General features: G+C 70.0%; 66 protein-coding genes (1 of these 66 only partly in view). 50 read left to right on the forward strand and 16 right to left on the reverse strand.

The window, feature by feature from the left end:
- The 30 genes from WFI16_RS00005 to WFI16_RS00150 all read left to right on the forward strand — a co-directional run.
- Positions 1-547, forward strand: a 547-nt coding sequence (locus tag WFI16_RS00005; protein ID WP_419895749.1) for an EF-Tu/IF-2/RF-3 family GTPase, incomplete at its 5' end; no start/stop codon positions are given.
- Positions 548-578: 31 nt separating this feature from the next.
- Complete coding sequence (rpsJ, locus tag WFI16_RS00010) at positions 579-887, forward strand: 30S ribosomal protein S10 (protein WP_007004401.1); 309 nt, start codon at positions 579-581, stop codon at positions 885-887.
- Positions 888-907: 20 nt separating this feature from the next.
- A complete protein-coding gene (rplC, locus tag WFI16_RS00015) occupies positions 908-1,594 on the forward strand; it encodes a 50S ribosomal protein L3 (RefSeq protein ID WP_419895750.1) in 687 nt (228 codons plus the stop codon).
- Positions 1,595-1,604: 10 nt separating this feature from the next.
- Positions 1,605-2,225, forward strand: a complete 621-nt coding sequence (rplD, locus tag WFI16_RS00020) for a 50S ribosomal protein L4 (protein ID WP_419895751.1) — start codon at positions 1,605-1,607, stop codon at positions 2,223-2,225.
- A 32-nt stretch (positions 2,226-2,257) separates the two neighbouring features.
- Positions 2,258-2,554: a 50S ribosomal protein L23 gene (locus WFI16_RS00025; protein ID WP_442970648.1), complete on the forward strand. Its 297-nt coding sequence runs from the start codon at positions 2,258-2,260 to the stop codon at positions 2,552-2,554.
- Positions 2,555-2,558: 4 nt separating this feature from the next.
- A complete protein-coding gene (gene rplB, locus WFI16_RS00030; protein WP_076958668.1) occupies positions 2,559-3,392 on the forward strand; it encodes a 50S ribosomal protein L2 in 834 nt (277 codons plus the stop codon).
- 5 nt (positions 3,393-3,397) lie between these two features.
- A complete protein-coding gene (gene rpsS / locus WFI16_RS00035) occupies positions 3,398-3,676 on the forward strand; it encodes a 30S ribosomal protein S19 (protein ID WP_007004406.1) in 279 nt (92 codons plus the stop codon).
- Positions 3,677-3,679: 3 nt separating this feature from the next.
- On the forward strand, positions 3,680-4,084 hold the full coding sequence (rplV, locus tag WFI16_RS00040) for a 50S ribosomal protein L22 (RefSeq protein WP_419895753.1): 405 nt from the start codon (positions 3,680-3,682) through the stop codon (positions 4,082-4,084).
- Between the two features lies 1 nt (position 4,085).
- The gene (gene rpsC, locus WFI16_RS00045; RefSeq protein ID WP_076958671.1) at positions 4,086-4,763 is read left to right on the forward strand and encodes a 30S ribosomal protein S3; all 678 of its coding nucleotides are present in this window, start codon (positions 4,086-4,088) and stop codon (positions 4,761-4,763) included.
- 12 nt (positions 4,764-4,775) lie between these two features.
- Positions 4,776-5,198 carry a 50S ribosomal protein L16 gene (gene rplP / locus WFI16_RS00050; protein WP_076958672.1) on the forward strand — a complete coding sequence of 141 codons (423 nt, stop codon included), beginning with the start codon at positions 4,776-4,778 and terminating at the stop codon, positions 5,196-5,198.
- Between the two features lie 4 nt (positions 5,199-5,202).
- Positions 5,203-5,409 (forward strand): 50S ribosomal protein L29, encoded by a 207-nt coding sequence (rpmC, locus tag WFI16_RS00055; protein WP_076958673.1) that lies wholly within the window; start codon positions 5,203-5,205, stop codon positions 5,407-5,409.
- Between the two features lie 18 nt (positions 5,410-5,427).
- On the forward strand, positions 5,428-5,721 hold the full coding sequence (rpsQ, locus tag WFI16_RS00060) for a 30S ribosomal protein S17 (protein WP_419895754.1): 294 nt from the start codon (positions 5,428-5,430) through the stop codon (positions 5,719-5,721).
- Between the two features lie 15 nt (positions 5,722-5,736).
- Positions 5,737-6,105: a 50S ribosomal protein L14 gene (gene rplN / locus WFI16_RS00065; protein ID WP_076958675.1), complete on the forward strand. Its 369-nt coding sequence runs from the start codon at positions 5,737-5,739 to the stop codon at positions 6,103-6,105.
- A 2-nt stretch (positions 6,106-6,107) separates the two neighbouring features.
- Positions 6,108-6,425, forward strand: coding sequence for a 50S ribosomal protein L24 (gene rplX / locus WFI16_RS00070; RefSeq protein ID WP_076958676.1), 318 nt, complete (start codon positions 6,108-6,110; stop codon positions 6,423-6,425).
- A complete protein-coding gene (gene rplE, locus WFI16_RS00075) occupies positions 6,422-6,982 on the forward strand; it encodes a 50S ribosomal protein L5 (protein ID WP_419895755.1) in 561 nt (186 codons plus the stop codon). Before rplX ends, rplE begins: the two co-directional genes overlap by 4 nt.
- 52 nt (positions 6,983-7,034) lie before the next feature.
- Positions 7,035-7,340 carry a 30S ribosomal protein S14 gene (gene rpsN / locus WFI16_RS00080; RefSeq protein ID WP_076958678.1) on the forward strand — a complete coding sequence of 102 codons (306 nt, stop codon included), beginning with the start codon at positions 7,035-7,037 and terminating at the stop codon, positions 7,338-7,340.
- Between the two features lie 9 nt (positions 7,341-7,349).
- Entirely contained in the window at positions 7,350-7,748 is a 399-nt protein-coding gene (gene rpsH / locus WFI16_RS00085; protein ID WP_419895756.1) for a 30S ribosomal protein S8, read from the forward strand.
- 13 nt (positions 7,749-7,761) lie between these two features.
- Entirely contained in the window at positions 7,762-8,295 is a 534-nt protein-coding gene (gene rplF, locus WFI16_RS00090; RefSeq protein WP_419895757.1) for a 50S ribosomal protein L6, read from the forward strand.
- 1 nt (position 8,296) lies between these two features.
- Complete coding sequence (gene rplR, locus WFI16_RS00095; protein ID WP_419895758.1) at positions 8,297-8,659, forward strand: 50S ribosomal protein L18; 363 nt, start codon at positions 8,297-8,299, stop codon at positions 8,657-8,659.
- A 12-nt stretch (positions 8,660-8,671) separates the two neighbouring features.
- Positions 8,672-9,286 carry a 30S ribosomal protein S5 gene (gene rpsE, locus WFI16_RS00100; protein WP_419895759.1) on the forward strand — a complete coding sequence of 205 codons (615 nt, stop codon included), beginning with the start codon at positions 8,672-8,674 and terminating at the stop codon, positions 9,284-9,286.
- Positions 9,279-9,476, forward strand: a complete 198-nt coding sequence (gene rpmD / locus WFI16_RS00105) for a 50S ribosomal protein L30 (RefSeq protein ID WP_076958683.1) — start codon at positions 9,279-9,281, stop codon at positions 9,474-9,476. Before rpsE ends, rpmD begins: the two co-directional genes overlap by 8 nt.
- Position 9,477: 1 nt before the next feature.
- A complete protein-coding gene (gene rplO, locus WFI16_RS00110) occupies positions 9,478-9,969 on the forward strand; it encodes a 50S ribosomal protein L15 (RefSeq protein WP_419895760.1) in 492 nt (163 codons plus the stop codon).
- A gap of 106 nt (positions 9,970-10,075) precedes the next feature.
- The gene (gene secY / locus WFI16_RS00115) at positions 10,076-11,437 is read left to right on the forward strand and encodes a preprotein translocase subunit SecY (RefSeq protein WP_419895761.1); all 1,362 of its coding nucleotides are present in this window, start codon (positions 10,076-10,078) and stop codon (positions 11,435-11,437) included.
- Positions 11,438-11,555: 118 nt separating this feature from the next.
- Complete coding sequence (locus tag WFI16_RS00120; RefSeq protein ID WP_419895762.1) at positions 11,556-12,203, forward strand: adenylate kinase; 648 nt, start codon at positions 11,556-11,558, stop codon at positions 12,201-12,203.
- A 258-nt stretch (positions 12,204-12,461) separates the two neighbouring features.
- Entirely contained in the window at positions 12,462-12,839 is a 378-nt protein-coding gene (rpsM, locus tag WFI16_RS00125) for a 30S ribosomal protein S13 (protein ID WP_419895763.1), read from the forward strand.
- Between the two features lies 1 nt (position 12,840).
- Complete coding sequence (rpsK, locus tag WFI16_RS00130) at positions 12,841-13,233, forward strand: 30S ribosomal protein S11 (protein WP_076958688.1); 393 nt, start codon at positions 12,841-12,843, stop codon at positions 13,231-13,233.
- 24 nt (positions 13,234-13,257) lie between these two features.
- The gene (locus WFI16_RS00135; protein ID WP_076958689.1) at positions 13,258-14,274 is read left to right on the forward strand and encodes a DNA-directed RNA polymerase subunit alpha; all 1,017 of its coding nucleotides are present in this window, start codon (positions 13,258-13,260) and stop codon (positions 14,272-14,274) included.
- Positions 14,275-14,301: 27 nt separating this feature from the next.
- The gene (gene rplQ, locus WFI16_RS00140) at positions 14,302-14,733 is read left to right on the forward strand and encodes a 50S ribosomal protein L17 (protein WP_076958690.1); all 432 of its coding nucleotides are present in this window, start codon (positions 14,302-14,304) and stop codon (positions 14,731-14,733) included.
- A 168-nt stretch (positions 14,734-14,901) separates the two neighbouring features.
- Complete coding sequence (locus WFI16_RS00145; RefSeq protein ID WP_419895764.1) at positions 14,902-15,744, forward strand: carbon-nitrogen hydrolase family protein; 843 nt, start codon at positions 14,902-14,904, stop codon at positions 15,742-15,744.
- Positions 15,741-16,568, forward strand: coding sequence for an NAD kinase (locus WFI16_RS00150; protein WP_419895765.1), 828 nt, complete (start codon positions 15,741-15,743; stop codon positions 16,566-16,568). The genes WFI16_RS00145 and WFI16_RS00150 overlap by 4 nt, the downstream gene beginning before the upstream one ends.
- Before the next feature lie 46 nt (positions 16,569-16,614).
- Here the strand turns inward: WFI16_RS00150 and WFI16_RS00155 are convergent, their stop codons facing one another.
- A complete protein-coding gene (locus tag WFI16_RS00155; RefSeq protein ID WP_442970614.1) occupies positions 16,615-18,219 on the reverse strand; it encodes an ABC transporter substrate-binding protein in 1,605 nt (534 codons plus the stop codon).
- A 175-nt stretch (positions 18,220-18,394) separates the two neighbouring features.
- On the opposite strand from WFI16_RS00155, the gene WFI16_RS00160 reads away from it, so the two are divergent.
- The 7 genes from WFI16_RS00160 (at position 18,395) to WFI16_RS00190 (ending at position 25,198) form a co-directional block, all read left to right on the forward strand.
- On the forward strand, positions 18,395-19,957 hold the full coding sequence (locus WFI16_RS00160) for an ABC transporter substrate-binding protein (RefSeq protein ID WP_419895766.1): 1,563 nt from the start codon (positions 18,395-18,397) through the stop codon (positions 19,955-19,957).
- 14 nt (positions 19,958-19,971) lie between these two features.
- On the forward strand, positions 19,972-20,943 hold the full coding sequence (locus WFI16_RS00165; protein WP_419895767.1) for an ABC transporter permease: 972 nt from the start codon (positions 19,972-19,974) through the stop codon (positions 20,941-20,943).
- 1 nt (position 20,944) lies between these two features.
- The gene (locus tag WFI16_RS00170) at positions 20,945-21,865 is read left to right on the forward strand and encodes an ABC transporter permease (protein WP_419895768.1); all 921 of its coding nucleotides are present in this window, start codon (positions 20,945-20,947) and stop codon (positions 21,863-21,865) included.
- A 10-nt stretch (positions 21,866-21,875) separates the two neighbouring features.
- The gene (locus WFI16_RS00175; protein ID WP_419895769.1) at positions 21,876-22,901 is read left to right on the forward strand and encodes an ABC transporter ATP-binding protein; all 1,026 of its coding nucleotides are present in this window, start codon (positions 21,876-21,878) and stop codon (positions 22,899-22,901) included.
- Entirely contained in the window at positions 22,898-23,899 is a 1,002-nt protein-coding gene (locus WFI16_RS00180) for an ABC transporter ATP-binding protein (RefSeq protein ID WP_419895770.1), read from the forward strand. Before WFI16_RS00175 ends, WFI16_RS00180 begins: the two co-directional genes overlap by 4 nt.
- A 114-nt stretch (positions 23,900-24,013) precedes the next feature.
- Positions 24,014-24,475: a hypothetical protein gene (locus WFI16_RS00185; RefSeq protein WP_419895771.1), complete on the forward strand. Its 462-nt coding sequence runs from the start codon at positions 24,014-24,016 to the stop codon at positions 24,473-24,475.
- A 75-nt stretch (positions 24,476-24,550) separates the two neighbouring features.
- Positions 24,551-25,198 (forward strand): NAD(P)H-dependent oxidoreductase, encoded by a 648-nt coding sequence (locus WFI16_RS00190; protein WP_419895772.1) that lies wholly within the window; start codon positions 24,551-24,553, stop codon positions 25,196-25,198.
- An 81-nt stretch (positions 25,199-25,279) separates the two neighbouring features.
- On the opposite strand, the gene WFI16_RS00195 is transcribed toward WFI16_RS00190, so the two are convergent.
- From WFI16_RS00195 to WFI16_RS00205, 3 genes are all read right to left on the reverse strand, one after another.
- Positions 25,280-25,744, reverse strand: coding sequence for an Lrp/AsnC family transcriptional regulator (locus WFI16_RS00195; protein WP_419895773.1), 465 nt, complete (start codon positions 25,742-25,744; stop codon positions 25,280-25,282).
- A gap of 123 nt (positions 25,745-25,867) precedes the next feature.
- Complete coding sequence (locus tag WFI16_RS00200; protein WP_419895774.1) at positions 25,868-26,998, reverse strand: type III PLP-dependent enzyme; 1,131 nt, start codon at positions 26,996-26,998, stop codon at positions 25,868-25,870.
- Positions 26,999-27,396: 398 nt separating this feature from the next.
- Positions 27,397-28,068 carry a TetR/AcrR family transcriptional regulator gene (locus WFI16_RS00205; protein ID WP_419895775.1) on the reverse strand — a complete coding sequence of 224 codons (672 nt, stop codon included), beginning with the start codon at positions 28,066-28,068 and terminating at the stop codon, positions 27,397-27,399.
- A gap of 138 nt (positions 28,069-28,206) precedes the next feature.
- Here WFI16_RS00205 and WFI16_RS00210 point away from each other — a divergent pair, with 138 nt between their 5' ends.
- Complete coding sequence (locus WFI16_RS00210) at positions 28,207-29,385, forward strand: HlyD family secretion protein (protein ID WP_419895776.1); 1,179 nt, start codon at positions 28,207-28,209, stop codon at positions 29,383-29,385.
- Positions 29,386-29,399: 14 nt separating this feature from the next.
- On the forward strand, positions 29,400-30,980 hold the full coding sequence (locus tag WFI16_RS00215; RefSeq protein ID WP_419895777.1) for a DHA2 family efflux MFS transporter permease subunit: 1,581 nt from the start codon (positions 29,400-29,402) through the stop codon (positions 30,978-30,980).
- Positions 30,981-31,110: 130 nt separating this feature from the next.
- Here the strand turns inward: WFI16_RS00215 and WFI16_RS00220 are convergent, their stop codons facing one another.
- From WFI16_RS00220 to WFI16_RS00235, 4 genes are all read right to left on the reverse strand, one after another.
- Entirely contained in the window at positions 31,111-31,383 is a 273-nt protein-coding gene (locus WFI16_RS00220) for a hypothetical protein (protein ID WP_419895778.1), read from the reverse strand.
- The gene (locus WFI16_RS00225; RefSeq protein WP_419895779.1) at positions 31,380-32,189 is read right to left on the reverse strand and encodes a thiazole synthase; all 810 of its coding nucleotides are present in this window, start codon (positions 32,187-32,189) and stop codon (positions 31,380-31,382) included. Before WFI16_RS00225 ends, WFI16_RS00220 begins: the two co-directional genes overlap by 4 nt.
- A gap of 4 nt (positions 32,190-32,193) precedes the next feature.
- A complete protein-coding gene (thiS, locus tag WFI16_RS00230) occupies positions 32,194-32,406 on the reverse strand; it encodes a sulfur carrier protein ThiS (protein ID WP_419895780.1) in 213 nt (70 codons plus the stop codon).
- Between the two features lie 84 nt (positions 32,407-32,490).
- Positions 32,491-33,198, reverse strand: a complete 708-nt coding sequence (locus tag WFI16_RS00235) for a hypothetical protein (RefSeq protein WP_419895781.1) — start codon at positions 33,196-33,198, stop codon at positions 32,491-32,493.
- A gap of 361 nt (positions 33,199-33,559) precedes the next feature.
- Here WFI16_RS00235 and WFI16_RS00240 point away from each other — a divergent pair, with 361 nt between their 5' ends.
- The 8 genes from WFI16_RS00240 (at position 33,560) to aat (ending at position 42,952) form a co-directional block, all read left to right on the forward strand.
- Positions 33,560-35,572: a BCCT family transporter gene (locus WFI16_RS00240; protein WP_419895782.1), complete on the forward strand. Its 2,013-nt coding sequence runs from the start codon at positions 33,560-33,562 to the stop codon at positions 35,570-35,572.
- Between the two features lie 121 nt (positions 35,573-35,693).
- A complete protein-coding gene (locus WFI16_RS00245; RefSeq protein ID WP_419895783.1) occupies positions 35,694-36,029 on the forward strand; it encodes a four-helix bundle copper-binding protein in 336 nt (111 codons plus the stop codon).
- Between the two features lie 227 nt (positions 36,030-36,256).
- Complete coding sequence (aroQ, locus tag WFI16_RS00250; RefSeq protein WP_307139755.1) at positions 36,257-36,712, forward strand: type II 3-dehydroquinate dehydratase; 456 nt, start codon at positions 36,257-36,259, stop codon at positions 36,710-36,712.
- A gap of 28 nt (positions 36,713-36,740) precedes the next feature.
- A complete protein-coding gene (gene accB, locus WFI16_RS00255) occupies positions 36,741-37,211 on the forward strand; it encodes an acetyl-CoA carboxylase biotin carboxyl carrier protein (RefSeq protein WP_419895784.1) in 471 nt (156 codons plus the stop codon).
- A gap of 10 nt (positions 37,212-37,221) precedes the next feature.
- Entirely contained in the window at positions 37,222-38,565 is a 1,344-nt protein-coding gene (gene accC / locus WFI16_RS00260) for an acetyl-CoA carboxylase biotin carboxylase subunit (protein WP_419895785.1), read from the forward strand.
- A gap of 286 nt (positions 38,566-38,851) precedes the next feature.
- The gene (mprF, locus tag WFI16_RS00265) at positions 38,852-41,503 is read left to right on the forward strand and encodes a bifunctional lysylphosphatidylglycerol flippase/synthetase MprF (protein WP_419895786.1); all 2,652 of its coding nucleotides are present in this window, start codon (positions 38,852-38,854) and stop codon (positions 41,501-41,503) included.
- Positions 41,504-41,567: 64 nt separating this feature from the next.
- A complete protein-coding gene (locus WFI16_RS00270) occupies positions 41,568-42,278 on the forward strand; it encodes an AcvB/VirJ family lysyl-phosphatidylglycerol hydrolase (protein ID WP_419895787.1) in 711 nt (236 codons plus the stop codon).
- Between the two features lie 23 nt (positions 42,279-42,301).
- On the forward strand, positions 42,302-42,952 hold the full coding sequence (aat, locus tag WFI16_RS00275; RefSeq protein ID WP_419895788.1) for a leucyl/phenylalanyl-tRNA--protein transferase: 651 nt from the start codon (positions 42,302-42,304) through the stop codon (positions 42,950-42,952).
- A gap of 48 nt (positions 42,953-43,000) precedes the next feature.
- Here the strand turns inward: aat and WFI16_RS00280 are convergent, their stop codons facing one another.
- The 7 genes from WFI16_RS00280 to WFI16_RS00310 form a co-directional block, all read right to left on the reverse strand.
- The gene (locus WFI16_RS00280; RefSeq protein ID WP_419895789.1) at positions 43,001-44,428 is read right to left on the reverse strand and encodes an alpha,alpha-trehalose-phosphate synthase (UDP-forming); all 1,428 of its coding nucleotides are present in this window, start codon (positions 44,426-44,428) and stop codon (positions 43,001-43,003) included.
- The gene (locus tag WFI16_RS00285; protein ID WP_419895790.1) at positions 44,416-46,266 is read right to left on the reverse strand and encodes a glycoside hydrolase family 15 protein; all 1,851 of its coding nucleotides are present in this window, start codon (positions 46,264-46,266) and stop codon (positions 44,416-44,418) included. The genes WFI16_RS00280 and WFI16_RS00285 overlap by 13 nt, the downstream gene beginning before the upstream one ends.
- Complete coding sequence (gene otsB, locus WFI16_RS00290; protein ID WP_419895791.1) at positions 46,263-47,012, reverse strand: trehalose-phosphatase; 750 nt, start codon at positions 47,010-47,012, stop codon at positions 46,263-46,265. Before otsB ends, WFI16_RS00285 begins: the two co-directional genes overlap by 4 nt.
- A 95-nt stretch (positions 47,013-47,107) precedes the next feature.
- Positions 47,108-47,470 carry a DUF2155 domain-containing protein gene (locus WFI16_RS00295; RefSeq protein ID WP_419895792.1) on the reverse strand — a complete coding sequence of 121 codons (363 nt, stop codon included), beginning with the start codon at positions 47,468-47,470 and terminating at the stop codon, positions 47,108-47,110.
- Positions 47,471-47,499: 29 nt separating this feature from the next.
- Positions 47,500-47,733: a hypothetical protein gene (locus WFI16_RS00300; protein ID WP_419895793.1), complete on the reverse strand. Its 234-nt coding sequence runs from the start codon at positions 47,731-47,733 to the stop codon at positions 47,500-47,502.
- Complete coding sequence (gene mlaD / locus WFI16_RS00305; RefSeq protein ID WP_419895794.1) at positions 47,730-48,287, reverse strand: outer membrane lipid asymmetry maintenance protein MlaD; 558 nt, start codon at positions 48,285-48,287, stop codon at positions 47,730-47,732. The genes WFI16_RS00300 and mlaD overlap by 4 nt, the downstream gene beginning before the upstream one ends.
- A 19-nt stretch (positions 48,288-48,306) precedes the next feature.
- On the reverse strand, positions 48,307-48,663 hold the full coding sequence (locus tag WFI16_RS00310) for an NADH-ubiquinone oxidoreductase subunit NDUFA12 family protein (protein ID WP_419895795.1): 357 nt from the start codon (positions 48,661-48,663) through the stop codon (positions 48,307-48,309).
- 346 nt (positions 48,664-49,009) lie between these two features.
- Between WFI16_RS00310 and WFI16_RS00315 the strand changes: the two genes are divergently transcribed.
- Genes WFI16_RS00315 through WFI16_RS00325 form a run of 3 tightly spaced genes read left to right on the forward strand, consistent with a single transcriptional unit; the run spans position 49,010 to position 51,469 of the window.
- A complete protein-coding gene (locus WFI16_RS00315; RefSeq protein WP_419895796.1) occupies positions 49,010-50,527 on the forward strand; it encodes a TSCPD domain-containing protein in 1,518 nt (505 codons plus the stop codon).
- A gap of 37 nt (positions 50,528-50,564) precedes the next feature.
- Positions 50,565-51,035, forward strand: coding sequence for a RidA family protein (locus tag WFI16_RS00320; protein ID WP_419895797.1), 471 nt, complete (start codon positions 50,565-50,567; stop codon positions 51,033-51,035).
- Complete coding sequence (locus tag WFI16_RS00325; RefSeq protein WP_419895798.1) at positions 51,032-51,469, forward strand: GNAT family N-acetyltransferase; 438 nt, start codon at positions 51,032-51,034, stop codon at positions 51,467-51,469. The genes WFI16_RS00320 and WFI16_RS00325 overlap by 4 nt, the downstream gene beginning before the upstream one ends.
- A gap of 47 nt (positions 51,470-51,516) precedes the next feature.
- Here the strand turns inward: WFI16_RS00325 and WFI16_RS00330 are convergent, their stop codons facing one another.
- A protein-coding gene (locus tag WFI16_RS00330; protein ID WP_419895799.1) for a choice-of-anchor I family protein crosses the window boundary here: on the reverse strand, positions 51,517-52,932 show its 3' end. 3,132 nt of this gene lie beyond the right edge of the window; only the last 1,416 of its 4,548 coding nucleotides appear in the window; the start codon falls outside the window, past its right edge; its stop codon occupies positions 51,517-51,519.

The raw sequence follows: 52,932 nt of genomic DNA on the forward strand, positions 1-52,932 counted from the left end.
GCCGATCGAGGACGTGTTCTCGATCTCGGGCCGCGGCACCGTGGTGACCGGCCGCGTCGAGCGCGGCATCGTCAAGGTCGGTGAGGAAGTCGAGATCGTCGGCCTGAAGGCGACGGTGAAGACGACCGTGACCGGCGTCGAGATGTTCCGCAAGCTGCTGGACAGCGGCGAGGCCGGCGACAACATCGGCGCCCTGCTGCGCGGCACCAAGCGCGAGGACGTCGAGCGTGGCCAGGTGCTGGCCAAGCCCGGCTCGATCACGCCGCACACCAAGTTCAAGGCCGAGGCCTACATCCTGACGAAGGAAGAGGGCGGCCGCCACACGCCGTTCTTCACCAACTACCGTCCGCAGTTCTACTTCCGCACGACCGACGTGACGGGCGTGGTGCAGCTGCCGGAAGGCGTCGAGATGGTGATGCCGGGCGACAACGTCGCCATGGACGTCGAGCTGATCGCGCCGATCGCCATGGACCAGGGCCTGCGCTTCGCGATCCGCGAAGGTGGCCGCACGGTCGGCGCCGGCGTCGTCGCCTCGATCAGCAAGTAAGCGGCAGCGGAAGAGAGACAGGCGCCAGAACATGGACAGCCAGAATATCCGCATCCGCCTCAAGGCGTTCGATCACCGCGTGCTGGATGGCAGCACGCGGGAGATCGTGAACACCGCGAAGCGGACGGGCGCGCGTGTGCGTGGCCCGATCCCGCTGCCGACGGAGATCGAGCGGTTCACCGTGAACCGTTCGCCGCACGTCGACAAGAAGAGCCGTGAGCAGTTCGAGATCCGGACTCATCGGCGTCTGCTCGATATCGTCGATCCCACCCCGCAGACCGTGGACGCGCTGATGAAGCTCGACCTGGCGGCCGGTGTGGACGTCGAGATCAAGCTCTAAGGCCCGGGGAGCAATCTGCCATGGCCGCGAAGAATGGTCGCACCGGCCTGATCGCCAAGAAGCTGGGGATGACCCGGCTGTTCAATGACGACGGCTCGACCGTGCCCGTCACCGTGCTGCACCTGGATCAGGTGCGCGTGGTGGCCGCCCGCACGGATGAGAAGGACGGTTACGCTGCGGTTCAGCTGGGCATTGGCCTGGCGAAGCCGAAGAACGTCTCGAAGCCCAACAAGGGTCACTTCGCCAAGGCGGGTGTCGAGGCTCCGAAGAAGGTGGTGGAATTCCGCGTGGCCGCTGACGCCGCGCTGGAGCCCGGCACGAAGCTGACCGCGGGTCACTTCGTGAAGGGTCAGCTGGTGGACGTCACCGGCACGTCGAAGGGCAAGGGGTTTGCCGGCGCCATGAAGCGCTGGAACTTCGCCGGCCTCGAAGCGTCGCACGGCGTCTCCATCAGCCACCGTAGCCACGGTTCGACGGGCAACCGTCAGGATCCGGGCAAGACCTTCAAGAACAAGAAGATGGCTGGCCATCTGGGCGTTGAGCGCATTACCACGCAGAACCTGGAGATCGCCGGTTTCGATCTCGAGAAAGGTCTGCTGATGGTCAAGGGCGCGGTGCCTGGTGCGAAGGGCGGGTATGTGCTGGTTCGGGACGCCGTGAAGGTCGCCCGTCCTGCCGATGCGCCGTTCCCCGCGGCCGTGGCCTGAGGGTTAGGACATGCAGGTTCCTGTCATCACCCTGGACAACGGCCAGGCCGGCGAGATCGAACTCCCGGAAGCCCTGTTCGCCGCTTCTCCCCGCGCTGACGTGATGGCGCGCGTGGTGCACTGGCAGCTCGCCAAGCGCCGCGCCGGCACCCACAAGGTGAAGGGCATGGGCGAGGTTTCTGGCACCACCAAGAAGCCGTATCGCCAGAAGGGCACGGGCAACGCCCGCCAGGGCTCGCTGCGCGCGCCGCAGTTCCGCACCGGCGGCGCCGTGCATGGCCCGGTCGTGCGCGACCATGGCTACTCGCTGAACAAGAAGGTCCGCCGTCTGGGCCTGATCAGCGCGCTGAGCCAGAAGGCCGCCGAAGGCAAGCTGATCGTGCTCGACACGGCCGCGATGGGCGCCGACTTCAAGACCGCCGCCATGGCCTCCAAGGTCAAGGCGCTGGGCTGGAAGAGCGCGCTGGTCGTCGATGCGACCGTCGACGAGACCTTCGGCCGCGCCGTGCGCAACCTGAAGAACGTGAACGTGCTGCCGACGCTCGGCGCCAATGTTTACGACATTCTGAAGCATGACGTTCTGGCGGTCACCCGTCAGGCCGTCGAGGCGCTGAAGGAGCGGCTGGCATGAGCGAGACCGCGACCAAGAAGCCGTCGATCGTGATCTCGCGCGAGAAGATGTATCAGACCATCCTCGCGCCGATGATCACCGAGAAGGCGTCCGGCCTCGCCGAGCAGAGCCAGGTCACCTTCAAGGTGCCGCTCTCGGCGACCAAGCCGGAGATCAAGGCCTCTGTCGAGGGTCTGTTCGGGGTGACTGTGCTCGCCGTGAACACTCTCGTCATGAAGGGCAAGACCAAGCGGGTGCGGGGCCGTGAGGGCCAGCGCTCCGACTGGAAGAAGGCGGTCGTCCGCCTGGCCGAGGGCCAGAGCATCGACCTCACCACGGGGCTCGCTTAACGCCATGGCGCTGAAGCACTTTAACCCGGTCACCCCGAGCCTGCGCGGGACGGTCCTCATCGACCGTTCCGACCTGTTCAAGGGCAAGCCGGTCAAGCAGCTGACGGAGGGCAAGAGCCACTCCGGCGGCCGCAACAATCATGGCCGCATCACCGTTCGGTTCCGTGGGGGTGGACACAAGCAGTCCTACCGCGTGATCGACTTCAAGCGGCGCAAGTTCGACGTGCCGGCCGTGGTTGAGCGGCTGGAATACGATCCGAACCGCACCGCCTTCATCGCGCTGCTGAAGTACGAGGATGGCGAGCTCGCCTATATCCTCGCGCCGCAGCGCCTGAAGGTCGGCGACACGGTGGTGGCTGGTGAGCGCGTCGACATCAAGCCGGGCAATGCGATGCCGCTCGGCTCGATCCCGGTCGGCACGATCATCTACAACATCGAGATGAAGCCCGGCGCCGGCGGCAAGATCGCCCGTTCGGCTGGCACCTTCTGCCAGCTGGTCGGCAAGGATGCCGGTTATGCGCAGGTCAAGCTGCAGTCGGGCGAGCTGCGCCTGATGCGGGGCGAGTGCATGGCTTCGATCGGTGCGGTGTCCAACCCGGACAACCAGAACCAGCATCTTGGTAAGGCCGGCCGCTCGCGCTGGCTGGGCCGCAAGCCGCATCAGCGCGGCGTCGTCATGAACCCGGTCGACCACCCGCATGGTGGTGGTGAGGGCCGGACCTCGGGCGGCCGTCACCCGGTCACGCCGTGGGGCAAGCCGACCAAGGGCTACAAGACCCGCACCAACAAGCGCACGGACAAGCTTATTGTTCGTCGCCGCAACGTGACGAAGGGCTGACCGCGATGTCGCGCAGTGTCTGGAAGGGGCCGTTCGTCGACGGCTACCTGCTGAACAAGGCGGAAGCGGCCCGTGCCTCCACCCGCAACGAGATCATCAAGATCTGGTCGCGCCGGAGCACGATCCTGCCGCAGTTCGTCGGGCTGACCTTCGGTGTCTACAACGGCAAGAAGTTCATTCCCGTCCAGGTGTCCGAGAACATGGTGGGTCACAAGTTCGGCGAGTTCTCGCCGACGCGGACCTTCACCGGGCATTCCTCGGACAAGAAGGCGAAGCGGGGCTAAGCGATGAGCAAGCCGAAGCACGAGCGCACGCTCGCCGAAACCGAGGCGAAGGCCGTCACCCGGAACATCCGGGTGTCGCCCTACAAGCTGAACCTGGCCGCTGGTCTGATCCGGGGCAAGAAGGCGCAGGACGCGGTTGCGATCCTGACCTTCTCCAAGCGCCGTATCGCGCAGACCGTGAAGGCGACGCTGGAATCGGCCATCGCGAATGCGGAGAACAACCACCAGCTCGACGTCGACCGCCTGGTCGTGTCGCGGGTGGAAGTGGGCCGCGCCATCGTGATGAAGCGCTTCCACGCCCGCGGCCGCGGCAAGGCGGCGCGGGTGGAGAAGTGGTTCAGCCACCTTTCCATCGTGGTTGCCGAGCAGCCGGTGCCGACCGAGCCGGCGCAGCAGGAGGCCGCGTAACATGGGCCATAAAGTCAATCCGATCGGGCTGCGGCTCGGCATCAACCGCACCTGGGACAGCCGCTGGTTCGCCGGCGCCGACTACTCCCGGCTGCTGCATGATGACCTGAAGCTCCGCAAGACCCTGAAGGATCGCCTGAAGGGTGCCGGCGTCTCGAAGGTCATCATCGAGCGTCCGGCGAAGAAGCCCCGCGTGACGATCCACGCCGCCCGTCCGGGCGTCGTGATCGGCAAGAAGGGCGCCGACATCGAGGTGCTGCGCAAGGACCTGGCGAAGCTCGCCGGGGCCGAGGTCGCGCTGAACATCGTCGAGATCCGCAAGCCGGAGATCGAGGCGCAGCTGGTGGCCGAGAGCATCGCCCAGCAGCTCGAGCGCCGCGTGGCCTTCCGCCGCGCGATGAAGCGTGCCGTGCAGTCCGCCATGCGCCTCGGCGCCGGCGGCATCCGGATCAATTGCGGCGGCCGCCTGGGCGGCGCCGAGATTGCCCGGATGGAGTGGTATCGCGAAGGGCGTGTGCCGCTGCACACGCTGCGCGCCGATATCGACTATGGCACCGCGACCGCGAAGACCACCTATGGCACCTGCGGTGTGAAGGTGTGGATCTTCAAGGGCGAGATCATGGCCCATGATCCGCTGGCGCAGGACAAGCGCGCCGCGGAGCAGGCGCCGCAGCGCTGAGGATACGAGACAATGCTTTCTCCGAAGCGCACGCGGTTCCGTAAGGCGCACAAGGGTCGGATCAAGGGCGTGGCGAAGGGCGGCTTCTCGCTGTCCTTCGGCGGCTTTGGCCTCAAGGCGATGGAGCCGGAGCGGGTTACCGCCCGGCAGATCGAGGCGGCTCGCCGCGCGATCACCCGCGCCATGAAGCGCCAGGGGCGCGTCTGGATCCGCATCTTCCCGGACGTTCCCGTCTCCACGAAGCCGGCGGAAGTCCGCATGGGTTCGGGTAAGGGCGCGCCCGAATACTGGGTTGCCCGAGTCAAGCCGGGTCGCATCATGTTCGAGATCGACGGCGTGTCGGTCGAGACGGCGCGCGAAGCGCTCGGTCTCGGCGCGGCCAAGCTGCCGATCAAGACGAAGCTGGTGACCCGCCTGGGCGCCGCGGAGGCCTGAGCCGATGACCAAGATCGTGGATGTCCGCGGCAAGACCGCGGACGAACTGAAGACGATGCTGCTGGATCTCCGCAAGGAGCAGTTCAACCTGCGCTTCCAGCGCGCGACGGGCCAGCTTGAGGCGGTTTCCCGCATCAAGGTGGTGCGCCGCGACATCGCGCGTGTTAAGACCGTGCTGGCCGAGCAGTCCCGCTCGGCCGCCAAGGCCTGACGAGAGGAGACCCCGGCAATGCCGAAGCGCGTCCTCACCGGGCGGGTGGTCAGCGACAAGATGGACAAGACCGTGACGGTCCTTGTCGAGCGTCGCGTGATGCATCCGCTCTACAAGAAGTTCATCCGGCGCTCGAAGAAGTATGCCGCGCATGACGACGCCAACCTGTGCAAGGAAGGCGACGTCGTGTCGATCGAGGAATGCCGGCCGATCAGCAAGCGGAAGACCTGGCTGGTGATCGAGCGCAATGGCGCCACGGTCACCACGCCCGGCTTCTCTGCCGATGCGGCGCCGGTTGCGGCGCAGGCCTGAGGGACGGACTGACCGATGATTATCGTTGAGTCCAACCTCGAGGTTGCCGACAACTCTGGTGCGCGCCGCGTGCAGTGCATCAAGGTGCTCGGCGGCTCGAAGCGCCGCACCGCCTCGGTCGGCGACGTCATCGTGGTGTCCGTGAAGGAAGCGATTCCCCGCGGCAAGGTGAAGAAGGGTGACGTGCAGCGCGCGGTGATCGTGCGCACCGCCTACCCGGTTCGCCGCCAGGATGGCACCGCCATCCGTTTCGATCGCAATGCCGCCGTTCTGATCAACAAGCAGAACGAGCCGATCGGCACGCGCATCTTTGGCCCGGTCGTTCGTGAGCTGCGCGCGCGCAAGTTCATGAAGATCATCTCGCTGGCGCCGGAGGTTCTGTAACCATGGCCGCGAAGATCAAGAAGGGCGACCGCGTCCAGATCCTCACGGGTAAGGACAAGGGCAAGCGCGGCGAAGTGCTGCGCGTGCTGCCTGAGGAAGGCCGCGCCATCGTGCAGGGCCTGAACATTGTGAAGCGCCACACCAAGCCGAAGGGCATGGGGCAGCAGGGCGGCATCGTCGAGAAGGAGGCGTCGCTTGACCTCTCCAACATCGCGCTGATCGACCCGAAGTCCGACAAGCCCACCCGCGTCGGCTTCAAGGTGCTCGAAGACGGCAAGAAGGTCCGGGTCGCGAAGGCCTCGGGCGAGGTGATCGCATGAGCGAGGCGAAGGAACTGCCGCGCCTGCAGCAGCATTATGCTGATGTGGTGCGCAAGAAGCTGCAGGACGAGTTCGGCTACGGCAGCCCGATGGAGCTGCCGAAGCTGTCCAAGATCGTCATCAACATGGGTGTTGGCGAAGCCGCGGGCGACCAGAAGAAGCTCGAGGCGGCGCTGGCCGACCTGACGATGATCGCCGGCCAGAAGCCGGTGAAGACCCTGGCGAAGAAGGCGATCGCCGGCTTCAAGATCCGCCAGGGCCAGGCCATCGGCTGCAAGGTCACGCTGCGTCGCGCCCGGATGTACGAGTTCCTGGACCGCCTGGTCACCATCGCGCTGCCGCGCATGCGTGACTTCCGTGGCATTCCTGGTAATAGGGGCTTCGACGGCCGCGGCAACTACTCGCTCGGCCTGAAGGAGCAGATCGTGTTCCCCGAAATCAGCTATGATAAGGTGGACGCGATCCGTGGCATGGACATCGTCTTCGTCACGACCGCGAAGACGGACAAGGAAGCCAAGGCCCTGCTGAAGGGCTTTGACCTCCCGTTCGTCAACTGAGTTGGGAAAACCGCCCGGATGGTCCGGGCAGGTTCCGGAGGATTTAGACCGCATGGCCAAGACATCGGCTGTCGAGAAGAATCAGCGCCGCGAGCGCCTCTCGAAGCTGCACAATGCCAAGCGCGCCGCCCTGAAGGCCGTGGTGATGAACCGCGAGCTTCCGGTGGAGGACCGCTTCGAAGCGACGCTGAAGCTCGCCCAGCTGCCGCGCAACGGCGCGAAGGTGCGCGTGCGCCTGCGCTGCGAGCTGACCGGCCGCCCGCGCGGCAACTACCGTAAGTTCAAGCTGAGCCGTAACGCGCTCCGTGACCTGGCCTCGACCGGCCAGATCCCGGGGCTCGTCAAGGCCAGCTGGTAAGGGGGCCGCATGTCGCTGTCCGATCCGCTGGGCGATATGCTCACGCGCATTCGCAACGGGCACCAGGCTCGTAAGGCGCGCATTTCTTCGCCCTCCAGCCGTCTTCGCGCCGATGTGCTCGAAGTCCTGAAGCGCGAAGGCTACATCCGTGCGTGGCGCTCCGAGCAGGTGCGCCCGGGTGTCGCCGTGCTCGACATCGAGCTGAAGTATTCCGAGGGTGAGCCCGCGATCAAGGAAATCGAGCGCGTCTCGAAGCCCGGTCGCCGCGTCTACTCGAAGATCCGCGAACTGCCGAAGTTCTACAACGGGCTTGGCATTTCCATCCTCTCCACGCCGCGTGGCGTGATGAGCGACAATGAGGCCCGCGCTGCCAATGTTGGCGGCGAGGTCCTCTGCCGCGTGTTCTGAGGGAGGGATAGATATGTCGCGCGTCGGCAAGTATCCCGTCCCCGTTCCCGCGGGCGTCACCGTCACCCTCTCTGGCAAGACCCTGACCGCCAAGGGCAAGCTCGGCGAGCTCTCGCTGGCGCTGACCGATGCGGTCGAGGTCGAGGTGGAGAACAACCAGGTTGCCGTGAAGCCGCTCGGGGAGGACCGTCGGTCCCGCACCCTCTGGGGCACCACCCGCAGCCTGATCAACGGCATGTGCGTCGGCGTTTCCACCGGCTTCTCGAAGTCGATGGAAATCACCGGCACCGGTTACCGCGCCGCGGTGCAGGGCAGCGACCTGGTGCTGAACCTCGGGTTCAGCCACGAGATCCGCTATCCCGTCCCGGCTGGCATCAAGATCACCTGCGAGCGTCCGACCGCCATCAAGGTCGAGGGCGTGGACAAGCAGAAGGTCGGCCAGGTGGCTGCCGAGATCCGCGGCTATCGCGGCCCCGAGCCCTATAAGGGCAAGGGCGTGCGGTACACGGACGAGGTCATCCTCCGGAAGGAGGGGAAGAAGAAGTAAGATGGCCGACAAGCTCGCATTGCAGCAGCGCCGTCGCGCGCGCCTGCGCTACCAGCTGCGGATCAAGAGCGGCGGCCGTCCGCGGCTCTCCGTCTTCCGCTCGGGCAAGCACATCTACGCCCAGGTCATCGACGACAAGGCCGGCCGCACGCTCGCTGCCGCCTCGTCGATCGAGAAGGCGCAGCGGGACAGCCTGCCCACCGGGGCGGACAAGAACGCGGCCAGCGTGGTCGGCAAGCTGCTTGCCGAACGCGCCCTGGCGGCGGGTGTCACCCAGGTCGTCTTCGACCGTGGCCCCTACCTGTATCACGGCCGGGTGAAAGCCCTGGCGGACGGCGCCCGCGAGGGCGGGCTGTCGTTCTAAGGAGCACAGAATATGGCACGTGAACCGAGGAGCGGCGGCGGTGGCGATCGCGACCGCGGCCGCGGCCGTGGTCCGGATCGCAACAATGAGCGCGAGCCGGGCGACGAGCTGAAGGACAAGCTGGTCACCATCAACCGCGTCGCCAAGGTGGTGAAGGGTGGCCGTCGCTTCTCCTTCGCCGCGCTGGTCGTGGTCGGTGACGAGAAGGGCCGGGTTGGCTGGGGCGCCGGCAAGGCACGCGAAGTGCCGGAGGCGATCCGCAAGGCCACCGAGCGCGCGAAGAAGACGATGGTCCGCGTCCCGATGCGCGAGGGTCGTACCCTGCATCATGACGTGATCGGCGAATTCGGCGCCGGCCGCGTCATCCTGCGCGCGGCGCCCGCCGGTACCGGCATCATCGCTGGCGGTCCGATGCGCGCGGTGTTCGAGACGCTGGGCATGGGCGACGTCGTCGCCAAGTGCACCGGCACCACGAACCCGCACAACATGGTCAAGGCGACCTTCGCCGCCCTGACGCGCTGCACCAGCCCCCGCGCTGTCGCCTCGCGTCGTGGCAAGAAGGTCTCCGACCTGCTGGGTCCGCGCAAGGACGCCGAGTCTTCGACGGAGGCTGCGGCCAATGTCTGAGAAGAAGACCGTTCGGGTGACGCAGGTCGCGTCCCCCATCGGCCGCAAGCCCGGTCAGCGTGAGACGCTGATCGGTCTGGGTCTCAACAAGATCCGCCGTTCGCGCGAGCTGGAGGATACTCCGGCCGTGCGCGGCATGATCCGCAAGGTCGCGCACCTGATCCAGGTGGGCGAGACCACGGAGAAGTAAGATGAAGCTGAACGAGCTGCGCGACAACGAAGGCGCGCGGAACAAGTTCAAGCGCGTCGGTCGCGGCATCGGTTCCGGCAAGGGTAAGACCTCCGGCCGTGGCGTGAAGGGTCAGAAGGCCCGCACCGGCGTCTCGCTGAACGGCTTCGAAGGCGGCCAGCTGCCGATCTATCGGCGTCTGCCGAAGCGGGGCTTCGTCAATCCGTTCCGCAAGGAATTCGCGCCGATCAACATCGGTTCGATCGATGCGGCGATCGAGTCCGGCCGTCTGCCGGCCGGTCAGGCGATCGACGAGGCGGCGCTCGAGGCGGCCGGCCTGGTTCGCACCGGTGCCAAGATCGCCGGCGTGCGCCTTCTGGCGCGCGGCGAGATCAAGCGCGCCGTGACCATCTCGGTGGCCGGGGCTTCGGCCGCGGCGATCGCGGCGGTCGAGGCGGCGGGTGGCAGCGTCACGGTGCTGGCGCCGGCCAAGGAAGAGAAGCCCGCCGCGTAAGCCTTGCGCCCCCCGCCCTCGGGGGGCTAGGTGAGCACGACCGGGTTGGCAGCGGCGCCGCGGGAATCACCCCTCGGCGCCGCAGTCATGTTGAAGGGGCGAATTCATGGCTTCCGCCGCCGAACAGCTCGCGGCCAATCTGAATCTCGGGGTCCTGTCGAAGGCCACCGAGCTCAAGAAGCGCATCTGGTTCACGCTGGCCGCGCTGATCGTCTACCGCATCGGCACCTACATCCCGGTGCCGGGCGTCGATGCCTCCGTGATGGCCGAGATCCTGCGCCAGCATGGCGGCGGCATCCTCGGCATGTTCGACATGTTCACGGGTGGCGCGCTGGGCCGCATGACGGTCTTTGCGCTGAACATCATGCCCTACATCTCGGCCAGCATCATCATCCAGCTGATGAGCGCCGCGGTGCCGAGCCTGGAGGCCCTCAAGAAGGAGGGTGAATCCGGCCGGAAGAAGCTGAACCAATACACGCGCTACCTGACGGTGCTGATCGCGATCTTCCAGTCCTACGGCATCGCCGTGGGCCTCGAGAGCATGCAGGGCAGCTTCGGCTCGGCGGTCTATGACCCGGGCCTGTTCTTCCGTGTCAGCTGCATGGCGACGCTGGTCGGCGGCACGCTGTTCCTGATGTGGATCGGCGAGCAGATCACCGCCCGCGGCATCGGCAACGGCATCAGCCTGATCATCTTCGCCGGCATCGTCGCCAACGTGCCCGGCGCGCTGGTCTCGACGCTGGAGCTCGGCCGCACCGGCGCGCTGTCGCCGATCTTCATCGTCGCCTTCGGGCTGATCGCGCTGGCGGTGATCGCCTTCGTGGTCTTCATGGAGCGCGCGCAGCGGCGGATCCCGATCCAGTATCCGAAGCGCCAGGTCGGCAACCGGATGTTCGGCGGCGAGAACACCCACCTGCCGCTGAAGCTGAACACCGCCGGCGTCATCCCGCCGATCTTCGCCTCCTCGCTGCTGCTGCTGCCGGCGACCTTCGCCGGCTTCTCCGGCCAGCAGGAGGAGACCTGGCTGACGCGGGCCGCCGGCGCGCTCGCTCATGGCCAGCCGCTCTACATGGCGGCCTATGTCGGGCTGATCATCTTCTTCGCCTTCTTCTACACGGCGGTGGTGTTCAACCCGACCGAGACGGCCGACAACCTGAAGAAGCATGGCGGCTTCGTCCCCGGCATCCGCCCGGGCCAGGCCACGGCCGACTACCTGGACCGCGTGCTGTCGCGCCTGACCGGCGTCGGCGCGGTCTATCTCTGCATCGTCTGCCTGCTGCCCGAGATCCTGATCAGCCAGTATGGCGTGCCCTTCTACTTCGGCGGCACTTCCCTTCTGATCATTGTTTCGGTCACCATGGACACGGTGGCCCAGGTGCAGTCGCACCTCTTCGCCCACCAGTATGAGGGGCTGATCCGCAAGGCCCGGATGGGCGGCGGCCGCGGCGGCGCGCCGCGGCTGCGCTGAGCCGCCCCGTCGCGGGGCGTGCGATGGACTGGCGGGGCCGGGGGGTGCGCGAGCGCCCGCCGGCCGCGTCGCGAGGAGGATGGCAGATGACGCGCAGGAAGGCGGGGACGAGGCGAGGATGAACCTGATTCTGCTGGGGCCCCCCGGGGCCGGGAAGGGCACCCAGGCGAAGCGGCTGGAGGAGCGCCACGGCATCGCGCAGATCTCCACCGGCGACATGCTGCGCGCCGAGGTGAAGAGCGGCAGCGAGATCGGCCGCCAGGCCAAGGCGATCATGGAGCAGGGCGGGCTGGTGCCCGACGCCATCATCACCGCCATGCTGGCCAACCGGGTGTCGCAGCCCGACTGCGCCCGCGGCTTCATCCTGGACGGCTTCCCGCGCACCACGCCCCAGGCCGAGGCGCTGGACGTGATGCTGAAGGAGAAGGGGCTGCAGCTCGACCAGGTGATCGAGCTGAAGGTGGACGACGCGGCGCTGGTCGAGCGCATCGCCGGTCGCTTCACCTGCGCCCAATGCGGCGCCGGCTACCATGACAGCTTCAAGCCGACGACCCGGCCGGGCATCTGCGACGCCTGCGGCAGCACCGAATTCGTGCGCCGCGCCGACGACAAGGCCGAGACGGTGGCCGCCCGCCTCGAGGCCTATCACCGGCAGACCGCGCCGCTGCTGCCCTATTATGATGCGCAGGGCAAGCTGCGGCAGGTCGACGGCATGGCCTCGATGGACGAGGTCGCGCGCCAGATCGAGGCGGTGCTCGGGCGCTGAGCCCGGGCCGGCCGCGCGGGATGGAAAGGGGCCTTCGGGCCCCTTTTGCATGGGGAGGCCGGGGAGCCGGTGCAAGCAGTCGGGGCTTGACTCTCGCCCTGCTTGCTCGGTAAACCCGCGCCTCTCGCGGTCGGGGTCTCCTCGGCCGCGTAGATGGTTGCGTTTCGGTCACTACGATTCGGGACGCGCCGATCACCTTCGCCGGACGCATTCGCCGGTACGAACGGGAGCCCACGAGGCTCCAGGAGCAGGTCATCGATGGCACGCATTGCAGGCGTGAACATTCCCACCAACAAGCGCGTTCTCATTTCCCTTCGCTACATCTACGGCATCGGTCCGGCGAATGCGAAGGTGATCTGTGACCAGCTCGGCATCCCCGAGGATCGCCGCGTCAACCAGCTGACGGATGAGGAAATCCTCAAGATCCGCGAGCTGATCGACCGCGAGTACCGGGTCGAGGGCGATCTGCGTCGCGAGAACGCGATGAACATCAAGCGCCTGATGGACATGGCCTGCTATCGTGGCCTGCGTCACCGCAAGGGCCTGCCGGTCCGCGGCCAGCGCACCCACACGAACGCGCGCACCCGCAAGGGCAAGGCCGTCGCGATCGCCGGCAAGAAGAAGGTGACCAAGTAAGATGGCGCGTCAGCCCAGCGGTCGTCCGCGTAAGAAGGAACGCAAGAATATTGCGTCCGGCGTCGCCCACGTGCTCGCCTCCTTCAACAACACCATCGTCACCATCACCGACAGCCAGGGCAATGCCATCGCCTGGTCGTCCGCCGGCAGCCAGGGCTTCAAGGGTTCGCGCAAGTCGACCCCCTATGCCGCCCAGGTCGCTGCCGAGGACGCCGGCCGCAAGGCCCGCGAGCACGGCATGGAGACGCTGGAGATCATGGTCTCTGGTCCCGGTTCGGGCCGTGAATCCGCCCTGCGCGCGCTGCAGGCCGTCGGCTTCTACGTCACCGCCATCCGCGACGTGACCCCCATCCCGCACAATGGCTGCCGTCCGCGCAAGCGGCGTCGGGTCTGAGGCGAGGCTGCAGGAGACACCGAAGTGCTCGAGCGCAACTGGCGTTCCCTGATCCGTCCCGAAAAGCTCGACGTCGAGCCCGGGGCCGACCCTTCGCGCACGGCGACGGTGGTGGCGGAGCCGCTCGAGCGCGGCTTCGGCATGACCCTCGGCAATGCGCTGCGGCGCGTGCTGCTGTCGTCGCTGCAGGGTGCGGCGGTCACCGCCATCCGCATCGACGGCGCGCTGCATGAATTCTCCAGCCTGCAGGGCGTGCGGGAGGATGTCACCGACATCGTCCTGAACATCAAGCGGCTCGCCATCCGGATGCAGGGCGAGGGCGCCAAGCGCCTGCAGCTGACTGCCACCGGCCCCGGCGAGGTGACGGCCGGCCAGATCCAGACCACCGGCGACATCGAGATCGCCAATCCGGAGCTGGTCATCTGCACGCTTGACGACGGCGCCAAGCTGTCGATGGAGCTGACCGTCGATGTCGGCAAGGGCTATGTGCCCGCCTCCGAGAACCGCCCGGAAGACGCCCCGATCGGGCTGATCCCGGTCGATGCCATCTACTCCCCTGTCCGCCGCGTGGCGTATCAGGTGCAGCCGACCCGCGTCGGCCAGCGCACCGACTACGACAAGCTGGTGCTGACGGTGGAGACGGACGGCACGGTGGCGCCGGAGGACGCGGTGGCCCTCGCTGCCCGCATCCTGCAGGACCAGCTGCAGCTCTTCATCAACTTCGATGAGCCGCGCGAGCGCAAGGTGGAAGAGGTGCAGGACGACCTGCCCTTCAACCGCAACCTGCTCCGCAAGGTCGATGAGCTGGAGCTGTCGGTCCGCAGCGCGAACTGCCTGAAGAACGACAACATCGTCTATATCGGCGACCTGGTGCAGAAGACGGAGCAGGAGATGCTCCGCACTCCGAACTTCGGCCGCAAGTCGCTGAATGAGATCAAGGAAGTCCTCGCTTCCATGGGCCTGTCCCTCGGCATGACCGTGCCGGGCTGGCCGCCGGAGAATATCGAGGACCTCGCGAAGAAGATCGAAGAGCCGTTCTGATTTTCGGCCACCTGAAGGAATAGACCCATGCGTCACGGGGTTGCCGGCCGGAAGCTCGGCGTCACCTCCACCCACCGTATTGCGATGCTCCGCAATATGGCGACCAGCCTGCTCAAGCACGAGCAGATCACCACGACCCTGCCCAAGGCGAAGGAACTGCGCCCCTACGTGGAGCGCATCATCACCCTGGGCAAGCGTGGCGACCTGCATGCGCGCCGTCAGGCCTATGCGCAGATCATGGACAAGAAGGTGGTGGACAAGCTCTTCACCACCATCGCCGACCGCTACAAGGCGCGCCAGGGTGGCTACACCCGCGTGCTGAAGGCCGGCATCCGCTACGGCGACGCCGCGGACATGGCCGTGATCGAGCTGGTCGAGCGCGACGTTGCTGCCAAGGGCCTGGATTCGGGTCCGAAGCAGGTCGCGCCGGAGGCCGAGGGCGAGCAGGACGCGGCGTAAGCTGCGACCGGCTTTCCAGCCACAATGTTCAGAGGGGCGGATGGGCAACCATCCGCCCTTTTGCTTTGTCCACCTCCCGCCGGACAGCCTCTTGCGGCGCGGCGCCGCGGCGGGCTTGATGCCGCCGGGCCCTTCCTGGCCCGAGGCTGAGCAAGGGGATCGCCCGCCATGCGGCTGGCCGTGCTGCAGATGAATCCGGGCCATGACAAGGCGGCCAATATCGCCGCGGCGGAAAGGCTGGTGGCCGAGGCCGTCGCCGCCGACCGGCCGGCGCTGGTCGCCCTGCCGGAGCTTTGGGACTGCCTGGGCGGCGACCGCGCCGCCCGCGCCGAGGCGGCCGAGCCCTTGCCGGAGCCCGGACAGACCGGCGGCGCCGCCTATGAGGCGATGCGCGGCATGGCCCGCCGGCACGGCATCTTTCTCCATGGCGGCAGCATTATCGAGCAGGGCGCCGAGAAGCACCTGAACACCACCCTGGCCTTCGCCCCCGATGGCACTGAGCTCGCCCGCTACCGCAAGATCTTCCTCTTCGACATCGTCACGCCGGATGGGCGGGGGTTCCGCGAGAGCGCGGCCTATGGCGCCGGCGACGCGGTGGTCACCTACCAGGCCGGCGAGACGCGGATCGGCTGCGCCATCTGCTACGACCTGCGCTTCCCCGAGCTGTTCCAGACGCTGCGGCGGCAGGGGGCGGAGGTGATCATGCTGCCCTCCGCCTTCACCCTGCAGACCGGCAAGGACCACTGGGAGCCCCTGCTGCGGGCGCGCGCCATCGAGACCCAGTGCTGGATGGCCGCCCCGGCCACCTGGGGTCAGCATGAAGAAAGGTCGGGGCCGCGCCAGACCTATGGCCATGCCATGCTGGTCGATCCCTGGGGCCAGGTGGTGGCCAGCGCCAGCGACGGCATCGGCTGGGCCAGCGCCCGCCTCGACCCTGCGCTCACCGCCCGCATCCGCCGCGACATGCCGCTGCTCGAGCACCGCGCCGCCGCCGGCATGGGCTGGGCATGACCGCCGCACTGTTCGGCCAGGGCGGCGGCCTTGGCGATGGGGTCGAGCTGCCGGCCGACCTGCGGGGCCGCATTTCCTTCCTGTCTGCCGGCGGGGAGAAGGCGGAGGCGGCGCGCGACTGCCTGGCCGCCGCCCATGGCGATGCGCCGCCGGAGGAGGCCGCCGTCATCGTGGCCCTCGGCGGCGACGGCTTCATGCTGGAGACGCAGCACCGCTTCCTCGGCGCCAACCGCCCGGTCTATGGCATGAACTGCGGCAGCGTCGGCTTCCTGATGAACGACTTCTCGGCGGCCGACCTGCCGGCGCGGCTGGCCCGCGCCCAGGCGGCGACGCTGCACCCGCTGCGCATGAAGGCGGTCGACCAGGCCGGCGGGCGGCGCGAGGCGCTGGCGATCAACGAGGTCTCGCTGCTGCGCGAGACCCGCCAGGCCGCCAAGATCCGCATTCTGGTCGATGGCAAGGAGCGGCTGCCGGAGCTGATCTGCGACGGCATCCTGGTCTCCACCCCGGCGGGCAGCACCGCCTACAACCTCTCGGCCGCCGGACCGATCGTGCCGCTCGGCGCCAACCTGCTGCCGATGACGCCGATCTCGGCGTTCCGGCCGCGGCGCTGGCGCGGGGCGCTGCTGCCCTCCGAGGCGGTGGTGGTCTTCGAGATCCTGGAGGCGGAGAAGCGCCCGGTCGCCGCGGTCGCCGACAATGTGGAAGTCAGGAACATCCGCTCGGTGGAGATCCGCGAGGATCGCAGCCTGGCGATGACCATGCTCTTCGACCCCGACCACGGGCTGTCGGAGCGGATCATCGCCGAGCAGTTCACCGTCTAGAGAAACGTCCCGGGGCCGGCATCGCCGGCCCCGGAAACCGACAGAATTATTCGGGGCGGACGCCCATGGCGATGGTGCGCTCGTCCATCCGCGGCTCGTAGCGCAGGCCCTTCCGCACCGCCCAGCTGTTGACCAGCTGGTAGAGCGGGATGATGCCGAGATCGTCCATCGCCAGCTTCACGCCTTCCTGCAGCAGCGCCTCGCGCGCCTTGTCGTCCAGCGTCGCCGCGGCGCGCGCCGCCAGGGCGTCGAGCTCGGGGTTGCTGTAGCGGCCGGGATTGCTGGCCCCCGTCCGGCGGTCGCGGTCATGCGTGCCCAGCACATTGACCATCATGTAGGAGGCCTCGCCGGTGGTGCTGCCCCAGCCGGCCAGGCGCATGGAGAATTCCTGCCGGTTGCTGCGCACCGAGAAGCTGGCCCAGGGCAGCGCCTCGACCTGGGTCTGCACGCCGATCCGGGTCCACATCTGGGCGATCGCCTGGGCGGTCCTGGCGTCGTTGGGATAGCGGTCGTTCGGGCTGTGCAGGGTCAGGCGGAAGCCCTGTGGGAAGCCGGCCTCGGCCAGCAGGGCGCGGGCGCCGGCGGGGTCGTAGGCCGGCGGGCGCACGGCGGGGTTGTAGCCGAAGGTGCCGGGCGGCAGCCACTGGCCGGTGGCCTGGGCGGTGCCCTCCATCACCCGCTCGGCCAGGGCCTCGCGCTGGATGGCCATCGACAGCGCCCGCCGCACCCGCAGATCCTGGAACGGATTTCTGTCAAACGGCTTCCCGGCGTTGTCGGTCGCGAAAGGCGTCGCGCCGGTGCGGGAGAAATCGGCCATCAGGTAGATCAGGCGGACGCCCTGGATCTCGGGGACCGACAGCCGCTGGTCGCGCTTCAGCCGCTCCAGGTCGGTGGACGGCACCTGGTCGATGACATCGACATCGCCGGCCAGGATCGCCGCCGTGCGGGCGCCGTCGCTGGCGATGAAGCGGTAGTTCACCACCTGCCAGGGCTCGCGGCCGCCCCAGTAGTTGTCGTTGCGCACCAGCTCGGCGCGGTCGCCGGGGCGGTAGCTGCGCAGCCGGTAGGGGCCGGTGCCGATCGCCGCCTTGCCGCTGTTGTAGTCCTCGGTCGCCGCGCCCTCGCCGGCATGGCGCGAGACGATGGAGACGGCGCCCATCTCGACCGGCAGCAGCGGATGCGGCTGGGCGGTGTGCAGGCGGATGGTCAGCGGGTCGACCACCTCGACCTTGGTGATGGCGCGGACGAAGCCGCCCATGCCGCCCGGGCTGTTCGGGACATTGGGCGCGCGGCCCAGGCTGAAGGCCACGTCGTCGGCGGTGAAGTCGCGCCCGTCATGCCACTTCACGCCGGGGCGCAGCTTGAACTCCCACACCGTCGGCTCGACCGCGCGCCAGCTCTCGGCCAGGCCCGGATAGGGCTGGGCGCGGGCGTCGCGGCCGACCAGGAAGTCGAAGAGATGCATCGCCAGGGCGTTGTTGGGCGCGGCGTTGTAGAAATGCGGATCGATCGAGGTGACCGCGCCGCCAATGCCGATATTGAGAACCGTGGCGGCGCCAGGCTGCGGCTGGGCCGCGGCGGGCAGGCTTCCGGCAGACAGAAAACCGCCGAAGATCAACGAAGTAAGGCCAGCGACATGCCGCGTGCGCAAGAAAATCCGGCAGGCCGGTTTGTGGTTATTGTGTGACATGGCGATGTCCGTTTCCCGGTAGGCAAGGCGCGCAACCTAGCGACAAGGTCCCTTTCCTGCTACACTGCCCTGTGAAGAGGTCATAACCTCCCCGGGGGACGGTATGCTGCAGATCAGCACTATGCGGGCGGCCGCGATGGCCGCCGTTTCGGCGTTTGCGCTCGCCACGGCGGTTCCCGCCCAGGCTCAGAGCCTGACCATGGCGGTCGGCGCCCAGGTCACTTCCTTGGATCCTCACTACCACGCGCTGTCGCCCAACTACGCCGTGGCCACGATGATCTTCGACGCGCTGACCCAGTTCGACTCGGAGGCCCGGCTGCAGCCCGGCCTGGCCGAGAGCTGGAAGCCGGTCGGCGAGACCGTCTGGGAGTTCAAGCTTCGTCCTGGCGTGAAGTTTCACAACGGCAATCCCTTCACCGCCGAGGACGTGGCCTTCACCATTGCCCGCGTCCCCGCGGTGCTGAACAGCCCGTCCTCCTATGCGATCTATACCCGCGCCATCGAGCGCGTGGAGGTGGTCGATCCGGTGACGGTGCGCTTCCACACCCGCGCGCCCTATCCGCTGCTGCCGACCGACCTGGCGCAGGTCGCGATCCTGGATCGCGAGACGCATGAGGGCGCCAGCACCGACGACTTCAATTCCGGCAAGGTCGCCATCGGCACCGGCCCGTTCCGCTATGTGAGCTTCCGCTCCGGCGACCGGCTGGAGCTGACCCGCAACGACGGCTACTGGGGCGACAAGCCGCATTGGCAGCAGGTGCACTACCGCATCCTGCCGAACGACGCGACGCGCACCGCGGCGCTGCTGGCCGGCGATGTCGACTTCATCGACCAGGTGCCGACCTCAGACCTGGCCACGCTGCGCCGCAGCGACCGCGTCCGCATCGCCGAGAAGGATGGTCTGCGCATCATCTTCCTGGCGCTGGACCACCAGCACCCGCAGGGTTCGCCGCTGATCACCGGCAATGACGGCAAGCCGCTGCCGGCCAATCCGCTGCATGACCTCCGCGTCCGCCGCGCGCTGTCGATCGCCATCGACCGCCCGGCCATCGCGTCGCGCGTCATGGAAGGCACGGCGCAGCCCTCCGGCCAGTTCCTGCCGCCCCGCGCCTTCGGCGCCATCCCCGATCTCGGCGCGCCGCGCACCGATGCCGAGGCGGCCAAGAAGCTGCTGGCCGAGGCCGGCTATCCGGACGGCTTCCGCATCACCCTGAACGGTCCGAACGACCGCTACATGAACGATGCGCGCATCATCCAGGCGGTCGGCCAGATGTGGACCCGTATCGGCGTGCGCACCAATGTCGACGCGCAGCCCTGGACCACCTTCATCGGCCGCGCCGGCAAGCAGGAGCTCTCGGCCTTCCTGGTCGGCTGGGGCATCTCCTCGGGCGAGGCGTCGAACCCGCTGCGCTCGCTGATCGCCAGCTATGACCGCGACAAGGGCTTCGGCACCTCGAACCGCGGCCGCTACAGCAACCCGGCGATCGACGCCAAGCTGGAGCTGGCGCTGCGCGAGCTGGACGACGCCAAGCGCGAGGCGCTGCTGCGCGAGGCCACCAAGATGGCGATGGACGACGTCGCCATCATTCCCATCCACATCCAGAAGAACGTCTGGGCCATGCGCCCGACGCTGGTGCACGATTCCCGCGCGGATGAGCTGACCCGCGCGCAGGATGTGCGCCCGGCGCCGGCGCGCTGACGAAAGGCTGAGGCATGAGCGTCTATCTCCTCCGCCGGCTGTTCCAGTCCCTGCTGGTCATGCTGGCGATGTCGGTCATCGTGTTCGTCGGCGTCTATGCCATCGGCGACCCGGTCGAGATCCTGATCTCGCCGGACGCCGACCAGATCGAACGCGAGCGCGCCATCAAGGCGCTCGGCCTCGACCTGCCGCTGTGGATGCAATACCTGTCCTTCCTGGGCAATGCGCTGCGCGGTGACCTCGGCCGCAGCTTCGTGTTCAACGAGCCGGCGCTGCAGCTGATCCTGCAGCGCATGCCGGCGACGCTGGAGCTGGCCTTCGGCGCGATGTTCATCGCGCTGCTGATCGGCCTGCCGCTCGGCCTCTATGCCGGGCTGAAGCCGAACTCGATGGGCTCGAAGGTCATCATGACCGGCTCGATCCTGGGCTTCTCGCTGCCGACCTTCTGGGTCGGGCTGATGCTGATCATGGTCTTCGCCGTGCAGCTCGGCTGGCTGCCCTCGACCGGCCGCGGCCCGACCGTCGAGGTGATGGGCCTGCGCTGGTCCTTCCTGACCTGGGACGGGCTGCGGCATCTCGCGATGCCGGCGCTGAACCTGGCGCTGTTCAAGATCAGCCTGGTGATCCGCCTGACCCGCGCCGGCGTGCGCGAGACCATGCTGATGGACTACGTGAAGTTCGCCCGCGCCAAGGGCCTGAGCCCGGCGCGCGTGACCTATGTGCACGTCTTCAAGAACATCCTGATCCCGGTCGTCACCGTGGTGGGCCTCGAGCTCGGCTCGACCATCGCCTTCTCGGTGGTGACCGAGAGCGTCTTCGCCTGGCCGGGCATGGGCAAGCTGATCATCGACAGCATCAACGTGCTCGACCGCCCGGTGATCGTCGCCTACCTGATGATCATCGTGCTGATGTTCATCACCATCAATCTGCTGGTCGACCTGGCCTATTCGGCGCTCGATCCGCGGGTGCGGCTGGAGAACAAGTGAGATGAGCGCGACCACCGCCGCCACCCCCGCCGCCGCCAAGCCGCCGAAGGTCGAGACGCCCTTCCGCCGCATGGTGTCCGAGTTCTGCGAGAGCAAGACCGCCGTCGTCGGCCTGGTGGTCTTCGCCTTCATCGTGCTGATCGCGGTCTTCGCGCCGCTGCTGGCGCCGCAGAACCCCTATGACCTGGCGCAGCTCGACATCATGGACGGGCGCATGGAGCCCGGCACGGTGGGCGGCGCCGGCTTCACCTACTGGCTCGGCACCGACGACCAGGGCCGCGACATGCTGTCCGGCATCATGTACGGCCTGCGCATCTCGCTCCTCGTCGGCGCCGGCTCGGCGATCATCGCCTGCGCCGTCGGCGCCTCGCTCGGCCTGCTGGCCGCCTATGCCGGCAAGCGCACCGACACCGTCATCATGCGGCTCGTCGACCTGCAGCTCTCCTTCCCGTCGATCCTGGCCGCGCTGATGATCCTGGCCTTCCTGGGCAAGGGCGTGATGAACGTCGTGCTTGCCCTGGTGATCGTCGAATGGGCCTATTACGCCCGCACCGTGCGCGGCACCGCGCTGGTCGAGCGCCGGCGCGAATACATCGAGGCGGCGCAGTGCCTGGCGCTGCCGACGCACCGCGTCATCTTCCGCCACCTGCTGCCGAACTGCCTGCCGCCGCTGATCGTCGTCGGCACCATGCAGATCGCCCGCGCCATCGCGCTGGAAGCGACCCTGTCCTTCCTCGGCCTCGGCGTGCCGATCACCGAGCCCTCGCTCGGCCTGCTGATCTCCAACGGCTACGAGTACATGCTCTCGGGCAAGTACTGGATCAGCTTCTACCCGGGCATCGCCCTGCTGGTGACCATCGTCTCCATCAACCTGGTGGGCGACCAGCTGCGCGACGTGCTGAACCCGCGGCTCAAGAAGTAAGGACGAGCCTATGGCCCAGTCTCCCTCGGCTTACGCGGCGGCTGCCCCCGCCGGTGCGCCGACCCTGGAGGTCCGTAACCTCCAGACCCACTTTTTCACCCGCGCCGGCGTGGTGAAGGCGGTCGACGGCGTCTCCTTCACCGTCGGCCGCGGCAAGGTCCTCGGCCTGGTCGGCGAGTCCGGCTCGGGCAAGACCGTCACCGGCTTCTCGATCCTCGGCCTGGTCGATGCGCCGGGCCGCATCACCGGCGGCTCGATCCTGTTCCACGGCCAGGACCTGGCGAAGCTGCGCGAGGAGGAGATGCGGCGGCTGCGCGGCAACCGCATCGCCATGATCTTCCAGGACCCGATGATGACGCTGAACCCGGTGCTCCGGGTCGACACGCAGATGATCGAGACCGTGCTGGCGCATACCAAGGTCAGCAAGGAGGAAGCCCGCCAGCGCGCCCGCGACACGCTGGGCATGGTCGGCATCCCGAGCCCGGACGAGCGGCTGAAGAGCTATCCGCACCAGTTCTCCGGCGGCATGCGCCAGCGCGTGGCGATCGCCATCGCCCTGCTGCACCGCCCCGAGCTGATCGTCGCCGACGAGCCGACGACGGCGCTGGATGTCACCATCCAGGCGCAGATCCTGGCCGAGGTCCAGAAGCTCTGCGCCGAGACCGGCACGGCGATGATGTGGATCACCCATGACCTCTCGGTGGTCGCCGGCCTCGCCGACGACATCGCCGTCATGTATGCCGGCCGCGTGGTCGAGCGCGGCCCGGTCAGCGAGGTGCTCGACGCTCCGCTGCACCCCTATACCGCCGGCCTGATCGGCAGCGTGCCCAGCCGCAACAAGCGCGGCGAGCCGCTGCGGCAGATCCCGGGCATGACGCCCTCGCTGCTGAACCTGCCGCAGGGCTGCGCCTTCCAGACGCGCTGCCCGCGCGCCGCCGATGTCTGCCGCCAGGATCCGCCGCTCGGCGAGCTGCTGCCCGGCCGCCAGGCGCGGTGCTTCCGCCCCTATCTTCCCAGCGGGGAGGCCGCCGCATGAATCCGGCGATCATCGAACTCAAGGGCGTTTCCAAGCGCTTCTCCAAGTCGCTCGACTTCGCCGGCCGCATGGCCAAGAAGCTCGGCGCGCCGGTGCGGGAAGAGACCGTCCATGCCGTCGACGGCGTCGACCTGACCGTCCGCAAGGGCGAGGTGGTCGGGCTGGTCGGCGAATCCGGCTGCGGCAAGTCGACGCTCGGCCGCATGGTCGCCGGCATCATGCCGGCCTCCGATGGCGAGATCCTGTGGCATGGCCGCCCGGTCGGGGCGCTGCGCGGCGCCGAGGCCCGCCAGGCCAAGCTGCAGACGCAGATGATCTTCCAGGACCCCTACGCCTCGCTGAACCCGCGCATGCGGGTGGCCGACATCGTCGGCGAGGCGCCGCAGGTGCATGGGCTGATCAAGCGTGGCGAGTTCGAGACCTATGTCGACGAGCAGCTGCGCCGCGCCGGCCTCGACCCCTCGCTGAAGCGGCGCTACCCGCACCAGTTCTCCGGCGGCCAGCGGCAGCGCATCGGCATCGCCCGGGCGCTGGCGGTGCAGCCGGAATTCATCGTCTGCGACGAGGCGGTCGCCGCGCTCGACGTGTCGATCCAGGCGCAGATCCTGAACCTGTTCATGGATCTGCGGCGCGAACTCGACCTGACCTACCTGTTCATCAGCCATGACCTCGGCGTGGTCGAGCATCTCTCCGACCGCGTGGTGATCATGTATCTGGGCCGGGTGGTCGAGGAGGCGGCGGCGGAGGAGATCTTCGCCCGCGCCAACCACCCCTATACCCAGGCGCTGCTCTCCGAGGTGCCGCGCATCGAGGCGCGCAAGAAGACCTTCGCCGGGGTCAAGGGCGAGATCCCCTCGCCGCTGAACCCGCCGCCGGGCTGCCACTTCCATCCGCGCTGCCCGCATGCCTTCGACCGCTGCAAGATCGAGCGGCCGAAGCTGCGCGAGGTGGCGCCGGGCCACAAGAGCGCCTGCCACCTGAACGACGTGGTGGCCTGAGCGCGCGCGTCCTTCGGGGCGCGCAACGCTCCAGGGCTGTTGCATTGACCGGGACGAAGAGCCGGGGGAGGGAACTCCCCCGGCTTTTCGCGTTCAGGCACCGAAAGGAGGCGCATGCGCCGTTTCCCCACTCTCCGCGCCCTCTCCCTCCTCGCCCTGGCGGGCTGTGCCATGGAGGATTCCGAACGGGTGCAGCAGGCGCGCAGCAGCCTGGTGGGGCTGAGCCGTGCCGATCTGTTCCTCTGCGCCGGCTTCCCCGGCAAGCGGGAGCGGATCGACACGGTGCGGGAGATGATGACCTATGAGCTGGGCGGCGGCTCCGGCAGCGGGCTGAACCTGAACCTGCCGGTGGTGGGTGCGCTGAACCTGACCGGCGCCGCCGGCTATTGCCGCGCCACCTTCGAGCTGATCGACGCGCGGGTGACGCGGGTCGGCTTCAGCGGCGACAAGAACCTGCCGGCCGCGCCGGACGCGCTCTGCGCGCCGCTGATCCGCGCCTGCCTGGAATGGCCGCGCGACGCGGCACCGGCACCGGCACCGGCGCCGGTTCCCGCGCCCGCCCCGCCGCCAGGCTGACGCTGCCCCTTGCGGGCATGCTGCACCGCACCAATCTTGGGACCGATCCGTTCAAGCGGTTGAGCGGTAATTCTCATGATGGATGACGCAGCCATGCTGCTCGACAAGCTCACCTGGCGCTACGCCACCAAGAAGATGGACCCGGCCAAGGCCGTGCCGGCGGAGAAGCTGGAGCGGATCCTGCAGGCCATCGCCCTGGCGCCGACCTCGAGTGGGCTGCAGCCCTTCGAGCTGCTGGTGGTGACCAACCCCGAGATCCGCCAGAAGATCCAGCCCATCGCCTGGAACCAGAGCCAGGTGACCGAAGGCTCGCACCTGCTGGTCTTCGCCGCCTGGGACAATTACACGGCCGAGCGGATCAACGCCGTCTACGACCAGATCGTCGCCGAGCGCGGCTTCAACGAGGGGCTGGAGAACTATCGCCAGCGCCTGCTGGCCAATTATCCCGGCCGCGACCCGCAGGAGAATTTCGAGCACGCGGCGCGGCAGGCCTATATCGCGCTGGGCTTCGCCCTGGCGGCGGCGGCCGAGGAGGAGGTCGACTCGACCCCGATGGAGGGCTTCGACCCGGCGGCGCTGGACGAGATCCTGGGCCTGCGCGCGCGCGGCCTGCGCTCGGTGGTGATTTTGCCGCTGGGCTATCGCGAGGCCGACAAGGACTGGCTGGCCGGCATGAAGAAGGTGCGCCGGCCGCGCAGCCTGTTCATCCGCGACGTGGTGTGAGCCGGCCAGCTGACTGATCGCGGGGTCCGGGGTGGCCGTGCCACCCCGGCGGGGTCCAGGGGCGGCGCCCCTGGCCTTGTCCTATTCTTCGGTGGCTTCGGCCACCGGCAGGATCGCCGTTTCCTTGGCCGAGGTGATCGCCAGGATGGTCTCGGTGCGCTCCACGCCCGGCTGGCTGCGCACCGCATCCGCCACGAAGCGCTCCAGCGCCGCCAGGTCGGGCAGGCGGATCTTCAGCAGGAAGGTCCAGGCGCCGGTGACGTGGTGGCATTCCAGCACCGGCTCGGCGGCGCGCATGGCGATGCGGAAGGCGTTCTCCTCCGGCCCCGGCCGCAGCGAGACAAAGACGAAGGCCAGCAGGGGGCAGCCGATGGCGCCGGGGTCCAGGTCGGCGCGCCAGCCGCGGATCGTGCCGCGCTCCTCCAGCCGCTTGACCCGTTCCGCGGTGGCGGAGACCGAGAGCCCCGCCACCTTGGCCAGCTCGGCGAGCCCCGCCGCCCCGTTATCCTGCAGGGCGACGAGAATGTTCCGGTCGATCACGTCCATGACGCGAGTTTATCCGGCGCCCGGGCTTTGTGAAACGCAAAATACACAAACGGCCGGAAGGGTTGCCCCTTCCGGCCGTCCGGTCACCGTGGCTCAGCCCCAGGCTGGGCCAGGATGCTGGGCTCAGATGTAGTATTCCTTCAGCGGCGCGAAGCCGTTGAAGCCCTGGCTGGCATAGGTCGTGACATAGGCGCCGGTGGAGAGCAGCTCCACGCGGTCGCCGCTGTCGAGCGCCAGCGGCAGGCGGTAGTTCGACTTCTCGTACAGCGTGTCGGTGCTGTCGCAGGTGGGGCCGGCGATGGTCACCGGACCCTCGGCGCCGCCATCATGCGGCGTGCGGAAGGCATACTTGATCGCCTCGCCCTCGGTCTCGGCCAGGCCGCCGAAACGGCCGATGTCGAGATAGACCCAGCGCACCGGATCGTCCTTCTCCTTGCGCGAGACCAGCACGACCTCGGAGGAGAGGATGCCGGCATCGCCGACCATGAAGCGGCCCGGCTCGATCAGGATCTCCGGCAGGGCATTGCCGAAATGCTCGACCATGGCGCCCATGATGGCATCGCCGAAGTCGTTGATCTCGGGCACTTCCTGGCGGTAGCGCACCGGGTAGCCGCCACCCAGGTTGGCCATGCGCAGGTTGATGCCGGCGTCCTTCAGGTCGCTGAACACCATCGCCACGCGGGCGATCGCCGCCTGGTAGGCATCGGTGCGGGTCTGCTGGCTGCCGACATGGAAGGAGATGCCATAGGGGTCGAGGCCCAGGTCGCGCGCCTGGATCATCAGCTCCTTGGCCATCTCCGCCTCGCAGCCGAACTTCTTCGACAGCGGCCACTCGGCGCCGACATTGCCGACCAGGATGCGGCAATAGACCTTGGCGCCCGGGGCCGAGCGCGCCAGCTTCCGCAGCTCGCCCTCGGAGTCGAAGGCGAACATGCGCACGCCGGCGGCGAAGGCGGCCTGGATGGCGCTCTCCTTCTTCACCGTGTTGCCGAAGGAGATCGCCTCGGGCGCCGCGCCGGCGTCCAGGCACATCTGCACCTCCTCGAGCGAGGCGGCGTCGAAGCTGGACTGCAGGTCGACCAGGCGGCCGAGGATCGGCGCCGCCGGATTGGCCTTCACCGCATAATAGATGCGGGCGGCCGGCATCGCGGCCTTCAGCCGGCCGTAATTCTCGGCGACGCGGTCGACGTCGACGACGAGGCACGGGGTCGCCGGGGCGACGTCGCGCAGGAAGCGGGAGACCTTCGAGGTCATCGCACACCCTCCATCCGTAATGCGGAGGACCGGCCTCGATGAGCGAGGCGCGGCCCCAAGTTGACGAAACGGTCGAACGAACCAGCGACCAAGAGAGGCCGGCAGTCGGGCTTGCGCCTTTCGCCGGGGTTGCCAGAACGCTTGACGTCGTTGCGTAAACCTTTGGCCGACAAGGGTCGGCCTGGGGCCAGAGGCACGTGCGTACTGCGTCTGCGGCGGCATATAGAGATGCACGCCGCCGACGCAAAGAGTTTTCTGGGATGCGACCCGGTTTTTTTCCGCATGCCTCCCCTGCGGCGCCGGAAACTTCCCCCGAGCCAGGGCGGGGCGGCAGGGGGGCTTTCCGGCCGGAATGGTCGCCGGGGCGAATCCCTCCGGCCGCGACTCGCCGAGCTTCGTTACATCCCGGCCGTCACATCCGGGTGGTCATCTCCAGCCTCGGCCGGCGCCGCCCCGTAGAGCCGCGCGATGGCCCGCGCCGCGGCTGCGGCCAGGGGGCGGATGTCGTCATCGGTCACCGGCCCGCTCAGCCCGAGCGTGGCGCGCAGGAACAAATCGCCGCGCAACAGGGCGAAGAACTGCTCGGCCACCAGGGGCAGGGGGGCATCGGGCTGCAGCCGGCCGCGCGCCGCCTCGCCCGCCAGCCAGTCCAGCAGCCAGCCGCGCAGCGTCACCGGCCCGGCGGCGTAGAAGGCCTGGGCCAGCTCCGGCACCCGGGCGCCCTCGGAGACCACCACCCGGTGCAGCGCCCGCACCCGCGGCCGCAGCAGGAAGCGCAGCCAATGCGTCCCCAGCTCGGCCAGCGCCGCCTCCAGCGGCTGCGCATGGTCGGACAGCGCCTGCGGCACCAGCGCCTGCATCTGCCGGCAATTCTCCTCGACGATCTCCTGGAACAGCGCGTCCTTGCCGGAGAAATGCGCATAGAGCGTCGCCTTCGACACCTGCGCCGCCCGCGCCACCGCATCCATCGACACCGGGCCGAAGCCCTCCTGCATGAACAGCTGGGCGGCGGCATCCAGGATGGCGCGGCGCTTGGGCGAGATCTCGGCGGTGGCGAGGCTGAGGGACATGATGCGCTGGAGTAGGGGCGAAGCACCTCCGGCTTCAAGGGTAAACTGAACGGTTCAGTTCACTCTTGACGCCGCGGAGGTCAGGGCGCATCTGCATCCCGCACTGAACTGAACCGTTCAGTTTGTGGATGTCCTGTCATGAACGCTCCCGTCTCCCCTTCCGCCGCCGCTGAGGCGGCCCGGGCCGCCAAGGCTACGCCGCCGACGCCGCCCCGCCGCGGCGGGCTGCGCCGCCGGCTGCTGCTGCGCGTCCTGCCGGTGCTGGTGCTGGCCGGGCTGGCGGTGGGCGGCAACTGGTACTGGCAGACCGGCCGCTTCCTGGCCGAGACCGACGACGCCTATGTCCAGGGTGACATCGCCGTGCTCAGCCCACGCATCGAGGCGAATGTCGCCGCCATCCTGGTGGGCGACAACCAGAGGGTGACGGCGGGCGAGGTGCTGCTGCGCCTCGACGACCGCGATGCCCGGCTGCAGCAGCGCCAGGCCGAGGCCAGCCTGGCCGAGGCCGAGGCCGCCATCGTCACCGCCCGCGAGACGCTCGCCCAGATGGAGTCGCAGATCGCCGCCGCCGAGGCGCAGATCGAGACGGCGCGTGCCGAGCAGGTCCGCGCCGGCGCCGATGCCCGCCGCACCGAGGCGCTGGTGGGCGGCGGCTGGTCCTCCCGCCAGTCGGCCGACCAGGCGATCGCCGCGCAGCGCAAGGCCGATGCCGCGCGCCAGGCCGCCGAGGCCGAGCTGGCCGTGCGCCGCCAGGCGCTGCCGGTGCAGCGCGCCCAGCTGGCCCAGGCGACCGCCCGCCGCGACCAGGCCGCCGCCGCCCTGGCGCTGGCCGGCAACACCCTGTCCTATACCGAGATCCGCGCCCCCTTCGACGGCATCGTCGGCAACCGCGCGGCGCAGCTCGGCCAGCATGTGCGGCCCGGCCAGCAGCTGATCGCCGTCTCGCCGCCGCCGGCCGCGCTCTATGTCACGGCCAATTTCAAGGAGACCCAGCTGGCCGGCATGCGCCCGGGCCAGCCGGCCGAGATCAAGGTCGATGCCATCCCCGGCCATGCCCTGCATGCCCGGGTCGACAGCTTCGCGCCCGCGACCGGCAGCCAGTTCAGCCTGCTGCCGCCGGAGAACGCCACCGGCAACTTCACCAAGATCGTCCAGCGCGTGCCGGTGAAGCTGGTGCTCGAGCCGGGCCAGAACGCCGAGGCCATCGCGCGGCTGCGCCCCGGCCTCTCGGTGGTGGCCGAGATCGACACCCGCGCCGATCCCGCTGCCCCGCGCGGGGTCTTCGCCGCCGCCGCCGCGACGCTCGGCCTGCGCTGAGAGGCCAGGGTGTCATGAGCGCCACCACGGCCCGTCCCGGCGCCCCCGCGGCGCCGGTGGGAAAAATGTCGCCGCGGGCAATGGTCGGCTTCATGGCCATGGTCTTCGGCATGTTCATGGCGATCCTGGACATCCAGATCGTCTCGGCCTCGATCTCCGAGATCCAGGCCGGCCTCGCCGCCAGCCCGGACGAGGCCAGCTGGGTGCAGACCAGCTACCTGATCGCCGAGATCGTCATGATCCCGCTCTCGGGTTTCCTGTCGCGGCTGCTGTCGACGCGGGTGCTGTTCACCGTCTCGGCGCTGGGCTTCACCGTCTTCTCGCTGGCCTGCGCCATGGCCAGCAGCCTGGGTCTGATGGTGGTGTTCCGCGCCGCCCAGGGCTTCATCGGCGGCGCCATGATCCCCACCGTCTTCGCCGCCAGTTTTCTGCTCTTTCCGGGCGCCAGGCGGGCCAATGCGATGGTGCTGATCGGCCTCACCGCGACGCTGGCGCCGACCATCGGCCCGACGCTGGGCGGCTGGCTGACGCAGTCCTTCTCCTGGCACTGGCTGTTCCTGATCAACGTGCCGATCGGCGCGCTGATCGCCCTGGTCGTCTGGAACACCGTCGACATCGACCAGGCCGACCCGAAGCTGCTGGCCCGCTTCGACTGGTGGGGGCTGCTGTTCATGGCGCTGTTCCTGGGCAGCCTGGAATACGTCATGGAGGAAGGCCCGCGCTGGGACTGGCTGCAGGACGAGACCGTCGCCAGCTTCGCCGCCATCGGCAGCATCGCCGGCGCCCTGTTCTTCTGGCGGGCGCTGTCCCGCGACGAGCCGATCGTCGACCTGCGCGCCTTCGCCAACCGGAATTTTTCGCTCGGCTGCGTGCTCAGCTTCACCATGGGGATCGGGCTCTATGGCTCGGTCTACCTGATCCCGCTCTTCCTCGGGCGGGTGCGCGGCTACAACTCGATGCAGATCGGCGAGGTGATGTTCATCACCGGCCTCTGCATGTTCGCCGCCGCCCCCTTTGTCGGCCGGCTGCTGCAGCGGGTCGATCCGCGCTGGCTCCTGGCCCTCGGCCTGACCCTGTTCTTCCTGGCGCTCTACCTGACCGCCGGCCTGACCAGCCAGCATGCCTTCGCCGAGATGGCCTTCCCGCTCGGGCTGCGCGGCGTCGCCATGATGATGTGCATGGCGCCGATCAACGCCATGGCGCTGGGCACCATCCCGCCGGCGCAGCTGAAGGGGGCGTCGGGCCTCTACAACCTGATGCGCAACCTGGGCGGCGCGGTCGGGCTGGCGATCATCAACACCCTGGTGACCGACCGCTCCTACCTGCACCGGCTGCACCTGGCCGAGGCGCTGAACTGGGCGCGCCCGGCCGTCGCCCGCTACCAGGACACGCTGAGCGCGGCCATGGAGGGGCGCCTCGGCGATGCTTCCGACATCGCGGCGCTGGCGCGGATGAAGAACCTGGTGGTGCAGCAGGCGCTGGTGCTGGCCTATAACGACACGCTGCTGGTCATGGCCGGCTGCTTCCTGGCCTCGCTGCTGCTGGTGCCGCTGCTGAAGAAGGCGAGGGCTGGGGGCGGCGGGGACGCGCATTAAGGGCGACCAGGGGGAAGGGGCGGGACCTGCGGCCGGCGTCGCCGGCCGAGGCGCCGAAGGGCGCCCGCGGCCTATGCCGCGAAGCCAAGCGCGCGGAGCGCGCGCCCGGCGCTTGAGGGCACCAAAAAGCTCAGTTCATCATCATGCAGCGGCTGCGGGTGTCCTCGCGCCGGCTGATCACCTGGCAGGTGACCCACTTGCCATCCTTGTGCAGCACATAGCCGATGCCGCCCAGATTTCCGGCCATGCCGGAGATCTGCCAGCCCTCGTCCAGCAGCGCCTGCAGCGGCCGGTCGATCTCGCGGAACAGCGTCTCCTGCCCGGGCTGCGGCGGGCCGCCCTGGGCGGCGGCGCCACCGGCGGCCGCCACCAGGCAGAGGCCCGCCAGCAGGAGGGCCCTCACTTGATCAGGCCGGACATCGGGCTGGACGCATCCGCCGAATAGTTCCGCGGCATCCGCCCGGCGAGGTAGGCATGCCGCCCGGCCTCGACCGCCGCCTTCATGGCGCGCGCCATGCGCACCGGCGCCTTGGCATGGGCGATCGCCGAGTTCAGCAGCACCGCGTCGCAGCCCAGCTCCATCGCCTGCGCCGCCTCGCTGGCGGTGCCGATGCCGGCATCGACCAGCACCGGCACCTTGGCGTTCTGGATGATCGAGCGCAGCATGAAGGGATTGGTCAGGCCGAGGCCGGAGCCGATCGGCGCGCCCAGCGGCATGACGGCGACGCAGCCCATCTCCTCCAGCCGCTTGGCGGCCAGCGGGTCGTCGGCGCAATAGACCATCACCTGGAAGCCGTCCTTGATCAGGGCCTCCGCCGCCTCGAAGGTCGCCGGCATGTCCGGGTAGAGGAAGGGCGGCGGGCCCAGCACCTCGAGCTTCACCAGGTTCCAGCCGCCGGCCTCGCGCGCCAGGCGCAGCGTGCGCACCGCGTCCTGCGCGGTGTGGCAGCCGGCGGTGTTGGGCAGGTAGGTGTAGGTCTTCGGGTCGACGAAGTCCTGCAGCATCGGCGCGCCAGGATCCGACAGGTTGACCCGGCGGACGGCGACGGTGACGATCTCGGCGCCGCTGGCGGCGATCGCCTCGCCGGTCTCCTCCAGCGACTTGTAGCGGCCGGTGCCGACGATCAGCCGGGAGCGGAAGCGCTGCCCCGCGACCTCCCAGGAATCCTCGTCCGGGGTCGTGCCGCCCTGGTTCTGCATGCCGTCCATGGGATCAGCCCCCACCGATGAAGTGTACGATCTCGAGCGTGTCGCCCGCCGCCAGCGCGGTCGCGGCATAGGCGGAGCGCGGCACGATCTCCAGGTTGCGCTCGACCGCCACCTTGCGGATGTCGAGGCTCAGCACCGCCAGCAGGTCGGCGACCGTCGCCGGCTGACGAATGGAACGGGCTTCCCCGTTGATGGTGATGTCGATGCTCTCCGCCATGCGGCGGAATGTGGCGCGGGCCGCGCCCGGGGGGAAGGGGGGCGCCGGCAGATCACCGCCGCGCCCCACGCTTGGGTCGGCGCCTCAGATGGCGCGCTGCAGGCCCGGCCAGTTCGGCAGCGCCGGCGACGGCCCGGTGGAAGGCGTGGCCGCCGGCGCCGGGCTGGCGGAGGGCGCCTCGCCGCCGGCGGGCGGCGGCAGCGACTCCTGCGTGGGCGCCGCCGGCAGCGGCGCGGTGCCGCCGGTGGGCGCCGCGGCCGGGCCGCCTTCCTGCGGCACGACCGGCGCGGAACCCGGCGTCGGCCCCGGCACCAGGGGGGGCACCGGGCCGGGCGGGTTCTCGTTCGGCACGGTGTAGTCGGGCACGATGCGCGCCTGGGCGCCGGCGATCACCAGCACCTTCTGGCCGATCGCCAGCGGCGTCTCGTCGCGCTGGGTGACCGAGATCATCTCGCCATTCGGCTTGCGCACGACGTATTCATAGCCGTCGGTCTGCCCCACCCCCTTCTCGGAGGCGGCGCCGAGCAGCCCGCCGATCAGCCCGCCGCCGATGCCGGCGAAGGCCGAGGTGATGTCGCCGCCGCCCACCCGGGTCCCGGCTACGCCGCCCGCCGCGGCGCCCGCCGCCGCGCCGGTCGAGCCATCGGCCGAGATCATCACCGCGCGCCGCCCGACCACCACCCCGGCCTCGACCTTGTTGGCCTGCTGCACGGCGCGGCTGGCATAGGTGTCGGGGGAATAGCTCGGGCTGCAGGCGGCCAGCAGGGCCAGGCCGGCCAGCGCCAGCAGCACCGGCCCGGGCCGGCGAGACGAGCGAGGCGCTGGCCCAGGACGGGAGGCGAGACACGGCATGGGTGAGGAACTCCTGCAACACGCTGCGGCGCAACCTAGGAAGCCGGCCGCCGCCTGTCATCCCGCGGTGTGGCGGGGCACCCATGAAGCGGCGCCGCACCGGCGCCTGCCAAAGCCCTTGTGATCCGGCCCGGCACCATGTGGCAGCACGAGCTCAACCTTTCCGGCCGGGCGGCGTTGCAAGCTCGCCGGGCCGTGCCTCCGCCCGGCTGAACGGCGGGTCGCGGCCGGCATTCCCTTTTGCCGCCCGTGTCCCGCACCCTTCGTCCGGCTTCGGCCCCACAATCCAGGAAGCGCCGCCATGTCCGACGCCCCCGCCGCGCCACCCCCCGCCGCGCCACCCTCCATCGCCCCGCCGCCGGAGGCGGCCTCCCCGATCAACCGCACCGTCTTCGGCGCCTCCGCCCTGCTGATCCTGGCCTTCGTCGCCTTCGGCGTGCTGGCGCCGGACGCCGCCGCCCGCGCCTTCGGCGCGGTGCAGGGCTGGATCACCGCGGAGCTCGGCTGGTTCTACCTGCTGGCGGTGGCCTGCTTCGTCGTCTTCATCGCGCTGCTGGCCCTCGGCGGCAGCGGCCGCATCCGCCTCGGCCCCAACCATTCCGAGCCGGAATTCAGCTATACTGCCTGGTTCGCCATGCTGTTCAGCGCCGGCATGGGCATCGGCCTGGTGTTCTTCGGCGTGGCCGAGCCGGTGACGCATTTCCTCAGCCCGCCCGAGGGCGACCCGGCCAGCATCGCCGCCGCCCGCAATGCGCTGCGGCTGAGCTATTTCCACTGGGGCCTGCATGCCTGGGCGATCTATGCGGTGGTCGGCCTCAGCCTGGCCTATTTCAGCTTCCGCCACGGCCTGCCGCTGACCGTCCGCTCCGCCCTCTACCCGCTGATCGGCGACCGCATCCGCGGGCCGATCGGCGATGCGGTCGACGTTTTCGCGGTGATCGGCACCATGTTCGGCGTCGCCACCTCGCTCGGCCTTGGCGCGCTGCAGGTCAATGCCGGGCTGTCGCATGTGCTGGGCGTGCCGGTCAGCTTCGGGGTGCAGCTGGCGCTGATCGGCGGCATCACCGCGCTGGCCACGCTCTCGGTCGCCTCCGGCCTCGACAAGGGCATCAAGCTGCTCAGCAACGCCAACCTGCTGATGGCCACCGCCCTGATGCTGTTCGTCTTCGCGGTCGGCCCCACCACCTTCCTGCTGCGCAGCTTCGTGCAGAACCTGGGCGGCTATATCGACCAGTTCGCGCTGCGCACCTTCAACATGTACGCCTATGACCCGAAGGACTGGCTGGCCGACTGGACGCTGTTCTACTGGGGCTGGTGGATCGCCTGGTCGCCCTTCGTCGGCATGTTCATCGCCCGCATCTCGCGCGGGCGGACCATCCGGGAGTTCATCCTGGGCGTGCTGCTGGTGCCGGCCGGCTTCACCTTCGCCTGGATGACGGTGTTCGGCGACAGCGCCCTCTGGCTGCACCTGTCGGGCACCACCACGGCGGTGTCGCAGGCGGTGCAGGGCGATGTCACCCTGGCGCTGTTCGCCTTCCTCGAGCAGTTCCCGCTGGCCGGCATCTCCTCCTGGCTGGCGATGCTGTTGATCGTCACCTTCTTCATCACCTCGGCCGACAGCGCGGCGCTGGTGGTCAGCACCATCACCGCCGGCGGGCGCGACGTGGTGCCGCTGTGGCAGCGCGTCTTCTGGGCGGTCGCCTCCGGCCTGATCGCCGCCGCCCTGCTGGCCTCGGGCGAGGGGCTGAAGGCGCTGCAGACGGCGGCCATCGCCAGCGCCCTGCCGTTTGCCGTGGTCATGCTGCTGATGGCCTATGGGCTGTGGCGCGCCCTGCAGCGGGAGGGGCTGCGCCAGGACGCGCTGGCGCAGAACCTGCCGCCGCGCCAGGGCCGCTCCTGGCAGCGCCAGCTGCAGGGCATCCTGGCGCATCCGACCCGTCAGGCCGGGCTCGGCTTCGTCGCCAGCACCGCCGCCCCGGCGCTGGAGGCGGTGGCGGCCGAGCTGCGCGGCCGTGGCCTGGCGGCCGAGGTGGAGTCGCGCGAGGACCGGCTGCGCCTGATCACCATGCCCGGTGCGCCGGAGGAGTTCCGCTACGGCATCCGCCTGCGCCGCTACGCCATGCCGAGCTTCGCCTATTTCGAGAGCCGGCCCGAGCAGGAGCAGCGCGAGCACTACTGGCGCGCCGAGGTGTTCCTGGAGGATGGCAGCCAGGATTACGACGTGATGGACCTGACGCGGGAGGAGCTGATCCAGGACGTGCTCTCGCAATACGAGCGGCACTTCCAGTTCCTGCACGCCAGCCGCGCCCTGTAGCGGCCGCCGCCGCCAGGCGGAGGCCGGCCAGGGGCAGCGGGGAGGAATCTCGGGGGCGGGGGCCGGTGCAACCGCCCCCGCCGGCCCCGGTTCTGGAGACAGGCATCACAGGAAATCCGCCATGTCTCCGCTTTCCGCCGCCATGCGCGCCTGCATCGACAACTGCCTGGCCTGCTACGCCACCTGCCTCGGCAGCCTGTCCGGCCATTGCCTGGAGGCGGGCGGCCGCCACACCGCCCCCGACCATGTCCGGCTGATGCTGGCCTGCGCCGAGATCTGCCGCACCTCGGCGCATTTCATGCTGCTGGGCACCCCGCACCACCGGCACACCTGCGCCGAATGCGCCGAGATCTGCCGCGAATGCGCCGCCGAATGCGAGGCGTTGGGCGGCATGGAGGATTGCGTCGCCGCCTGCCGCCGCTGTGCCGAGAGCTGCGCCGCCATGGCGGCCGGCTGAGGCCATCGGCGACGGCGCGGCCCGCCGCTGGCTGGGAAATCCAGCGGCTGCCGCGGATTTCAGGGGGTGGCGAGGGCGGTGCCCTTGCCAGCGCGGCCGAAGCGGCCCAAAGGCGAATGCTTGCGGGGCGGAAACGCCCCGTGCTAGGCGCCGCCCACCGGACCGCTCGGGACCCGGCGCGTCGCGCCAGGCCGAACGCCTCCGCTCCCCCCTTCCGGGAATCACACGTGAACCCGCCGCTGATCTTCGTCCTGAACGGTCCCAATCTGAACCTGCTCGGCACCCGCCAGCCGGAGATCTATGGCTCCGAGACGCTGGACGATATCGAGGCGCTCTGCGCCGAGACCGCCGACGCCCTCGACCTGGCGATCGACTTCCGCCAGACCAATGTCGAGGGCGAGCTGATCTCCTGGGTGCAGGAGGCGCGCAACATGGCGGCGGGGATCATCATCAATCCGGCTGGCTACAGCCATACCTCGATCGCGCTGATGGATGCCTTGCTGGCGTCCGACCTGCCGGTGGTCGAGGTGCATCTCAGCAACATCCACCGCCGGGAATCCTTCCGGCACCTGTCCTATGTGTCGCGCGCGGCGCAGGGCGTGATCTGCGGCCTGGGGCCGCATGGCTACGCCCTGGCGTTGCGCGGCATCGCCGGCATCCTGGCCCAGGCGGACCAGGACTGACGGCGGGCAGGGGTATCAGAGAGGTTCCATGAGCGGCATTTCCTTCACCCCGGACGCGGTCCGGGCCCTGGCGCAGATCCTGCGCGAGACGGACCTGACCGAGATCGAGCTGGCCGACGGCGAGGCGCGGCTGCGCGTCACCCGCACGGTCACCGTGGCGCCGACCGTGGTCGCCGCGGCCGCTCCCGTGGCCGCGGCGCCGGTCGCGGCCGCCGCGGCCCCGGCGGCGGCTGCCGCGCCGGTTGCCGAGGTCTCGGCCAGCACGCCGGGCGCCGTCACCTCGCCGATGGTCGGCGTCGCCTACCTGGCCCCCGAGCCGGGCGCCGCGCCCTTCATCACGCTGGGCGCCAAGGTCGCCGCCGGGCAGACGCTGCTGCTGATCGAGGCGATGAAGACCTTCAACCAGATCAAGGCGCCGAAGGCCGGCACCGTGACCCGGATCCTGGTCGAGAGCGGCTCGCCGGTCGAATATGGCGAGCCCCTGCTGGTGGTCGAGTAAGGCCCCCCGCATGTTCAAGAAGGTACTGATCGCCAACCGCGGCGAGATCGCGCTGCGCGTCCACCGCGCCTGCCAGGAGATGGGCATCAAGACGGTGGCCGTGCATTCCACGGCCGACGCCACCGCCATGCATGTCCGCCTGGCCGATGAGAGCGTCTGCATCGGCCCGCCGGCGGCGCGCGACAGCTACCTGAACGTCGCCGCCATCCTCTCGGCGGCGGCCATCACCGGGGCCGAGGCGATCCATCCCGGCTATGGCTTCCTGTCGGAGAATGCCAGCTTCGCCGAGATGGTCGAGGCGCATGGCTTCACCTTCATCGGCCCGACCGCCGAGCATATCCGCATGATGGGCGACAAGATCGCCGCCAAGCAGGCGATGATGTCGCTCGGCGTGCCGCTGGTGCCCGGCTCGGATGGCGAGCTCGCCAGCCTGGAGGAAGCCCGCGCCGTCGCCGAGACCATCAAGTACCCGGTGCTGATCAAGGCCGCCGCCGGCGGTGGCGGGCGCGGCATGAAGGTCGCGCACTCGGCCGACGAGCTGGAGGAGGCCTGGCGCGTCGCCCGCACCGAGGCCAAGGCCGCCTTCGGTAACGACGCCGTCTACATGGAGAAGTACCTGGACCGGCCGCGGCATATCGAGCTGCAGGTGATGGCCGACATGCACGGCAATGTGGTGCATTTCGGCGAGCGCGACTGCTCGCTGCAGCGCCGCCACCAGAAGCTGGTCGAGGAGGCGGGCTCCCCCGCGCTGACGCCCGCCGAGCGCGCGGCGATCGGCGCCCAGGTGACCTCCGGCCTGTCCAAGCTCGGCTACCGCAATGCCGGCACGCTGGAATTCCTCTGGCAGGACGGCCAGTTCAGCTTCATCGAGATGAACACCCGCCTGCAGGTCGAGCATCCGGTGACCGAGATGGTCTGCGGCATCGACTTGGTGAAGGAGCAGCTGCGCGTCGCCGCCGGCGAGCCGCTCGGCTACACCCAGGACGATATTTCCTTCAATGGCCATGCCATCGAATGCCGGATCACCGCCGAGGACCCGGAGACCTTCGCGCCCTCGCCGGGGCGGGTGAACACCTACCACGCGCCGGGCGGGCTCGGCGTGCGGGTCGATAGCGCGCTCTACTCGGGCTATGCCGTGCCGCCGCATTACGACAGCCTGGTGGCCAAGCTGGTGGTGCACGGCAAGACCCGGGCCGAGGCGATCAGCCGCATGCGCCGGGCGCTGGGCGAGATGGTGGTGGACGGCATCCGCACCACCCTGCCGCTGCACCAGCGCATCATGGACGACGCCCAGTTCCAGTCGGGCGACTACACCATCCACTGGCTGGAACGCTTCGTCGGTCAGCAGCACTGAACCGGGTGGCGGCGGGATCCCTCGCCGCTGAAGCAGCCCTGCACCGCCCCGGCCTGGCGCCGGGGCGACCGCCGCCCCGGGCCGGTGGCCCTGCGGCCCGGCGAGGCGCCTGCCGGGCGGCACCTTTCCGGAACGCATCGTGGCCGGGGGGCCACTATCTCTTCATCATTTCGCTATCCCCTGGCCGCAGCCTGGGGGCCAGCCTGACGTTTGCCGTGTGGCGGCTTTTCACCCCTGGCCCGCCTGCCCACTTCTTTGCCGGCCTCCTGCCTTCTGGGAATGCTTGATGAACGGCCTGTCTTCCGCGCCCCCGCCCCCCGAGGTCAGCACGCGGCAGAGCGAGGCGCCCCCGCCGGCGGATGCCCGGCGGGCGCGGCGCTGGGCGATCCTGAAGCCCTGGCTGCTGCTGGGCGGCGGCGTGCTGATGGCGGCGCTGGCGCTCTTCGCGCTGCATGGCCTGTCGCACGAGCTGGACTATGCGACGGTCATGGCCGGCGTGACCGAGGAAAGCCCCTGGACCCTGGCCGCCGCGGTCGGCGCCACGGCGCTCAGCTTCCTGGCGATGACCGGCTACGACCTTTCGGCGGCGCGCTACGTGGCGCCGGGGGCGGTGCCGAAGCGGATCGCCATGCTGGCCGCCTTCTGCGGCTTCGCGCTGAGCAACACGGTGGGCGTCGGCGCCTTCACCGGCGCCGCGGTGCGCTGGCGCATCTATGCCGCCGCCGGGGTGAAGCCGGAGCGCATCACCCGGCTGCTGGTCTTCGTCACCGCGAGCTTCGTGCTCGGCCTCTTCGCGGTCGGCGCGCTGGGGCTGCTGGCCACGGCCGAATCGGTCGATGACTGGTCCGGCCTGCCGCCCGCCTTGCTGCGCGGCATCGCCCTGGCGGTGCTGGGCGGGCTGGCGCTGGTCGCCGTCATCGGCCGGCTGAAGCCGGGCGGCCTGCGCCTCGGCCGGCACGCGCTGCGGGTGCCGCCGGCGCGGCTGATCCTGTTCCAGGGCCTGGTCTCGCTGGTCGATATCGGCGCCGCCGCCACGGTGCTCTGGCTGCTGCTGCCGGAGGGCGCGGTCGACCTGCCCTTCTTCATGGCGCTGTATTCGGTGGCCATCGCCATCGGCGCGGCCAGCCACCTGCCGGGCGGCATCGGCGTCTTCGAGGCCGTGGTGCTGATGGCCTTCCGCGACACCGGCGTGCCGCTGGACCAGGTGGCCACCGCCCTGGTGCTCTACCGCTTCATCTATTTCGCCCTGCCGCTCGGCCTGGCGCTGCTGCTGCTGGCCGGCTTCGAGGCCAGCCGCCGCGCGCATCTGCTGGAGGGCGGCACCCGCGCGGTGCGGGCGGCGACCCGGCTGATGCCGCGCTTCCTGGGCGCCACCGCCTTTGCCGCCGGCGCCGCGCTGCTGTTCGGCGGCGTCACCCCGCCGCTGGGCGAGGCGCCCGGCCTGCTGGCGCCCGCCCTGCCGCTGCCGCTGTTCGAGGCCAGCCACCTGCTGGCCAGCGTCGGCGGCCTGGCGCTGATCGTCGTGGCGCATGGGCTGGTGCACCGGCTGGACGGCGCCTGGTGGCTGGCGCTGGTGCTGGCGGTCGGCAGCTTCTGCCTGTCGCTGGCGCGCGGCGGCGGCGAGCTGGAGCTCGGCCTGCTGGCGCTGCTGGCGGTGGCGCTGATCACCTCGCACGACCGCTTCGACCGCCGGGCGCGGATGCTGACGCCGAGCTTCACCCCCGGCTGGTGGGCCGCCGTGATCGGCGTGGTGGCGGCGGCCTGCTGGCTGCTGTTCTTCGCGCATCGCGACGTCGAGTATTCGCGCCAGCTCTGGTGGCAGTTCGAGTTCGACGCCTCGGCGCCGCGCGGCATGCGCGCCACGCTGGGCGCGGTGCTGCTGCTCTTCGCCGCCGGGCTGTGGACGCTGCTGCGCCCTGCGCGGCCGCGGGTGCACCCGCCGACGCCCGAGGAACTGGCGCGCGCCGGCGCCATTGCGCGCACCCAGGAGCGCGCCATGGCGCATCTGGTGCACATGGGCGACAAGCCGCTGCTGTTCTCCGAGGATGGCGACAGCTTCATCATGTATGGCCGGCGCGGCCGCTCCTGGGTGGCGCTGGGCGGGCCGGTCGGGCCGAAGGCGCAGCGCGTCGACATGGTCTGGCGCTTCGTCGAGATGGCCGATGCGCAGGGCGGGCGCGCCGCCTTCTACCAGGTGCGGCCGGAGAACCTGCCGCTCTACATCGATGCCGGGCTGCAGCCGCTGAAGCTGGGCGAGGCGGCGCGGGTGCCGCTGGACAGCTTCAGCCTGACCGGCAAGTCGCGCCAGCCGCTGCGCAGCGCGCTGAACCGCGCCGAGCGCGAGGGCCTGACCTTCGCCCTGGTCCCGGCTGCCGAGGTGCCGCCGCTGATGCCGGAGCTGGCCGAGGTCTCGCGCCAGTGGCTCGACCAGCACAAGGCGCGCGAGAAGGCCTTCTCCCTGGGCGCCTTCGATCCGGCCTATGTCGCCGCCGGCCCGGTGGGCGTGGTGCGGGGCCCCGACGGGGCGATCATCGCCTTCGCCACGCTGATGGAGACGCCCGAGGTCAAGGCGGAGATGTCGATCGACCTGATGCGGCACCGCCCCGCCATGCCGCCGGGCACCATGGACTTCCTGTTCCTGAAGCTGATCCTGCTGGCCAAGGAGCAGGGCTACGGCTTCTTCGACCTGGGCATGGCGCCGCTTTCCGGGCTGGCAGCGCACCGGCTGGCGCCGGTCTGGTACCGCCTGGGCGGGCTGGTCTTCCGCCGCGGCGAGCGCTTCTACAACTTCCGCGGCCTGCGCGCCTTCAAGGAGAAGTTCGAGCCGGTCTGGGAGCCGCGCTACCTCTGCACCCCGGGCGGGCTGGACCCCTGGGTGGTGCTGGCCGATGTCGCGGCGCTGCAGTCGGGGGGCTTGCGCGGCGTGATCGGCAAGTGATGGCGAAAGGCGCCGCCCGCGCCTTGTTTTTCCCGCGTGGCTTTCCCTTCTTCGAGGCATGGGCATGAATCGCCGATCTCTTCTCGGCGCCGGGCTGGGCCTGGCGATGGCACCCGCGCTGGCCAGGCCGGCCCTGGCGCAGCGCGACACCTCGAGCTGGCTGGTCGAGATGGCGCCGCGGCAGAAGCGCAGCGACACCTTCGTCATCGTGCTGTCAGGCGATGGCGGCTGGCGCGACCTGGACCGCAGCATCGGCCGCATCATGCGCGACCGCGGCGTGCCGGTGCTGGGCTTCGACTGCCTGAACTGGTTCTGGAAGCGCCGCTCGCCGCAGGAGGTGGCGACCGAGCTGGACCGCGTCATCGCCCTCTATGCCGAGAAGTGGCAGACGCCGAAGGTCGCCCTGGTCGGCTATTCCTTCGGCGCCGACGTGCTGCCCTTCGCCTGGAACCGCATGCAGGCCGGGAGCAAGGAGCGGGTCGTGCTGATCAGCCTGCTGGCCTTCGCCAAGGAGGCCGCCTTCGAGATCAAGGTCGGCGACTTCATCGGCTTCTCGCGGCCCAGCGCGCTGCCAACGGCGCCCGAGGTGCCCGGCCTGCCGGCCGAGCTGATCCAGTGCACCTATGGCTCGGACGAGGAGGCGGAGACCGCCTGCAAGGTCTTCGAGGGCACGCCCGCGCAGATCGTGCGGACCAGCGGCGGCCACCATTTCGACGAGAACTACACGGCCCTGGCCCAGCGGATCCTGGCGCGGCTGCCGCGGCAGCAACCCTGAGGCATGCGCTGATGGTGCCCGGCATGTCGCGCCGACCGCTGGAGATCACGCCCCAGCTGCTGCTGCGCGCCTATCGCGCCGGCCTCTTCCCGATGGCGGAGTCGCGCGATGCCGACCGGCTGTTCTGGCTGGACCCGGAGCAGCGCGGCATCCTGCCCCTGGAGGGCTTCCACCTGTCGCGGCGGCTGCGGCGGACGGTGATGTCGGGCCCCTATACGGTGACGGCCGACCGTGATTTCGCCGGCGTCATCGCCGCCTGCGCCGCGCCGGCGCCGGGGCGCGAGGACAGCTGGATCAACCCGGAGATCGAGGCGCTGTTCACCACGCTGCACCGGATGGGGCATGGCCATTCGGTGGAGACCTGGCTGGATGGCGAGCTGGTCGGCGGCCTCTATGGCGTGTCGCTGGGCGGCGCCTTCTTCGGCGAAAGCATGTTCAGCCGGGCCCGCGACGCCTCCAAGGTGGCGCTGGTGCACCTGGTCGCCCGCCTGAAGCTGGGCGGCTTCTCCCTGTTGGACACGCAGTTCATCACCAGCCATCTGTCGCAGTTCGGCGCGATCGAGATTCCGCGCGACGCCTACAAGAAGCTGCTGCTGGTGGCGATGGACGCCGAGGCCGTGTTCCCGCTCGACCCGCCCGGCCTGGACGAGGCCATCCACCACCTGCGCGAATGAAGGTGGGGGTCCGGGGGAACTCAGTTCCCCCGGCGCTTGCTTACTCTCTCAATTCCGGGTCGGCGCCGCCCAGAGCAGCTCCTGCTGCGGCAGCTTGAGCTCCTCCAGCTCGGCCAGGAAGCTTTCCGCCCAGCGGGTGGCGGTCTGCTCTTCCAGCCCGCGCATCATGCTTTCCCAGCGGTCGCGGCGCTCTTCCAGCGGCATGGTCAGCGCCCGGTGCAGCGCCTCGCCCATGGCCTCGGCGTCGAGCGGGTTGACCAGCAGGGCGCCGTCCATGCTCTCCGCCGCGCCGGCGAAGGAGGACAGCACCAGCACGCCGGGATCCTCCGGATCCTGGGCCGCCACGTATTCCTTGGCCACCAGGTTCATGCCGTCGCGCAGCGGCGTGACCAGGCCGACGCGCCCCGCCCGGTAGAAGCCGGCCAGCGTGTCGCGGGCGAGCGCACGCGCCACGTAGCGCACCGGCGTCCAGTCGAACTCGGCATAGTCGCCATTGATCCGCCCGGCCAGCTGGTCCAGCTCGCGGCGCAGGTTGCGGTAGCTGGCGACCTCGTTGCGGCTGCGCGCGGCGACCTGCAGGTAGGTGACGCGGTTCAGGTGCTCGGGGAAGTCCTTCAGCAGCGCCGCGAAGCCGCGCATCCGGTGCGGCAGGCCCTTGGTATAGTCCAGCCGCTCGGCGCCAACGATCAGCGAGCGGTCGCCCATGCTGGCGGCCAGGCGCTGGGTCTCGGGGCCGAAGGCGGCCTTGCGGGCCAGGGTGGCGAAGCCGCGGGTGTCGATGCCGATGGCGTGGGCGGAGAGCTGGGTGCGGCGCTGCACGCCGGCCACCTCTCCGCGCACGCCGCCGTCCTCATCGGGGGCGAGGCCCAGCGCATCCTGGAAGCAGTTGATCAGCCCGCCGAGGTCGCGCTTGGTCTGCACGCCGACCAGGTCATAGGCGAGGAGGTCGCGCAGCAGCCGCTCGGCATCGGGCAGGGCGGAGAGCACGGCCCAGGGCGGGAAGGGAATATGCAGGAAGAAGCCGATGCGCTGCTTCGCGCCGAGGGCGCGCAGCTCGGTCGCCATCGGGATCATCTGGTAGTCGTGGATCCAGACCACGTCGTCCGGGCCGAGCAGCGGCAGCAGCGCCTCGGCGAAGTCGCGGTTGACCTTGCGGTAGGAGTCCGCCTCCTTGCGGTCGTATTCCATCAGGCCCAGGCGGAAGTGGAACAGCGGCCAGAGCGTGTTGTTGGAATAGCCCGCGTAGAAGCCCTTCTGGTCCTCCGGGTCGAGATCGATGGTGGCATAGTCGATGCCGGCCGAGCGGACCTGCTTCGGCGCCTTGTCCGGGTTCTTGCGGCATTCGCCGCTCCAGCCGAACCACAGCCCGCCGCTGGCCTTCAGCACGTCCTTCAGGGCCACCGCCAGGCCGCCGGCGGCGGCCTCGCCGCGCCGCGGCACCGCCACGCGGTTGGAGACAATGACTACCCGCCCCACAGACCGTGCTCCCACGAACGGCTCAAACGCATCGCCGAGAGAATCAGACCAACGTGGGAATAGGTCTGAGGAAAGTTCCCCCAGAGCTGATTCCGCGTCGGGTCCAGGTCTTCCGCCAGCAATCCCAGGTGATTCCGGCATGACAGGATCCTCCCGAACATGGCACGCGCCTCCTCGGTCCGGCCGGCGGCGGCGAGCGCATCCACGTACCAGAACGAGCAAACGAGGAAGGCGGTTTCAGGTTTCCCGAAATCATCCGCCATGTCGTAACGGTAGAGGAAACCGTCATGCACCAGGCGTTGCCCGACCCGGTCGAGCGTGCCGAGGAAGCGCGGATCGGAGGCCGGCAGGAAGCCGATCTCCGGCAGCAGCAGCAGGGCCGCATCCATGCCGTCGCTCTCGAAGCTCTCGACGAAGGAGTTGAGCGCCGGGCGATAGGCCTTCTCGCAGATCACCGCATGCAGCTCGCGCGCCGATTTCGCCCAGCGTTCCGCCCGGTCGGCGAGGCCCAGATGCCGGGCGATGCCGGCGAGGCGCGCCATGCCAGCCCAGCACATGGCAGCGGAGAAGGTGTGGATGCGCTCGCGGCCGCGATATTCCCAGATGCCGGCATCGGGGGTCAGGGCGCGGGCCTCGGCCTGCTCGCCCAGCGTCTCCAGCAGGCGGAACAGCGGCTCGCCGGCGGGGCGCGGCAGGCGCTGGTCGAAGAACATCTGGGCGGCGGCCATGATGACCGAGCCATAGACGTCGTTCTGCACCTGCTCGGCCGCCTGGTTGCCGACGCGCACCGGCCCCATGCCGAGGAAGCCGGGCAGCGCCGTCTCGATCCGCTCCTCCATCGGCAGGGAGGGGACCAGCGGGTAGCAGGGCCGGAGCTCGCCGCCTGGCGAGATCGCCACCACATTGGTCACGTAGCGGATGTATTCTTCCATCGTCCGGGTGGCGCCCAGCCGGTTCAGTGCCTGCACGGTGAACAGCGCGTCGCGCAGCCAGCAGTAGCGGTAGTCCCAGTTGCGCTCGGTGTTGGCGGCCTCCGGGATCGAGGTGGTCAGGGCGGCCACCACCGCGCCGGTCTCCTCGAAGGTGCAGAGCTTCAGGGTGATGGCGGCGCGGATCACCGCCTCCTGCCATTCGAAGGGCAGATGCAGGCCGCGGGTCCAGTCCAGCCAGTAGGCCTCGGTCTCGCGGATGAATTCCTGGCCGATATTCTCGGCCCCCTCCGGCACGGTCTCGTCCGGCCCCAGGATCAGGGTGATCGGCTGGTCGAGCAGGAAGGGCGCTTCCTCGCCGAGGCAGGCCAGCGGCGCGTCGGTGGTGACGCGCAGCGCCGCATCCTCGGAGAAATAGCGCAGGTGGTTGGAGCCGGAGCGGCGCACCGGCTTGTCCGCCCCCCAATGCGCCCGGGGCCGGATGCGCAGCCGGATCAGCGGCTGGCCGGAGAGCGGCTCGATGCGGCGGACCAGCATCGGCGGGCGGAAGGCGCGGCCGAAGCGGCGGAAGCGCGGGGCGGCGTCGGTGATGCGCAGCCGCGCGCCCTTCTCGTCCTCCAGCTCGGTCTCCAGGATGGCGGTGTTGCGGCGATAGGCCTGGCGCGACTCCTTCAGGCCGATCATCTCGCATTCCATGAAGCCGTCCTGCGGCTCCTCGCCGCCGAGCAGCGCGCTGAACACCGGGTCGCCGTCGAAGCGCGGCCAGCACAGCCAGGTGCAGCGGCCGCGCCGGTCGAACAGGCCGGCGATGATGCCGTTGCCGACCGGGGCGAGGTCGAGCGGCTGCGGCGGCGGGGCGGGCAGGCGGGGCAGGGCGCCGGGGAAAGTCCCGTGGGACGGGCCGCTCATGCCGCCAGCCGCCCGACGATCCCTTCGAGCCAGCCATGCACGGCGGCCGGACCGGGGAAGGCGTCGGGGATCAGGTAGCCGGTGCCGCCGAGCTCCTCGCAGGCCTGGATGCCGAAGCGGTCGGTCACGTCGTCGCCGATGAAGATCGGCTGGCGGCCGGCGAAGGGGGCGTGGCGCATCAGCCAGCGCACCGCCGAGCCCTTGTCGAGCCCTTTCGGCCGCAGCTCGGCCGCGGCATGCGCCGGCATCACCTGGAACGGGCTGTCCTTGGCCATCGCCTGCAGGAAGGCGGCGGCGGCAGCGCCCTTCTGCGGCTGGCTGCGGAAATGCAGGACGAAGCCATGCTGCTTCGGCTCGTAGAGCAGCCCTTCGGCCTCGGCATAGGCCTGGGCGGCGTTGCGCCAGGAGTCGGAAGGGCTGGGCGGCGCCGGCATCGGCGGGATCTCGACACCCGGCAGCAGCGAGGCGTCGATCAGCATGCCATGCTCGGCGGCAAAGGCGACCGGCGGCTCGCGGGTCAGCGCGCGGGCGACGTCCAGGCCACGGCCGGTGACGATGGCGACGGCCCCGCCCAGCCGGTCGGACAGGCGCGCCAGCAGATCGGGGAGATGCGGCGGCACCACCACGGCGTCGGGGCGCGGCGCGATCTCGATCAGGGTGCCGTCCAGGTCGAGGAAAAGGGCGGCCCGGGCGGTGGGCAGGGGCGGGCTGAGGGGCGGGCTGTTGGGCGGGGGCGGAAGCTGCATCCTTTCAGGATAGGCAGCCTGGCCTCCGTTTCCACCCCCGGACCGGGTCAGAGGCGCGTGTAGCGGGTCACCGCCGGGCTGGCCCGGCGGCGGCGCTACTTACATTCGAGCACGCGCAGGTCGTAGACCGGGTGCTCCAGCATCGAGACGCCGGGGGCATTGGCGAACATCCAGCCCCGGAAGACGGCGGCGCCGTTCGGGTCGTTGCGGGTGTCCAGCACCTCGAGCCAGGCGGCGGCGTCGGGCACCTCCTCCGGCGGGCGGGCATTGCAGGCGCGCACGGTGACCGAGAGGGTGCCGAAGCGGACCGGCTGGTTCACCGGGGCGTCGACGATGGTGATGCGGGCGGTGACCTTGTCCAGCGCCTGCAGCTGGGCGGTGCGCTTCTGCACCCAGCCGGGCTCCTGCTGGGCGGCGGCCGGCGCCACCACGGCCAGGGCCGCCAGCAGAGCGGGCATGGCGAGTCCGGCCTTCCTGCGAAGGGCCTTCATGCGGGAGCGCCCTTCCTGGCCAGCCGGGGCGCCGGGATCTCGGCGACCATCTGCGCCAGGATGCGGCGCATCGCGGCCTCGTCCACGCCCATCAGCACGGCGTCCTCCAGCAGGTCCTGCAGCAGGGTGGCGGCCTCGCGGTGGTTCTCGGCCAGCACCTTCAGCTTTTCGCGGCAGGAGAGCGGCTGGCCGTCCGCCCCGGGCCAGGCGGCCGGCGGGGCGAAGCTCATGGCCGCGCCGGGGCCGGCGCCGGGGTCTGGGCCGGCTGCTGCGCGCCGCCCTGGCCCGTGGTGCCGTTGCCCTCGTTGCGGGCATTGGCCGAGGTCAGCTCGGTCACCGAGAAGATGAAGCGGCCGAGCAGCGACTCGAGGCTGACCGCCGACTGGGTGATGCCGATCTCGGCGCCGTCGCGCAGCATCGAATCGGCGCCGCCCGGCACCAGCGCGACATACTTGCCGCCCAGCAGGCTTTCCGAGGTGATCTCGGCCGAGCTGTCGCTCGGCACCCCGATGCCGCTGTCGACGCGCAGGCGCAGCACGGCGAGGTAGGTCTTGGGGTCGATGCGCTGGTCGACGACGCTGCCCACCTTGACGCCGCCGATGCGCACATCGGCGCCGGCGCTCAGCCCGTCGATGCGGTCGAACTTGGCGGTCAGGGTGATGCCGCCGCCGCCGGTGCCGAAGCTGCGCCCCGACTGGCCGACGGCGAAGACCAGGAAGAAGGCGGCGACGGCCAGCACCACGGCGCCGGTCAGCACCTCCGCCAGGTTGCGGCCCTGCGTCATCATGCGTCCTGACACGTGATCAGCTGCCCGGGGTCCAGGCTTCGTAGTCGCCGGCGGTGGCCGGGCGGGGGCCGCCGGTGGCCGCCGGGGCGGCCGGGCGATAGGCCAGCGCCGTGCCGGTGCGGTTCGGCTGGTGCTCCTGCTGCCAGGCATGGCGCTTGGTCTCGGAGAGCGGCGCCTCGGTCACATGGTGCAGCCAGCAATGCCATTCGGGCGGCACGGTGGTCGGGTCGGCCTCGCCCTTGTACAGGACGAAGCGGCGCTTGCGGCCATAGCCGAGCCAGCTCTTGCGGCTCTCGTAATAGCTGTTGCCGAAGCGGTCGGTGCCGATCTTGCTGGCGGAGAAGCCAGTGGTCAGCCGCTGCAGGAAGGACATGTCTCGGTCAGTTCCATCAGGCTGGGGGGGACAGGCCGCCGGGGGAGCGGGCTGCCGCGCTGCACATATGGGACGCCCGGCTCCGAAGCGGTAGCCTGCCGACGTCCTCTGGCCGCTTCCTTCGCACATGCGGCGCCCGAGGGGAAGGCGAGGCCGCGGGCCAGCCACGACCCCGCACCATGACAGCTCTGTGTGGCGGACACGACCCGGGCCGGTGCCTCATCCCGCCGGGGGGCGGCGAAATCAACGCCAAGGCCGCGTTTTGCTGACCCCGCGCCTTTCCCGGGGCGCGGCCTGCCGCTACCTTTCTTGTATGGCACGGATTGCAGGCACTCCCTGGGAAGGCATGGCGCTGCGGCGCACGCGGGCGGCGGCGGATCCCGATGCCCCGCCGCGGGCGATCGCCCTGCCGGCCACCTGGGAGCAGGGCGCCGCCGAGGCGCTGGCCTGCCTCGCCCCCGGACTCGGCCCGGTCTCGCTGCCCAGCCTGGCCGAGGGCTGGATCGCCCGCCTCTCGGCGCGGGCGGTGCAGACCGGCGTGCTGGAAGCGATCGACGCCGTGGCCCTGGCCGAGTCGCTTCGGCAACTGGTGATCACCCGGCGCGGCGCCCCCGGCGCCTCGACCTGGCGCGGCGATGCCAAGGTCGAGCCGCGCTTCGTGCTGAACCTGCCGGCCTTCCTCGATGCCACCGGCGGCTTCGATGCCGCCGGCTACACGGCCGCCGTCGGCACCGGCGTGCAGGCGCTGGAGGCGCTGACCGGCGGCCGCGCGCTGCGGCTGCGCCTCGGCTTCGCCGATCTCGCCGGGCTGCTGGCCGCCTGCGGCCTGGCCTACGACTCGCCGGCCGCCCGCGACGTGGCCAATGCCCTCTCGGCGCTGACCCGCGGCGCCGCCGAGCAGGCCAGCGCCAGGCTGGCCGAGAAGCACGGCGCGCGCGAGCCGGCCGCGCTGCTCTGGCCGGCGCCGCCCGCGCGCTGCGCCATCCCCGGCCTGGCGGTCGCCGCGCGCCGCGCGCTGGACGCCGCCGGCGCGACGCAGGGGCTGCGCCACCATGGCAGCTTCGCGCTGACCGCCGCCGATGCGGCCGAGGCGCTGCTGGGCTGCGAGACCGGCGGCCTGGCCCCGGCCCAGGGCGCCACGCGGCTGGTGCAGGACGAGGCGGGCCGCGTCACCGAGCAGCCCACCGCCGCCGCCCGGCGCGCGGCGCTGCTGCAGGGCGAGCGCGAGGCCGCGGCGCTGCTGGCCCCGGTCACCGACAAGGCGCGCGAGGCGATGGAAGCCGCCATCCGCCCCTATCTCCACGCCGCCGCGCCGGCGCCGCTGGCCCGCCCCGAGCCGGCCCGGCCGCTGCCGCCGCCGCGCCCGGCGGTGGCCGCCCGCGGCAATGTCTGGCGCGTCGTGGTCGGCGGCCACCGCGTCCTGCTGCGCACCAGCGAAGCCGCCGATGGCAGCCTGATCGAGGTCGGGCTGTCGATGGGCAAGGAGGGCGGCAAGGATGGCAGCGCGCTGCGCGGGTTGCTGGACGGCTTCCTGCAGGCGGTGAATATCGGCCTGGCCCGCGGCGTGCCGCTGTCGGACTATGTCACCGCCTTCTCCTATACCCGCTTCGGCCCGGCCGGGCTGGTCGAGGGGGATGCCGATATCCTCTGCGCCACCTCGGTGATGGACTGGGCCTTCCGCCGGCTGGCGATCAGCCATCTGGGCGGTGGCGAGGCGCGCCGGCTCTGGCCCGATCCGACGATCGAGGAATGCGCGGTGGACGCTGTCACCCTGCCGGGCGATCGCGGGCCGCTGCTGCCGCTCGACCTGCCGGCGCAGCCCTCGCCCGCCGCCCGCCGTCGGAGCTTTCGGCTGGTCGGCTGAGCGCGCGTCCCTGATCGCCTGACAGAAGGAAAATCCCATGGCCGGAAACGTCGCCCAGCGCCTCGCCGGGCTCGGCATCACCCTGCCGACCCCCGCCGCGCCGGTCGCCAACTACGTCCCCTTCACCCTCGGCCTCGAGGGCCGGCTGGTGGTGGTCTCCGGCCAGGTGCCGATGCGCGACGGCAAGGTGGCCTTCACCGGCAAGGTGACGGCCGAGTCGATCGAGATGGGCCGGCAGGCCGCCGAGCTCTGCCTGGTCAATGTGCTGGCGCAGCTGCAGGCGGCGGTCGGCGATCTCGACCGGGTGACCCGCGTGCTCCGCCTGGGCGGCTTCATCGCCGCCGGGCCGGACTTCACCCAGCATGCGCTGGTGATGAACGGCGCCTCCGACCTGGCGGTCGCGGTGTTCGGCGAGGCGGGGCGCCACGCCCGCAGCACCATCGGCGTGCCCTCGCTGCCGATGGACGCCGCCGTCGAGGTCGAGGGCATGTTCGAGATCGCGCCTTGAGCCAGGATGTCCCCGGCCAGGAGTTCGAGGTTTCCGACGACGCCGATCCGGCGATCCGCGGCGCCATCCTCGAGGGGCTGCTGGCCTATAACCGCTCCAAGGTGGGCGCGCCGGGCACCCGGCCGCTGCATGTCGTGGTGCGCGACCCGGAGTCGGGAATCGTCATCGGCGGGCTGACCGGGCGGACCGACAAGGGCTGGCTGTTCATCGAGCTGTTCAACCTGCCGGAAGAGCTGCGCGGCGGCGGGCTCGGCGCCCGGCTGCTGGCGGCGGCCGAGGCCGAGGCGCGGGCGCGCGGCTGCAACGGCGTCTGGCTGGACAGCTACAGCTTCCAGGCGCCGGAGTTCTACAAGAAGCAGGGCTATGTCGAGTTCGGCGCGGTGCCGGACAATCCGACCGGCCATACCCGCTTCTTCTTCCTGAAGCGGTTCTGAGACGCGACAGGGGCGCCGGCCAGGATGGCCAGCGCCCTTTTTTTTCGTCAGGCGATCAGCAGCTCCTCGGCCACCGCGATGGGCTGACGCCCCTCGTAGAGGCCGGTGGTCAGGTAATGCGCCAGCGGGTCGATGCCGGCCGCGGCGATGTCCGCGTTGGCCGCCAGAAAGGCCGAGGTGTCGAACAGCGCCGAGGGGTCGCGCCCCTCCCGGAAGCCGTAATTCTGGTAGTGGAACAGGGCGTTGAGGCCCGATTCCGCCACGTCCTGGTTGTTCTCCAGATAGAAGGAGGTGTCGAAATAGGCGTTCGGGTCGCGCTGCTCGGCGGCGCCGAAGGCCATCCAATGGGTGAAGGCGTCGATGCCGGCGGCGGCGATATCGGCATTGCTCGCCAGGTAGAACTGGACGTCGAAGCCGTTCTCGATCACCGGGCCCACGGCGCGCGCCGTCGGCCGGCCCTCGGCCCTGCCGTAGTCCAGGTAGTGGTGCAGGGCGTCGAGGCCGGCCGCGGCGACATCCGGGTTCAGCGCCAGGTAGCCGGCGGTGTCGAAATCGAGCGCCACGTCGCGGCCCTCGGCGGCGCCGTAGAGGCGGTAGTGCTCGAGCGCGTTCATGCCCGATTCCGCCACGTCCGGATTGGCTGCCAGGTAGAAGGCGGTGTCGAAGACCGCGTTCGGGTCGCGCCCCTCGGCGGCGCCGAAATCCCGGTAGTGCTGCCGCGCGTCGAGGCCGGCGGCGAAGACATCCGGATTGGCCAGGTAGTAGGCCAGCGTGTCGAAGAGCGGATCGCTGTCGTCGAGGGCGATGGCGCCATCGGCGAAGCTCAGCCGCTCGATGCCGATCAGCGTGGTGTGGCTGTCGGCGCTGCCGAGCACCAGGCCATCGCCGGCGCGGGCCAGGGTGTAGTCGGCCAGGTTGCCGGCCAGCACCGCGGTGTCGGTGCCCGCGCCGCCATCGAGGCGGTCGCTGCCGCCGCGGCCTTCCAGCACGTCGTCGCCGGCGCCGCCCTGCAGGAAGTCACGGCCGGCGGTGCCGACCAGGGTGTCGTCGCCCGCCTCGCCGCGCTGCTGCGCGCCGAGCACGCTGTCCTCACGGACGGAGACGTTCTGGATGCGCGCGTCGCTGGCCTGGCCGGCATCGACCGCGTCATAGGCGGTCTCGGCGGTGCCATGCCGCGCCTTCAGGTATTCGGCCAGCGCGTCCTGCTCGCTGCCCTTGGCGGCGAAGCTGGCCTCGCCCTCGGAGAGCGCCGCATTGTCCAGCAGGTCGATGCGGTCGCTGGCATAGGCGCCGATCGGATAGCCGTCGCCGCCATCCGCCAGGTAGCTCAGCGTCACCAGGCGGATGTCGCGGTTGGCGTCGCCCACCAACTGGCCATCGACCAGGAGGGTGTCCAGCACCTGGCCGCCCTCGCCGAGGATGACCAGGTTCTGCAGCCGCTCGCCGGCGACGACGACGCTGCC

The sequence above is a fragment of the Roseomonas sp. USHLN139 genome (assembly GCF_037145735.1).
Lineage (GTDB): Bacteria > Pseudomonadota > Alphaproteobacteria > Acetobacterales > Acetobacteraceae > Pseudoroseomonas.

Excerpts from the sequence above, each read along its gene's own strand:
- rpsJ (WP_007004401.1), top strand. The coding sequence starts at position 579 with ATGGACAGCCAGAATATCCGCATCCGCCTCAAGGCGTTCGATCACCGC.
- rplC (WP_419895750.1), top strand. The coding sequence starts at position 908 with ATGGCCGCGAAGAATGGTCGCACCGGCCTGATCGCCAAGAAGCTGGGG.
- rplD (WP_419895751.1), top strand. The coding sequence starts at position 1,605 with ATGCAGGTTCCTGTCATCACCCTGGACAACGGCCAGGCCGGCGAGATC.
- rplB (WP_076958668.1), top strand. The coding sequence starts at position 2,559 with ATGGCGCTGAAGCACTTTAACCCGGTCACCCCGAGCCTGCGCGGGACG.
- rpsS (WP_007004406.1), top strand. The coding sequence starts at position 3,398 with ATGTCGCGCAGTGTCTGGAAGGGGCCGTTCGTCGACGGCTACCTGCTG.
- rplV (WP_419895753.1), top strand. The coding sequence starts at position 3,680 with ATGAGCAAGCCGAAGCACGAGCGCACGCTCGCCGAAACCGAGGCGAAG.
- rpsC (WP_076958671.1), top strand. The coding sequence starts at position 4,086 with ATGGGCCATAAAGTCAATCCGATCGGGCTGCGGCTCGGCATCAACCGC.
- rplP (WP_076958672.1), top strand. The coding sequence starts at position 4,776 with ATGCTTTCTCCGAAGCGCACGCGGTTCCGTAAGGCGCACAAGGGTCGG.
- rpmC (WP_076958673.1), top strand. The coding sequence starts at position 5,203 with ATGACCAAGATCGTGGATGTCCGCGGCAAGACCGCGGACGAACTGAAG.
- rpsQ (WP_419895754.1), top strand. The coding sequence starts at position 5,428 with ATGCCGAAGCGCGTCCTCACCGGGCGGGTGGTCAGCGACAAGATGGAC.
- rplN (WP_076958675.1), top strand. The coding sequence starts at position 5,737 with ATGATTATCGTTGAGTCCAACCTCGAGGTTGCCGACAACTCTGGTGCG.
- rplX (WP_076958676.1), top strand. The coding sequence starts at position 6,108 with ATGGCCGCGAAGATCAAGAAGGGCGACCGCGTCCAGATCCTCACGGGT.
- rplE (WP_419895755.1), top strand. The coding sequence starts at position 6,422 with ATGAGCGAGGCGAAGGAACTGCCGCGCCTGCAGCAGCATTATGCTGAT.
- rpsN (WP_076958678.1), top strand. The coding sequence starts at position 7,035 with ATGGCCAAGACATCGGCTGTCGAGAAGAATCAGCGCCGCGAGCGCCTC.
- rpsH (WP_419895756.1), top strand. The coding sequence starts at position 7,350 with ATGTCGCTGTCCGATCCGCTGGGCGATATGCTCACGCGCATTCGCAAC.
- rplF (WP_419895757.1), top strand. The coding sequence starts at position 7,762 with ATGTCGCGCGTCGGCAAGTATCCCGTCCCCGTTCCCGCGGGCGTCACC.
- rplR (WP_419895758.1), top strand. The coding sequence starts at position 8,297 with ATGGCCGACAAGCTCGCATTGCAGCAGCGCCGTCGCGCGCGCCTGCGC.
- rpsE (WP_419895759.1), top strand. The coding sequence starts at position 8,672 with ATGGCACGTGAACCGAGGAGCGGCGGCGGTGGCGATCGCGACCGCGGC.
- rpmD (WP_076958683.1), top strand. The coding sequence starts at position 9,279 with ATGTCTGAGAAGAAGACCGTTCGGGTGACGCAGGTCGCGTCCCCCATC.
- rplO (WP_419895760.1), top strand. The coding sequence starts at position 9,478 with ATGAAGCTGAACGAGCTGCGCGACAACGAAGGCGCGCGGAACAAGTTC.
- secY (WP_419895761.1), top strand. The coding sequence starts at position 10,076 with ATGGCTTCCGCCGCCGAACAGCTCGCGGCCAATCTGAATCTCGGGGTC.
- WFI16_RS00120 (WP_419895762.1), top strand. The coding sequence starts at position 11,556 with ATGAACCTGATTCTGCTGGGGCCCCCCGGGGCCGGGAAGGGCACCCAG.
- rpsM (WP_419895763.1), top strand. The coding sequence starts at position 12,462 with ATGGCACGCATTGCAGGCGTGAACATTCCCACCAACAAGCGCGTTCTC.
- rpsK (WP_076958688.1), top strand. The coding sequence starts at position 12,841 with ATGGCGCGTCAGCCCAGCGGTCGTCCGCGTAAGAAGGAACGCAAGAAT.
- rplQ (WP_076958690.1), top strand. The coding sequence starts at position 14,302 with ATGCGTCACGGGGTTGCCGGCCGGAAGCTCGGCGTCACCTCCACCCAC.
- WFI16_RS00145 (WP_419895764.1), top strand. The coding sequence starts at position 14,902 with ATGCGGCTGGCCGTGCTGCAGATGAATCCGGGCCATGACAAGGCGGCC.
- WFI16_RS00150 (WP_419895765.1), top strand. The coding sequence starts at position 15,741 with ATGACCGCCGCACTGTTCGGCCAGGGCGGCGGCCTTGGCGATGGGGTC.
- WFI16_RS00160 (WP_419895766.1), top strand. The coding sequence starts at position 18,395 with ATGGCCGCCGTTTCGGCGTTTGCGCTCGCCACGGCGGTTCCCGCCCAG.
- WFI16_RS00165 (WP_419895767.1), top strand. The coding sequence starts at position 19,972 with ATGAGCGTCTATCTCCTCCGCCGGCTGTTCCAGTCCCTGCTGGTCATG.
- WFI16_RS00170 (WP_419895768.1), top strand. The coding sequence starts at position 20,945 with ATGAGCGCGACCACCGCCGCCACCCCCGCCGCCGCCAAGCCGCCGAAG.
- WFI16_RS00175 (WP_419895769.1), top strand. The coding sequence starts at position 21,876 with ATGGCCCAGTCTCCCTCGGCTTACGCGGCGGCTGCCCCCGCCGGTGCG.
- WFI16_RS00180 (WP_419895770.1), top strand. The coding sequence starts at position 22,898 with ATGAATCCGGCGATCATCGAACTCAAGGGCGTTTCCAAGCGCTTCTCC.
- WFI16_RS00185 (WP_419895771.1), top strand. The coding sequence starts at position 24,014 with ATGCGCCGTTTCCCCACTCTCCGCGCCCTCTCCCTCCTCGCCCTGGCG.
- WFI16_RS00190 (WP_419895772.1), top strand. The coding sequence starts at position 24,551 with ATGATGGATGACGCAGCCATGCTGCTCGACAAGCTCACCTGGCGCTAC.
- WFI16_RS00195 (WP_419895773.1), bottom strand. The coding sequence starts at position 25,744 with ATGGACGTGATCGACCGGAACATTCTCGTCGCCCTGCAGGATAACGGG.
- WFI16_RS00200 (WP_419895774.1), bottom strand. The coding sequence starts at position 26,998 with ATGACCTCGAAGGTCTCCCGCTTCCTGCGCGACGTCGCCCCGGCGACC.
- WFI16_RS00205 (WP_419895775.1), bottom strand. The coding sequence starts at position 28,068 with ATGTCCCTCAGCCTCGCCACCGCCGAGATCTCGCCCAAGCGCCGCGCC.
- WFI16_RS00210 (WP_419895776.1), top strand. The coding sequence starts at position 28,207 with ATGAACGCTCCCGTCTCCCCTTCCGCCGCCGCTGAGGCGGCCCGGGCC.
- WFI16_RS00215 (WP_419895777.1), top strand. The coding sequence starts at position 29,400 with ATGAGCGCCACCACGGCCCGTCCCGGCGCCCCCGCGGCGCCGGTGGGA.
- WFI16_RS00225 (WP_419895779.1), bottom strand. The coding sequence starts at position 32,189 with ATGGACGGCATGCAGAACCAGGGCGGCACGACCCCGGACGAGGATTCC.
- thiS (WP_419895780.1), bottom strand. The coding sequence starts at position 32,406 with ATGGCGGAGAGCATCGACATCACCATCAACGGGGAAGCCCGTTCCATT.
- WFI16_RS00240 (WP_419895782.1), top strand. The coding sequence starts at position 33,560 with ATGTCCGACGCCCCCGCCGCGCCACCCCCCGCCGCGCCACCCTCCATC.
- WFI16_RS00245 (WP_419895783.1), top strand. The coding sequence starts at position 35,694 with ATGTCTCCGCTTTCCGCCGCCATGCGCGCCTGCATCGACAACTGCCTG.
- accB (WP_419895784.1), top strand. The coding sequence starts at position 36,741 with ATGAGCGGCATTTCCTTCACCCCGGACGCGGTCCGGGCCCTGGCGCAG.
- accC (WP_419895785.1), top strand. The coding sequence starts at position 37,222 with ATGTTCAAGAAGGTACTGATCGCCAACCGCGGCGAGATCGCGCTGCGC.
- mprF (WP_419895786.1), top strand. The coding sequence starts at position 38,852 with ATGAACGGCCTGTCTTCCGCGCCCCCGCCCCCCGAGGTCAGCACGCGG.
- WFI16_RS00270 (WP_419895787.1), top strand. The coding sequence starts at position 41,568 with ATGAATCGCCGATCTCTTCTCGGCGCCGGGCTGGGCCTGGCGATGGCA.
- aat (WP_419895788.1), top strand. The coding sequence starts at position 42,302 with ATGTCGCGCCGACCGCTGGAGATCACGCCCCAGCTGCTGCTGCGCGCC.
- WFI16_RS00285 (WP_419895790.1), bottom strand. The coding sequence starts at position 46,266 with ATGAGCGGCCCGTCCCACGGGACTTTCCCCGGCGCCCTGCCCCGCCTG.
- otsB (WP_419895791.1), bottom strand. The coding sequence starts at position 47,012 with ATGCAGCTTCCGCCCCCGCCCAACAGCCCGCCCCTCAGCCCGCCCCTG.
- WFI16_RS00295 (WP_419895792.1), bottom strand. The coding sequence starts at position 47,470 with ATGCCCGCTCTGCTGGCGGCCCTGGCCGTGGTGGCGCCGGCCGCCGCC.
- WFI16_RS00300 (WP_419895793.1), bottom strand. The coding sequence starts at position 47,733 with ATGAGCTTCGCCCCGCCGGCCGCCTGGCCCGGGGCGGACGGCCAGCCG.
- mlaD (WP_419895794.1), bottom strand. The coding sequence starts at position 48,287 with ATGACGCAGGGCCGCAACCTGGCGGAGGTGCTGACCGGCGCCGTGGTG.
- WFI16_RS00310 (WP_419895795.1), bottom strand. The coding sequence starts at position 48,663 with ATGTCCTTCCTGCAGCGGCTGACCACTGGCTTCTCCGCCAGCAAGATC.
- WFI16_RS00315 (WP_419895796.1), top strand. The coding sequence starts at position 49,010 with ATGGCGCTGCGGCGCACGCGGGCGGCGGCGGATCCCGATGCCCCGCCG.
- WFI16_RS00320 (WP_419895797.1), top strand. The coding sequence starts at position 50,565 with ATGGCCGGAAACGTCGCCCAGCGCCTCGCCGGGCTCGGCATCACCCTG.